A 56724-nucleotide genomic window follows, 5' to 3' on the forward strand; every position below is an offset into this window, starting at 1 on the left:
TTTGCGGTGGCTGGTTGCCAATCTGGATATACGTGCCGGCCTGCGTACCAAGCCATGCGCCGGATCCAAGCCGGACGTCTTGTCCGTTCCATCGAGCGCTGATCCCCCGGCCGGGGTGTTCTTTCTGGTCGCTGACCACTGCTGCGGTCACTCCAGTAAGCGAGGCGGCAATGGCTTGCGATATTGGGTGCGTAGCGTTTTGCGTCATGGCAAGCGCAAGAGCTTGGGTTTGTTCATCCATCATATCGCGTGCAGCAGCGGGCATGGTCAGTGTCCCGGTTTTGTCGAAAATCACGGTGTCGACCTCGGCTAACCGTTCTAGCGCTGTACCGTCCTTGACCAACAATCCCGCCCGGAAAAGCCGACCGGCGGCGGTTGTTGATACGGCTGGAACGGCAAGGCCTAACGCGCAAGGGCAGGTGATAATCAGAACCGCGACCGCAATATTCAACGAAAGGCGCACATCGCCTGAATAGGCAACCCAACCCAAGAACGCGACCAAAGCCAGCAGATGAACAACGGGCGCATAGATTGCGGCCGCTCTGTCTGCGATGGCGGTATAGCGGTTTCGGACTGCCTCGGCTTGATCGACCATGGTCACCATCTTGCGTAGGGTGGTATCTTCGCCAACGGTGGTCGCGCGAATGATCAGCGGACCGGTCATGTTGACCTCGCCTGCGGTGACCGCTGCATCTGGGCCAGCGTCTGCTGTACGGCTTTCGCCAGTCAGAAGGGATCGGTCAATTTGACTAGCCCCTTCGACAATGATGCCGTCCACAGGAATACGACCGCCGGGCAGGACTTGGATATGGTCGCCGATGGACAACTCTGCAAAGTCGATCATTTCGCGTGTATCGCCACGCAGCCGCATGACGCGCGGCACCTCAAGCGCCGAAAGCTGCGCAGCGGCAGATGCTGCGGCTTTGCGACTGCGGTGATCCAGATAACGCCCAATCAATAAAAAGAATGTGAGCGATAGTGCGGCGTCAAAATAGGCTTGCGCGCCGCCGTAAAAGGTTTCGAACAGGGACATGCCAGCGGTCAAAAGGATCGCCAGTGAAATTGGAACGTCCATGTTCAGTTTGCGGACGGACAGCGCGCTCCATGCGTTGTGAAAGAATGGTTGCGCCGCATAGATCAGCGCGGGCAGGGCGATCATGGCGCTGATCATGTGGAACAGATGTTGGGTTGCGCCGACGGCACCCGACCAAACCGCCACAGATAGCAACATAACATTCATCATCGCAAAGCCCGACACCGCAATGCGGGTCATCAGTCCCCGACCATATGTGTCGGTGTCGGCCCCAAGCAGGGAAGTGTCCAAAAGACGCGCTTCAAATCCCGCTAATTCCAAAGTGTCGATTAACTGCTCTGGCGCGATCGGCCGATCCAACCCTACCGTCACCCGTTTCATCGACAGGTTTACGCGGGCATTCGCGACGCCGTTCACGCCGCGCAGCGCACGTTCGACCCCATTAATGCAGGCTACGCAATGGATGGCAGGCAACGACAAAACGATCTGGCTATTGCCGTTTGAGGCCGCCTTTTCAAGCGTCCCTTCAGGCATGCCAATACATGCCGGACATGCAGCAGCTTGTGTCATTGCGCAGTCAACTGAATACGACGACGAAAGATCGTGCCGTCGTCGGCCTCAAGCACCAAGCGCAAATTCCAATAGCCTGCGCCCGCATCCACATTCGCGTGCATTGCGCCGTTCACAATCGTGAACGCAGGTGTCATGTCTTGGGCAACGTTGGTTGCGCGACCTAATGTGGCACTGACGACTTTTGGCGTGATCGGCGTGCCATTCGCATCGGTGACGGATAGCGTCAGTTCCGTATGGGTCAGATGTGTCTCTAAGGTCCAGCCGAGTGCATTTTGCGCCGCGCGATCAGCATCAAACGACTGACTTGCGACATAGGAATTGCGCGTTTCCAAGCCGGGGAATGTTTGCACCGCCTTGTAGGCTAGTGTGAGGTTTACGCCGATGATTGTTCCAAAGGCGACAACCATAATCCCAAGCATATGCCATCCGGTAAATTCACGGGTCATTGTGCAGCCCTTCCGTTAAAAATTGTGTCCTTATGGGCGCGTTCGCCCGACGTAAGATCTTCGACCCAGAAACGCAGATCTGTCCGGTCTGCAGTCGCAGGGGCATCGCCCGGCCGGGCCGATACGTAGACGCGCTGCAACATTGTCTCGTTCGCAGGGACGGTGATGCTTCGTTCTGCTGTGCCTTCAAGCTCAATCCGCAGGATTTCGTCTGACGTGAGAGAGAGATGGAATTCACGATCGTCACCGTTCTTATTCAACAGGCGAATATCGTAGATGTTACGGATTGTTCCGTCCGACAGGGTCACGAATGTTGGATTGCGCACAGGCGATACAGTCATTTCGATATCGGCGCGAATGAACAATGCAAAGACCAAGCCAAACCCAATCAGCGCCCATAGCCCGGTGTAAAGCATGGTACGGAAACGCAGCACGTGTTGCCAGATGGGTTTGGGAGGCTGGCCAGCCGCTTCGCCCTCTTGGTCAGACAGGGCTAAGTAATCAATCAGCCCGCGTGGCTTGCCGATCTTGGCCATGATGTCGTCACAGGCGTCGATGCAAAGGGCGCATGTGATGCACTCCATCTGTTGACCGTCGCGGATGTCGATACCTGCAGGGCAAACGTTGACGCAGGCCATGCAGTCGATGCAATCGCCCGTCGTGTTGTCGTGTTTTTTACCGCGTGGTTCACCGCGCCAATCGCGGTAGGCGACGGTTAGCGTTTCAGGGTCCATCATTGCGGCCTGAATGCGGGGCCAAGGACACATGTAGTTACAGACCTGTTCGCGCATAAAGCCGCCAAAAACAAATGTCGTTGCGGTCAAAACGGCGATAGTGGCCCAAGCAATCGAAGGTGCTTGAAAGGTCACGAGGTCACGGGCCAGTGTCGGCGCGTCCGCGAAATAGAACACCCAAGCACCACCTGTGGCCAACGCAATAACAAGCCAGACTGCCCACTTTGTCACGCGTAGCCGCCATTTGCGAAAATCCCACTTGGCCTTCCATAGGCGTACACGCGCGTTGCGGTCACCCTCAATCCAGCGTTCAACAAGGATGAATAGGTCAGTCCAAACCGTTTGGGGACAGGTATAGCCACACCAAACGCGCCCAAGCGCGGATGTGAACAAAAACAGGCCCAAGCCTGCCATGATCAAAAGGCCTGCGACAAAGTAGAATTCATGCGGCCAGATTTCGATCCAGAAGAAATAAAACCGGCGGTGCGCCATATCGATCAATACTGCCTGATCCGGCAGGTTGGGGCCGCGGTCCCATCTGATCCATGGCGTCAGATAGTAAATACCAAGCGTCACGGCCATCACCCACCACTTAAGGTTTCGGTAATACCCTTTGACGCGGCGCGGAAATATTGGTTCGCGCGCAGCATAAAGCGATTGTGGCTCGGTAGATGACATAAGATGACCTAGCGGTTTTAGTTCTGTTCGCATCGTCCCTTTTAAAGAGCCAAACGCATAGGTCTTTGATGTGGATCAATAGTCGCGAAGCTATGCCTGTGGCGCGCTGTCGCACAAGCGATCTGCGATCTTAAGGTATCGCCAACGTCAAAAAACGAGCGTAATGCTTTTGCCATGCAAATAATTCGCCTTGAAGATACTCATAATTTACCGTTCTGGCGTCGGCCTGCGGCCCTTTTATTCCTAATGGCAATGGCCATGCCCGTCGCGTTTTCGACGTGGTCGGCGTTGTTGAATAACTTTGTTATCGATGTCGCTAACTTTGACGGTAGCGACATCGGCTGGCTGCACACAGTGCGCGAAATTCCGGGTTTCTTAGCTATTGGTGTGATTGCCATCATCATGTTCGTGCGTGAGCAGGTGTTGGGTATGGTCGCGCTTGTGATGCTTGGCGTGGCCACGGGGCTTACGGCGCAGTTTCCAACAATGGGCGGAATTCTGACGCTGACGATGCTGTCGTCGATCGGCTTTCACTATTACGAAACAGTGAACCAATCGCTTCAGCTTCAGTGGATCGATAAAAAGAAGGCCCCGCAAACGATTGGTTGGCTTATGGCCGCTGGATCAGGTGCGACTTTGGTTGCTTACATCCTTATCGTGATGACATGGCGAGCCTACGACCTTAGCTATAACTTCGTCTATATGGTCTCAGGCGGGTTCACGGCGATCGTCGCGCTGTTTTGCTTGTTCGCCTATCCGCAGTTCGAGGCTCCACACCCGCAGCTGAAAACCTTTGTCCTACGCAAGCGGTATTGGCTATATTACGCAATGCAATTCATGGCAGGTGCGCGACGCCAGATATTTGTGGTGTTCGCTGGCTTTATGATGGTCGAGAAATTCGGCTTTAAGGTTCACGAAATTACGGCGCTTTATACTATTAACCTTGTCGTCAACATTATCGTTGCTCCGTTGATGGGGCGGATTGTGTTTAAGTTTGGCGAGCGGCGGGCTTTGTTGTTCGAATACTTTGGCCTGATCCTTGTGTTCCTTGCTTACGGTGGATTGTACTTCTTTAGCTGGGGCGTGATTATCGCCTCTGCACTATATGTCATTGACCACATGCTTTTTGCATTGGCCCTGGCGCTTAAGACGTATTTTCAGAAAATCGCCGACCCACAAGATATCGCACCAACCGCTGCTGTTGCCTTTACGATCAACCATATCGCAGCTGTCTTTTTGCCGGCTGGGCTTGGGTATCTGTGGCTGTTGTCGCCGGCCGCTGTGTTCGTGACTGCCGCTTGTATGGCCGCGACTTCATTTGGGCTTGCGCTTTTGGTGCCGCGTCATCCTGGCCCTGGACACGAGACTGTGTTCCAAGGCGCATTACTTGCCCCGGCAGAGTAGAATAACCTTCCGGACACTCTATATCTGACAGAATAGACGAGGAGACTGATCATGTTCTTCATGAACCGCGATAAATCCGAAATGGTAGCGCAAGAGGCGGCATTGCCCGGCCGTGATACGCCGATGCCTGTGATCGAACCGCATTTTGTCTTTGGAACCCAGCTAATGGCGACCGCGCCTGCAGGTATGGGCGTGGCGATGTTTGGCATGGGCTGTTTTTGGGGCGTTGAGCGTATTTTCTGGCAGCTAGACGGTGTCGTTTCCACCATGGTTGGATACGCTGGCGGTTACACCCCAAACCCGACTTATGAAGAAGTCTGCACAGGCAAGACGGGTCACAACGAAGTTGTGCGTATCGTCTTTGACCCGAGCGTGATTTCTTATGATCAATTGCTGCAGGTGTTTTGGGAAAACCACGACCCAACACAGGGTATGCGCCAAGGCAACGATGCCGGGACTCAGTATCGGTCAGGCATCTACACAGTCACGCCGGAACAAAAGGCAGCTGCCGAAGCATCAAAGGTCGCGTTCACGCCGCGCCTTGCCCAAGCAGGCTATGGCGCCATCACGACCGAGATCAGAGATGCGCCTGTGTTCTATTTTGCTGAAGACTATCATCAGCAGTACCTTGCCAAGAACCCAGACGGGTATTGCGGGATCGGCGGAACCGGGGTGACTTGCCCGATTGGCGTCGGCGTATAAAGGGTTCGCTTGACGCCGATGAAGGTAGCGCCTAACTCGAGGCAACTCACATAGGGCGATGGCGATGACCTCATTCACGGCTTTGACGACAATCACTGGCGAAGACGCCGCCTACGCGCTTTCCGAAGCTTTGGAAGACCTGTTTCCAGAGCCAACAGGCGTCGGTGTTTTTGAGATCGAAGATGGTTCCGGCCTGTGGGAGGTCGCAGCCTATTTCGTTGAAGAACCTGATGCGGGCGCGTTGGCGGTTTATTCCGCGCTGCACAAAGCCAAGCCATTTAACATATCTGAAATCCCGGATCAGGATTGGGTGTCCAAAGTACAGCGTGAACTTGCCCCGGTCGAAGCAGGGCGGTTCTTTGTTTACGGCAGCCACGACGCTGACAAAGTGCCTGAGGGAAAGATCCCGTTGCTGATTGATGCGGCGATGGCATTTGGCACAGGGCACCATGGAACGACGCTTGGCTGTTTGCGCGCGTTTGACGCATTGTTCACGTCTGGATTCACAACTGGCCGCGTCGCTGACATCGGATGCGGTACAGCGGTTTTGGCAATGGCTGCTGCCAAAGTGCTGCCTGATCTCATACTGGCCAGCGATATTGACCCAGTGGCGGTCGATGTCGCAGCAGCTAACGTGACGGCAAACGGTCTTGAGGGTCGTGTAAATTGTGTTGTCGCTGCTGGATTCGATGCACCCGATCTGGCGGCCTCTGCGCCTTATGATTTGATTTTTGCCAACATTTTAAAGGGGCCTCTCATCGGGCTCGCTCCTGCGATGAGCAAGAATACCGCAACCGGAGGGCAAGTGATTCTGTCTGGGATTCTAAATGAGCAGGCCGACGAGGTGATTGCCGTTTATATCGATAATGGGTTCAATCTTGCCAAAAGAGATGTTATTGTTGACTGGACGACGCTAACGATGAGCAAGAAAGCACCACTTTAACCGTTTGGTGACTCATTTATTGCGAAACTCCTTGTTTCCGCTTTGATTGATGGAGAAGTTGCTTGGAATTTATCTGAGCATTTTATTTTCGGGAGTGTTGATATGGCACAAGCTAATGTCCCATTCGATAAACGTCTAAAACGTATCGTGCGCCGTCATGATCGTATGTCTCATGGTGTTGTTAAGACTGTCACCGCAGATGGTTTGATTGTCGCACGTCCACGTGCGTATCGCCCTCGGTTCCCATTAAAGGGAATTCTTGCGCTTGTTGTGACCGGTTTTGTTTTCAAAGGCTTTCTTTTTGCGTCTTTGGGCGACCAAGCTTACCAAGAACGCGTTTCGGTGTTAAGTGCTGGTAGCGTGATGGAGCAGGCAGGTGCATGGGTTATGCAGCCTGATGTTGCGACAATGTATATTGCTGAAAAAGTCAAAACTATTATGCCGTAAAGGCTTTTGAATTCGTAAAAACGAAAAGGCCGCGCCAAAATATGGCGCGGCCTTTCGCATTTGTGAGTGGCGGTGGTCGTTCTGAGTTACTTACGTGCTGCAACAGCATTGATATCGCCAAACGTCAGGCCGATATCTTCGAGTTCGCGTGCTGAAAGACGTGACAGCGCTTTGCGAGTGATGCGTGCATCGTTCCACTGTGCGACGCTGTGCAAAGACTGATGACAGAAGGAAGCGATGCGACCGGCAAGGATGCTGGACGCCGCAAGGTTTGTGTTTACGTTGGCCATTGGCTCATTCCTTAGACGGGTTCTGCGAGGCAGAGTTAACTTGATGAGCGGCATCTAGGGTGCTTTTACTACACGGGCTAGTGTCTTTTTTGCATAGCTCGTATGAGTTTTTAGAATGCCTATTATTTAATCACATGCACCGAGTATCCCTGTTTTTTATGGGCCTTTATAGTGACCTGATTTTAGTGGATTTTCACGCATATATGTGTGGTGCTCTGAACTGATTTCGCGGTTTTTGCAAATCGGCTTGGTTTATGTTCGCGTTTTGTGCTACCGCAGTTTAGGCAATAATAATATCGGGGCGAGCAATGCGCGTATTGGGAATCGACCCAGGTCTGCGAAATATGGGGTGGGGCGTGATCGAAGTGTCTGGTTCGCGCCTGTCACATATCGCCAATGGAATCTGTCATTCAGTCGGGACTGACCTTGGCGCGCGGCTCTTGTCGCTGCATGAGCAACTAACGGACGTTATCCATCAGTGGCAGCCAGATGCCGCAGCGGTAGAGCAGACATTCGTGAACAAGGATGGTGTCGGAACGCTAAAGCTGGGCCAAGCGCGCGGAATTGCGATGCTGGTTCCGGCGCAAGCGGGATTGGCCATCGGCGAGTACGCCCCGAACGCGGTCAAAAAGGCTGTCGTCGGTGTTGGTCATGCCGAAAAGCATCAAATCGAACATATGGTGAAATTGCAGCTGCCGGGCGTGAAAATCGCTGGTGCTGACTCTGCCGATGCATTGGCGATCGCGATCTGTCATTCGCACCATCTACAATCGGCAGGCACATTGGCCAAAGCATTAGCAAAGGCAGGCGCATGATAGGTAAAATCGCAGGCCGTTTGGAATACCGCAGCACAGATCACGTTCTGATCGATGTCCGTGGTGTTGGTTACATCGTTTATGTCTCTGAACGCGTCATGGCTGGGCTGCCCGGCAATGGCGAGGCGGTCGCGCTATATACCGATCTGCTGGTGCGCGAGGATAATCTTCAACTCTTTGGTTTTACGACGCTTGTTGAAAAAGAGTGGCACCGCATGTTGATGTCTGTCCAAGGGATTGGCGCGAAGGCGTCGCTATCTATCCTTGGTACCTTGGGTGAGGATGGTGTTAGTCGGGCAATTGCATTGGGTGACTGGAATGCGGTCGCAAAGGCCAAAGGCGTCGGCCCGAAAACGGCGCAGAAGGTAATTCTGGACCTGAAGGATAAAGCGCCGGGCGTTATGGCGATGGGTGGAACCGTTGCCGAAGCACTGGGCGACGAGGTAATTGAGGCTCCGACACCCACCCCTGCAAAACGTTCTCCCGCTAAGAAAGCAAACCCAGCACAAGCCGAAACGCTATCGGCGCTTGCAAACCTTGGCTATGCGCCCGGCGACGCGGCGAGCGCTGTGGCCGAAGCCGCAGGCGCTGATCCTGACGCTGATACGTCGACTTTGATCCGCGCGGCCTTGAAGCTGCTTGCCCCAAAGGGGTAGGGGTAATCCATGAACGAGCCTGACCCGACATTGCGCCCAGCACCCCAGCCCGAAGATGCGGATCGCGCGTTGCGGCCGCAGACTCTGGACGAGTTTATTGGGCAGGCGGACGCACGGGCCAATCTTAAGATTTTTATCGAAAGTGCGCGCCGTCGCGGTGAGGCGATGGACCACGCGTTGTTCCACGGGCCACCGGGCCTTGGGAAAACGACGCTGGCCCAGATTATGGCACGTGAACTCGGCGTGAATTTTCGAATGACCTCTGGCCCTGTGTTGGCGAAAGCTGGCGATTTGGCGGCGATCTTAACCAACCTCGAAGCCCGTGATGTTCTGTTCATTGATGAAATCCACCGCTTGAACCCGGCGGTCGAAGAGGTGTTGTATCCAGCCCTCGAAGATTTTGAGTTGGATTTGGTGATTGGTGAAGGGCCCGCCGCACGTACCGTGCGTATTGAATTGCAGCCGTTTACCTTGGTTGGCGCGACGACCCGCATGGGGCTGTTAACCACGCCATTGCGTGACCGTTTCGGCATTCCGACCCGGTTAGAGTTTTATACCGAAGATGAGCTGCATCTGATCGTTACACGCGGTGCACGTTTGATGGGGGCGCCCGCATCAGATGGAGGAGCCCGAGAAATCGCCCGCCGCGCACGCGGTACCCCACGTATCGCTGGGCGTTTGCTGCGTCGCGTTGTGGATTTTGCGATCGTCGAAGGCGACGGAACGGTAACGCAAGAAATCGCAGATCGTGCGCTGACCCGGTTGGGGGTTGATCATTTGGGGTTGGATAATGCCGACCGCCGCTATTTACGCCTTATCGCGGAAAGCTATGGCGGTGGCCCTGTTGGTGTTGAAACCATGTCTGCGGCACTGTCTGAAAGCCGCGACAGTTTGGAAGATGTGATCGAGCCGTATCTGCTGCAAAAGGGGTTGATCCAACGTACGCCACGCGGGCGGATGCTGGCCCAAGCGGCTTGGGCGCATTTGGGTCTGAATCCGCCGAAATCGCAGACGGACTTATTTGGTTGAGAGATGGGACGCCTCCGGCGGGGGAGTAGTTAGAGCAAGATGATGGATGATGTAGCGCCTTTATTTACACGGTCAGACGGGGATTATGTGTTTGCCCGTTGGGGACGCCCGATTGTGCCTGTGGTCTTTGGTGTCGATGATGCGACCTTGGCTGTGTTCAAGGGCGCGATTGAGGCTGTCGTGGCATTAGCCGGTCACAAGATGGATGAGACGGACATGGAGTTGGGTGCGAACCTGATGATGTTCTTCTGTCAGGACTGGAATGAGCTGCTCGACGTTCCGCATTTAGATAAGCTGTTGCCGGAGTTGGGAACGCTGGTGCCGCGTCTTCAGGCGGCCGATGCTAATCAATACCGTATCTTCCGGTTTGATGAGGCGGGTGCGATCCAGGCAGCGTTTGTTTTCATGCGCATGGATGATCAGATGGCGCAGGCCCCCGCGGATACGCTGGCTTTGTCCCAAGCTGTGCAGGTTATCTTGCTGTGGTCCGATACAGCGTTTTCTGAGGTGCCGCCATTGGCGATGATTGAAGGCAAAGTTGCCTTGCGCCCCGAAATCGGTGACGTCATTCGCGCGGCCTATGATCCGGTGATGCCCGTCGCGGCACGTGATGCGAGCCATGCGTTACGCTTAGGTGCACGGCTGATATGACCCATACGTTCCCAATCCGCGTCTATTACGAAGACACTGACCTCGCTGGCATCGTCTACTATGCCAATTACCTAAAGTTCATCGAGCGCGCACGCAGTGAATGGGTGCGCGAGATGGGGATTGATCAGGTCGCGATGAAGGCGGATGGCTTTGTCTTTGCGGTGCGCCGCGTCGAGGCGGATTACTTTGCCCCGGCACGTTTTGACGATGAATTGATCGTTGAAACCAGCCTAGCTGAACGTACCGGGGTGCGATTGACAGTCAAGCAAGACGTAAAGCGCGGGGAAGTTATACTGTTTTCGGCCCTTGTGACCATTATCTGCATGAATGAAACTGGTGCCGTGGCCCGCCTTCCGGCGGCGATCCGCCAGTCGGTGCATTAATTTTCTTAGTTTCGGCCCTGTGATACCGGATTGATTGGATTTTAATTTCGGCTTGCGTTAAAGATGGTTGTAATCAGAGCCCACAATCGGGCCTACAGGCAGAGCAGGCACAATGGAAGCAGCAACCGACTTCACGATGTGGGCGCTATTTGCGCGCGCGACAATCACCGTAAAACTCGTCATGATCATGTTGATCGCCGCATCTATCTGGTGCTGGGCCGTGATCGTGGACAAGATTATTCAGTATCGCAAAGCGCGTGCAGAGGCCGAGGTTTTTGACCGCCAGTTCTGGTCAGGCGAACCTTTGGATGGTCTATTTGACCAGATCGGGACTGATCCGGACGGCGCGAGCCAAAAGATTTTCGTTGCTGGCATGCTAGAGTGGCGTAGGTCGCATCGCCAAGACGGCGGATTGATCGCCGGGGCGACTGCACGGATCGATCGATCCATGGATGTTGCGATCGCCAAAGAGGCCGCGAAACTGCAAAAGGGTCTGCCAGTGTTGGCGACCGTTGGTTCTACGGCACCGTTCGTTGGCTTGTTCGGGACCGTTTGGGGTATCATGAATGCGTTTATCGAAATCGCGGAAGCACAAAACACAAACCTAGCCGTCGTTGCGCCGGGCATTGCTGAAGCGTTGCTGGCGACGGGCTTGGGGCTGCTGGCCGCTATTCCTGCCGTGATATTCTATAACAAACTGTCGGCTGATAGTGATCGTATCGTCGCAGGCTACGAAGCCTTTGCCGACGAATTCGCGACAATCCTAAGTCGCCAGTTGGATAGCTGATCATGGGTGCGGGAGTTATGAAATCAGGTGACGGGGGCGGAAGACGCCGACGCCGCCGCGGGAGCCGGGTTCAGCCCATGGCCGAAATCAACATCACGCCATTTGTTGACGTGATGCTGGTGCTCTTGATCATCTTTATGGTTGCTGCCCCATTAATGACTGTTGGCGTTCCTGTGGAACTACCGAAAACGGCGGCCGATGCGTTGCCTGGTGATGATGAAGAGCCGTTGACGGTGACCATCACTGCTGACGGTGTGATCATGATCCAAGAAACCGAAACGTCGCCAGAAGAACTGGTTGCAAAGTTGCAGGCCATCGCAGCCGAACGCACAAGCGACCGCATTTTCCTACGTGCAGATGGTGCGAACCAGTGGAATAAAGTGGCTGAAATCATGGGTGCGCTGAACGCTGGCGGTTTTTCGAACATTGGTCTGGTGACCGATGTTGGTGGGCCTTCCTTTACGGGGTCGGACGGTTAAGTCATGCAAACGCCGGGCACGTATATCTCTGCCACAGGTCATATTGTTCTAATTGGCTGGCTGATACTTGGGTGGGGGCTCGATTCCGAGCCGCTTGAGTTTGCAGCTATGGATGTATCTGTGGTGAGCGGCGAAGAGTTCGAGCAGATGATGGCCGCCCGCACGCCGACGCCCGGTAACGCAGAACCAACTGCGCCAGTTCAGCCAGCTATCGACGATACACCGCCACCGCCGCCAGCCGAAGAACAACCTGCCGAAACTGCGCCGCCGCCAGAGCCAGTCGATCAGCCTGTCGAGGAATTACCGCCGCCACCTCCGCCGGCACCTTTGGTGACTGAGGCAACGGATGAACCGCCTATCGCCCCAACAGAGCCAGCAGCCCCCCCACCATCGCCGAATGTGGATGTGAATGAACCGCCTGCGCCAACGCAAGCGGATCGTATTGCGTCGACCCCATCAGCGCCGCCGCCGCCAGATACGCAGATTGATGATATCGTGCGCGAAGAGGTCGTTCCTGATGAAACGGCCCCGGCTGAGGTTGTAACTGAAGAGGTTACGCCGACAGCACCTGAAGAAACCGCGCCTGAAATCGCCCTTGAAAATGAAAAGCCATCGGGATTGGTCGAGACTTCTTTGCGTCCTGTTGCGCGTCCTAGTCGCCCAACGCCCCCCGCTGCCGAGCCAGAGGCACCGACCCAAACTGCTGAAACACCAGTTGAGGCACCGACACCACCTGCAAGCGAAGCCAGCGATGATGCTGTTGCTGCTGCGTTGGCTGCCGCGTTGGCTGCTGAGGCACCGTCCGCGCCAGCCGTTGCAGCAGGTCCGCCGATGACGGGTTCAGAGCGCGATAGCTTTCGCGTGTCGGTCAATCGTTGCTGGAACGTTGACCCTGGATCAGTTGCGGCACGGGTAACTGTCGAGGTTGGCTTTGAACTGGACCGCAATGGTTTGGTGGTAGGGCAACCGAGGCTCATCAGTGCGCAGGGCGACCAAAGCGCCGCGGATACCGCGTTTGAGGCTGCCCGCCGCGCGATTTTGCGATGCCAATCTGGCGGCTACCAACTGCCGGCTGATAAATACGACCAATGGAAAGATGTCGTAATTACATTTGACCCCAGCGGAATGCGGCTACGTTGATGATGAACACGTGTAGGTGAAGTGAAATGGTTTCACTCCCCTGCTATGAAGGAACGATAAATGCGGATTAGGGTAAACCTGACCATGCGAAATGAGGCAAAGATGATGAAAAGACTTCTTACACTCTTGGTAGCACTGATATTGGCCGGGCCGGTCGCGGCTCAAAGTGGTCCGCTTCGGTTGACTATCACAGACGGTGTGATCGAACCGATCACGTTTGCGGTCCCTACGTTTCAGGCCGAAAATGCCGAAGCGACGCAGGTGGCGAATGATCTGAACCGATTGGTAGCACAGGATTTATCCGGCACCGGACTATTTCGCGAAATTCCGGCGAACGCGTTTATCTCGCAGGTTTCTTCATTCTCGCAGCCGGTCCAGTTTGCTGACTGGCGCGCAATCAATGCGCAGGCGTTGGTGATTGGTGCTGTTGCTGTAAATAGTGGCCAATTGACGGTGAAATTCCGTTTGTATGACGTTTTCTCTGGGCAGGAGCTTGGTGGTGGTCTGCAGTTCGCCGGCACAACTGATGGTTGGCGTCGGATGGGCCACAAAGTTGCGGATGCTGTTTATAGCCGGATCACGGGTGAGGGCGGTTATTTCGACAGCCGCGTCGTTTATGTCGCCGAAAGCGGTCCAAAAGATAACCGACAGATGCGCCTTGGGATCATGGATTTCGACGGTGCGAATGTGCAGTATTTGACCGATAGCAGCAGCATCGTTCTTGCGCCCCGTTTTTCACCAAACGGTGATCGCGTACTTTACACGAGCTACGAAAGTGGTTTTCCTCGCATCAACGTGTTGAATGTCGCCACTGTTGGTCGCCAGCAATTGCAGACTGCACCGGGCGAAATGGCATTTAGCCCACGATTTTCTCGCGACGGTGGGTCCGTGATTTATAGCCTGTCGAATGGCGGGAACACTGATATTTTCCGTTCTGATCTATCATCGGGTCAATACATTCGCCTGACGTCAGCCCCTTCGATTGAAACAGCACCTAGCTTGTCACCCGATGGCAGCCAGATCGTGTTTGAAAGCGACCGGTCAGGTACTCAGCAGCTGTACATCATGTCTGCAAATGGTGGCGAAGCACGTCGGATTTCGTTTGGCGAAGGCCGCTATGGTACACCAGTTTGGTCCCCACGCGGTGATCTGGTGGCGTTTACCAAACAAAACGCGGGTCGTTTTCATATTGGTGTGATGCGTACGGACGGATCGGAGGAGCGCCTGTTGACCGCGTCTTTCCTTGATGAAGGTCCGACATGGTCACCAAACGGACGCGTGATCATGTTTAGCCGCGAAACCCAAGGTGAAAGCGGGACGACATCACTCTATTCGGTGGACATCTCTGGTCGGAACCTTAAGGCGGTCCCTGTCCAAGGCGGTGCCTCTGATCCATCATGGGGCCCGCTACAGCCGTAGTAGATGCCACATTCCCAGAACGATGAAGCCATGCTATGCTGGCAAAAACGAGCAGATATAAACAGGAATTGAACCGATGAATATGATGACAAAAGCGACGATGCTGCTTTTGGTATTGGGCACAGCGGCCTGTACCAATCCGGACCGTCTTGGTGGCGCTGCGGGCGCGGGTGGTGCCGGTGCAGGGGCGGGCGTTGATGGCGGACTTGCTGGATCGGCAAGTGATCCGACGAGCCCTGCGTATTTTAGCCAAGCTATCGGCGACCGCGTGTTGTTTGCTGTGGACACGTCGACCCTCACACCAGAAGGGCAGCGCATTTTGGACGGTCAAGTTCAATGGCTGTTGACCAACGCAGATTACCGCGCCGTTGTTGAAGGCCATGCCGACGAACAAGGCACGCGTGAATATAACCTTGCGCTTGGTGCGCGTCGTGCGAACGCAGTGCGCGAATACCTTGTGTCGCGTGGCGTACCGTCGTCCCGGCTTGAGGTGATCAGCTATGGTAAACTCCGTCCAATCGAAGTTTGCTCGAACGAGGCATGTTATGCCAAAAACCGTCGTGCGGTTACCGTTCTCTCTTTCTCGGCTATGACTAGCTAATCCAGACCTAAGGACCTTTCATGTTGCACCGTATCGTTGTTGTCTGCGCGCTTTTGTTCTCACCTATCCCTGCCTTTGCGCAGGAAGAGACGCTCGCGGATATACGACAACAATTGACAGCTCTTTATGTCGATGTGCAGCGATTGCACCGTGAATTGTCCACGACGGGTGGGCTGAATTCTGGGATCGTGGGGAATACACCGCTGGACCGTCTTAACGCGATTGAAGCTGAGTTGCAGCGTTTGACCTCTAAGACCGAACAGCTAGAGTTTCGCGTGAACCGGATCACCGTTGATGGCACCAACCGGGTCGGTGATCTAGAATTCCGCCTGTGCGAACTGGAAACTAATTGTGACATTGGCCAACTGGGCGATACGCCAAGTTTGGGCGGTGTTGATAACGGGGCTGATGTTCCCGCACCAAACCTGCCCCCAGCCACGGATGGGCCTGCTTTGGCTATTGGCGAAAAAACTGACTTTCAGCGAGCGCAGGAGGCGCTCGCTAACCGTGACTTTCGCAGCGCCGTGGACCAGTTTGAGACCTTTGGCGCGACCTACCCGGGAAGCCCACTAGCACCAGAAGCGAACTATCTGCGCGGCGAGGCGTTGGAGGGGCTTGAAAAACCAACCGAAGCTGCGCGCGCGTATCTTGAAGCGTTTTCAGGTGATCCTGACGGACCACAGGCGGCTCACGCGCTTTATAAACTGGGCGCATCACTTGGCGCGATCGGCCAAACGCAGGATGCATGTCTGACGCTGGCAGAAGTGAACGTCCGCTTTCCTGGTGATCCGGCTGTCGGTGACGCACAATTTGCGATGCAGAATTTGGGATGCCAGTAGCGGATAAGCAATCTGGCCTGCTAGATCAATTTGGACAAGCCTTTGAACGCCATATCACGGCGGTACCTGATGGTTTGATTGGACTTGCGGTGTCCGGTGGTGGCGATTCGGTTGCGATGATGCACATGGCCGCGCGGATGATTGACCCGACAGGGTTACGTGTGGTGTCCGTTAATCATGGCCTTCGTGCGGAAGCTGTTGCTGAACTTGTACAGGTCGGCGCGCAGGCCAGCCGATTGGGCATTCCACATGTAGTTTTGGATTGGACCTGGGACAGAACCGGTAATCTACAGGCCGCGGCGCGTGACGGACGCTGGCAATTGATGCGAGACTGGGCGGTTGAGACCGGTGTCGGCGCGCTTTGCTTGGGACATACCGAAGACGATCAGATCGAGACGCTGTTGCTTCGGCTTGCACGTGGATCGGGGGTTGATGGGTTGACCGCGATGTCGGCTTTGGACCGGCGCGATGGTATGACCATTTTGCGCCCCTTGCTCGGGATGTCACGCGATGCCTTGCGCGAATGGCTTGTTTCACAAGCAATCCAATGGAGCGATGACCCAAGCAACGACGATGTTCGGTTCGATCGGGTACGTGCACGTCAAATGTATGCGCAACTTGAAACACTTGGCCTCACGCGCAAGCGGTTTTTGCAAACGGCAGATCATATGCGGGCGGCGCAGCGATCGCTCCAACAAGCAGCACATGAGTTTGCGCAAACTTACGTTACGCAGGATTTGGGTGATTTGGTATTCTCACCAGAAGCCCTCGACCTCCAAGCCGAAGACGTGCCGCGTCGCGTCATGGCCGAAGCATTCTCGTGGATGGCAACCAAAACGTATCGGCCGCGATTCGAAAACATGCTGGCGCGGGTCGAACAGGTGCGAAACGGCGAACAGGTGACTTTAGGCGGATGTATCATGCTGCCGCTGTCTGATGGTGGAATGCGCCTTGTGCGTGAAGCATCGGCGACCGCTAGCTCTATGGCCGCCTGCGGTGAACTTTGGGATAAACGATGGCGTATAAAAGGGCCGATGCGCGACAACTTGCGCTTTCAGGCGCTTGGTGACGGGCTGAACGCTTGCAAAGATTGGCGGCAAACAGGTGCTTTACGGCTGTCGCTGTTGGCATCTCCGTCGGTTTGGCACCAAGACACATTGATCGCCGCGCCTTTAGCCGGGCTTTCCAACGGTTGGACCGCACAGATTGTCGCGGATTTCCGTTCTAGAGCGTTTGGCATTGAAGATTAAGGTTTAGCCTCTATTTTAGATGAAACGCTTGAACGCGACTCTGTCGCATTCATTCCCCGATTTCAAAGGAGCTCCCCTTGGGCAACGCGCGAAATATGGTCTTTTGGATCGTCTTGTTTTTGATGGTTCTTGGACTTTTCCAAATCTTCAGCGGTACACCGTCCGCTACACGTGGCAATAATCAAAACTATACGCAGTTCGTAGAATCTGTTGAGGCTGGCCAAGTAACGGAAGTCACGATTGACGGCGAAAGTGTTCGCTACGTTGTGGGCGGAACTACTTTTACGACAATCAAACCTGAAGACGCTGAAATCACTAACCTTCTGGTCGATGCTGACGTTCCTGTTACGGCGATCAGTCAAGAAACGTCGTTGTTCCAGTCATTCTTGATCAGCTTGCTTCCATTTGTTCTGCTTATTGGCGTGTGGATCTACTTTATGAACCGCATGCAAGGCGGCGGCAAAGGTGGGGCAATGGGCTTTGGTAAATCAAAGGCCAAGCTGTTGACCGAAAAGAACGGTCGCGTCACATTTGATGACGTTGCGGGCATTGATGAAGCCAAAGAAGAGCTCGAAGAGATCGTTGAATTCTTGCGTAACCCGCAAAAATTTAGCCGTCTTGGCGGTAAAATTCCAAAAGGTGCGCTGCTTGTTGGTCCTCCGGGTACTGGTAAAACGCTTCTTGCGCGTGCGATTGCAGGCGAAGCTGGCGTGCCATTCTTTACAATCTCAGGTTCTGATTTTGTTGAAATGTTCGTTGGTGTCGGCGCGTCACGCGTGCGCGACATGTTCGAACAGGCGAAAAAGAACGCGCCTTGCATCGTGTTCATCGATGAGATCGACGCCGTCGGCCGTGCACGTGGCGCTGGCCATGGTGGTGGTAACGACGAACGCGAACAGACATTGAACCAACTTCTGGTCGAGATGGACGGTTTTGAAGCGAACGAGGGTGTGATCATCGTTGCGGCGACCAACCGTCGTGATGTTCTTGATCCTGCGCTTTTACGTCCGGGCCGTTTTGACCGTCAGGTCACCGTACCAAACCCAGATATCAAAGGTCGCGAGAAGATTCTGGGTGTGCACGCACGCAAAATCCCATTGGGCCCTGATGTTGATCTGCGGATTATCGCACGTGGCTCACCGGGGTTCTCTGGTGCCGATCTTGCGAACCTCGTGAACGAAGCTGCTTTGATGGCTGCACGTGTTGGCCGCCGTTTTGTGACAATGATCGATTTCGAATCTGCCAAAGATAAGGTCATGATGGGCGCAGAGCGTCGTTCGATGGTCATGACCGCTGAGCAGAAAGAAATGACTGCCTACCACGAAGCTGGCCACGCGATTGTGGGTATCAGCCTTCCAAAATGTGACCCGGTCTATAAGGCGACGATTATCCCGCGCGGTGGCGCCTTGGGCATGGTGATGAGCCTGCCAGAGATGGACCGCCTGAACATGTTCAAGGACGAATGCCACCAGCGTTTGGCCATGACCATGGCGGGTAAAGCCGCTGAAATCATCAAATATGGTGAAGATCAGGTCAGCAACGGACCCGCCGGTGATATCCAACAGGCCAGCCAGTTGGCCCGTGCGATGGTTCTTCGTTGGGGGATGTCGGACAAAATCGGCAATATCGATTACGCTGAAGCGCACGAAGGCTATCAGGGGAATACCGCTGGTCTGTCTGTGTCTGCACATACGAAAGAACTGATCGAAGAAGAGGTCCGTAAGTTCATTCAAGATGGCTATGACCGGGCCCGCGAAATCATCATTGAGAAGAATGAAGAGTTCGAACGCCTTGCCCAAGGTCTGTTGGAATACGAAACGCTGACAGGTGCTGAGATCAAACGCGTTATGGCTGGTGAACCGCCTCATGCTGACGATGATGATGACGGGGATGCTGCAAAGACTGATACGTCTTCGGTTACGGCAATTCCGAAAACTAAGCCGAAAAAGCCGCAGACCCCAGAAGGTGGTCTAGAGCCTGAACCAACAGCATAAGCTGATCAAACGCCGCCCCAATCTCAGGGCGGCGTTTTTGCTTGATATCTCATTTCACAAATGATGAATTGCGAACGATTGTTCGGGCGGTTTACGTCTGCTGTTAAGCAAACATGAAAGGTTTACGATGCCCGCGCTGAAACCCACTGAAATCACTGGCGAAGTTGTTTGGATCGGGCATGTGCCTGATCGTGATGCATCGCTAAAGTCATCTGGCCAAACTGAAGCAGAGCTAACCTTTGCAGGTATCCCTGGCGAAGAACACGGCGGTCTGACACGCCCATCCTGTTCACGTGTCGTGAGCCAGCATCCGCGTGGGACAGAGATTCGCAATGTTCGCCAGTTGTCTGTTACTTCGACCGAAGAACTGGCCGAGATCGCGGCAGAGATTGGCTTGGAGCAGCTAGAGCCGGCATACGTCGGAGCATCGTTGGTCGTGAAGGGCATCCCCGATTTCACACATTTGCCGCCGTCTTCGCGCCTGCAGTTCCCAGACGGGTCTGTGATCGTCGTGGATATGGAAAACCGTCCGTGCAATTTGCCTGCCAAGGTGATCGAAAACGACTTTCCTGGGGCAGGGCGAAAATTTAAAGCTGCCGCCGAAAATAAACGCGGAGTGACCGCGTGGGTCGAACGTGAAGGTCGGGTAAAAGTTGGCGATACGGTACGCCTACATGTGCCAGACCAACGCGCATGGCAGCCATAGGTTTCTGATCCGAAACTAACGGCCAGCGGCTGGCGTTTCTGGCTACCTATGCGTCGAATACCGGCATCGCGCGACTTGATCGCTGTTTAATTTCAAGATGAATAGGCAAGGTATTTGCGCCTCACCGCATTTGGCGGTAGGGCTGCGCTGCCTGCACACGCAACCATTGCCGGGAAGACGATAGAATGACAGCAACTGTAATCGATGGAAAAGCCTTTGCCGCCACTGTGCGTGGGAAAGTCGCCGAACATGTAACCCGGTTGAAAGAGGTCCATGGGATCACCCCCGGATTGGCAGTGGTACTGGTGGGCGAAGACCCAGCTAGCCAAGTCTACGTCCGTTCAAAGGGTAAGATGACAGTCGAAGTCGGCATGAACAGCTATGAACACAAGTTGGACGTTGACACATCAGAAGAAGCGCTTTTGGCGCTGATTGATCAGCTGAACAATGATCCTGCGGTTCATGGTATTCTGGTCCAACTACCGTTGCCTGATCATCTGGATAGCGATCTGGTGATCAACAGTATCGACCCCGCTAAAGATGTTGATGGTTTCCATATCTCGAACGTGGGACTGCTGGGCACTGGACAGAAAAGCATGGTGCCATGCACCCCGCTGGGATGCCTAATGATGCTGCGCGATCACCTTGGTTCTTTGTCTGGCCTGAATGCCGTTGTGGTTGGCCGGTCCAACATCGTGGGCAAACCGATGGCGCAACTGCTGTTGGGCGATAGCTGTACGGTTACGATTGCGCATAGTCGCACCAAAGATCTGCCCGCTGTTGTGCGCCAAGCAGACATTGTTGTTGCTGCGGTTGGACGCCCCCAAATGATTCCCGGTGATTGGATCAAACCCGGCGCCACAGTGATTGATGTGGGTATCAACCGGATCGAAAAGCCTGAGGGCGGCACGCGTCTGGTCGGTGACGTCGACTATGATAGCTGTGCAGCTGTTGCGGGTGCGATTACGCCTGTGCCCGGCGGAGTTGGCCCGATGACAATTGCCTGCTTGCTGGCCAATACGGTGACCGCATGTAGCCGCGCCAATGGGCTTAAGGAGCCTGAAGGGCTAACCGCCTAATCATTGGCGGGTGGATTAAAATCCACCCTACGGCTTGGGGCGCGGTTTTAGCTGGCGGATTGCCGTTTGAACCGCTTCGGGCAGGGCCGTGTTCGTATCTGGTGCGATATCAAGTGCGGCACCAACATCTTTGGCCAATATGCCGATGCTGTTGTCATCGCTGAACCCGTCACGTGCGAATTCGATCTCGTCAAATCCAGAGGCTAGCCAGTTCTGCCCTGATGCCGTTCCGATGAGCGCCAGTAGCTTTTTCTCGTCCACGCCCTGTGTATCGCCCCAGTCCAACACAAGCCGTGTCATCGCTATATGAGAGGCCGCAAGAAGGTTGTTCAGCACCTTGCCCGTCATCCCTGCGCCATAGCCGCCCATATGGTGGATTTCTTGGCCCATGGCCTGCAGCAGTGGCATGATGGGGGTAGGGTCACCGCCGACCATGAATGTAAGCGTACCAGCCTGTGCACGTACCTGCGCACCGGACATGGGCGCGTCGATAAGCGTGATCCGATCGGGGATACGGGAAAGAAGTGATTTGACGTAATTCGGGGAAAGAGTTGAGCTGATAACAATAGTCCGAAGCGTCTTTGTGCGTGCGACCACAGCCTGATCGTCAAACAACAATGCATCCGTCTCGGCCGCGTCACGTACGACGGTAATTAGGGTCGTAAGGCCATCGCAAAAGGCATCTATATCTGTGCCAACCCCGGCATCAGGACTGGGGTCATAACCGCGCGCATTGAACCCAACCTTTTGTAGGTTCTTCAGCATCGGCCCACCCATGCGGCCGCACCCTGCAACACCTATCAGCTCTGTCATTCTATCCCCCAAAAGAAAAAGACTTCCCTTTGTTAAAGGGAAGCCAGTTGCTTGGGAATTAAAAATGCTACTAGTGAACGATGTCTTCTTCCTTAACGAACATGTTCGCCCATGCGCGATCAATCAATTCGGGCGTCATCTGGTTAGGGATGCCTTCGAATTCGCAGATAGAAATCATCTGGTCGATCAGGAAAATAGGTTGATAGTTAGCGTATAGATTATCGATTTCAGGGTAGCGTACATTCAGCAGGTGAACGAGCGTGTCTTCATCCAGCGGCATTTTGCGTTTACGTGCAACCATCGCGAAGATCTTAAGGAAGTCTTCTTGGTGTGGGCCGTCAATCTTGATCTTGTAGAAGATACGACGCAAAGCCGCTTTATCGAAGATCGCGTTCGGGTGAAAGTTGGTCGAGAAGATAACAAGCGTGTCGAATGGTACTTCGAACTTTTCACCTGATTGCAGGGCCAAAATATCTTTGTTTTCTTCGAGCGGAACAATCCAGCGGTTCACAAGAGTCTGTGGCGGTTCGGCCTGACGCCCAAGGTCATCCACGATGAAGATGCCGCCAGTGGACTTAAGCTGCAAAGGCGCTTGGTAAGTCCGGGCTGTTGGGTTGTAGACGAGATCAAGCATCGACAGTGACAATTCACCACCAGTAATAACGGTTGGGCGTTCACAGCGCACATAGCGGGTATCAAATCGACCAGATGTCCGGCGCAGACTGTTTGGGTCGTCTATGTCATCTTCGGCAGCAGAGTGTACGATTGGATCATAAACCGTGATCACCTGACCCGAATATTCGATCGCACGCGGGACATAGATTTTGTCACCCAACGCATCACGAATACCGTTCGAGATCGAGGATTTACCGTTGCCCGGTGGTCCGTACATCAGGATGGAACGACCCGCACTGACCGCTGGACCAAGGTTGGACAGAAGATCAGGTGGAAGCACAAGATGCCCCATCGCTGTCGACAGCTGGTCGCGTGTGATTTGAATGTTGCGGATCGATTGGCGCTGAATTTGTTCGCGATAGATATCCAGCGGGACAGGCATAGCGCCATAATATTCAGACTGGCTTAATGCGTCGAGCGCACGCGCGCGTCCCGCATCAGTGAGCTGATAGCCCATTTCATTACCGCTGTTAGCATTCAACGTACCTGTTGCTTCAAGAAGCAACTGACCACGGGCCATGTCGACCAACTCTTGTGTGACGGGCACTGGCAAACAAATCGCCCGGCTTAGCAGGGATACTTGGTCAAGGTTCATGCGAAACATTGTTTTCAGCAAGATATCACGCATCATCGACATCGGAAGCAGCATGCCGTCAAGGCTGCGTGGTGCCGGGGGGGCCATTACGCTAGAGGATTGCACGTTCATTTCTTTCTGGCCTATCGCAAATAATTCAGGATCCGCACGTAAATGCGATTTTGTATCAACAAGATTGCAGCCTATTGTGGCGAAATAGTGAACAAACATGTGCCTGTAAAAGGCATTGCACGATGCATAATTGAGTTAGCGAAAAATCGCTACAACTAACAAATAACACAAAAGCGTGCCGCTAAGGGCTAGTCCCTTTGGAAATTTAGATTTTTCCCAACTGATCCAATCTGGAGCGAAACTTCGAAGGGGGCTGTGTTTTACTGCTCTATGTGTAATCAGCGCTGCAATGAGGCACGATGCATAGATAAGCATAATGTCACGAAGGTCGGCGACCGATAGCATAGGTGACGCTGCGGCCATAAATTTAACGTCGCCGCCGCCGATCACGCCAGACATCCAAAATAAAATACCAACGGCAAGCACGACAATAAAGTGCGTCCAATGCCACAGATAAAGATCGAAGGGTAACGCGAAAATGCCCAAAATAGCGTAGCTGAGCAAAAGTGCTCCTGACGCGATATTTGGGATTTTCATACTGCGCATATCATTCCATGCGACAAATATCGCAATGGGGATGACTGCTGGTAAAAACCAAAGCGCGGCATATGCGGTTAATCCCATGATCTAGTTTACCGCGTTGTTTTCGATGGCTTGCAGTGCGCGAACTGCTTCTTCAAAGTGCCTTGGGTGCGTTTCAATTGCGTCCGCTAACAGTGTTTTTCCGGTCGAAATATCGTTTTGCTTAATCGCTGCAAGAGCGAGGGTGTAAAGTAATTGGGCACGTTCAACTTGCGTCATCTGCACGACAGGGAGAGTATACTTCCGCTGTGCACCCCGTGCGAGTACAAGGTTATTTTTTGCCGTAAAGAGCCTTGGGTCGTGGCGCAACGCGTCAGTAAACAGGCGTTCTGCACCGCGATAATCCCCGCGGGTTAGCTTGGAATAGCCCCAGTTATTATAAACCGATGCAGGGCGCGTCGTCAGTCCGGCTGCTGTTTCATAAAAACTATCGGCCTTTTCCCATTGCTGGCGGCTATCCGCGACCATTGCCTCAAAGCGGTAACGCTTAAAGGTTTCATAGGTTGGCGGAACCGTATTGAGTTGTGCGGCTGCGTCATCCCATCGGCTTGCGCGAATAAGTGCACCTGCGAGCTCAACCGTGTCTTCACTGGTGGCCTCAGGATGGGAAATAACAGTTTCCCATGCTGCAATGCCATCAGGTACACGTCCGGCTCGAATGAGTGATGCAGCAAGGCCGCGTTGTAGATCTACTCTTTCAGGGTGGTTTTCAACGGCGTTGGCGAAATAGCGCACAGCCTCTTCAGGGTCGCCGACTGTCAGCATGACCTCGTTGAGGTTAGATTCATCAATGACGTTAATGTCACTCATGGCTTCTTGAACCTGCTCTTCGCCGGATTTTGCGCACGCGGAAAGCATAATCGTTGCCGTGCATAGCGTCAGAATAATAGAGTGGCGCATATTTTTTGCGTCCTTTTGCTGCTCTTATCTTAAAGGTCCGACATGAGTACAAAATCTCCTGCACCACGTCGGATTAGATTAAAGTTCTGATAATCTTCTAGCACAGTATTGTCAGAGTTTTCCAACATTGTGAGTGCAAGGCGCAAGTTGTCGCGGATTTCGTCCGAGTTTCCACTATCAGCAGCGTAAGCACGACGAAAAACTTCGCTAGCCTCAGCCGTTTTACCTTGCTCCATTAAGACCACACCAAGGTTATTCCAAGCGGGTGGAAAGCCCGGATCTTCTTCAATTGCGGATCTTAACCAGCGCTCCGCTTGTCCAAGCCTGCCTAAGTTTAGATTTGCTGATCCGATGGCGGACATCGTATCAACATTTAGTCCCTGTTCGAATGCGGCGCGATTATACGCCTTGAGAGCAAGCTCGTATTCACCAGCGGCCATGAGGCGGTGTCCGACAATAAGACCATCCGTATCGCTTTGCCCAGCAATGCCGGGCGCATAAACGCCATCGGCTGAAAGATTAACATCTCCTGTACAAGCTAATAGGCTTATTGAAACAAGCCCGCATATAGCTATACGAGTCCGCATCAGCTGCTATGCCGCGCCCAAATTTTTGGCGATTGCGTAAATGGAAGGGCCAATCAAAATTGCCATGAGTGGCGGTAGCGTCAGCATCATCGTTGCAAGCGTCATTTTCGTTGGAAGCTTGTTTGCCTTCTCCTCGGCACGCATCACACGCTTGTCACGCATCTCCAATGAGTACACCCGTAGCGCATCTGATATCGACGTACCAAATTGCTGTGATTGCACCAACACAGTCACAAAGCTTGTGATATCCTGAACGCCGCAACGTTCGGCCATATCTTTCAAAACAGTAGTCTTATCCTTACCGGCTTTGGTTTCTTGGCCGACCATCTCAAATTCGTCAGAAATATCGGGAAAGCCAGAACGAAGTTCCTTTGAAACACGCATAATGGCTTGGTCCATTGATTGCCCGGCTTCTACACAAACTAGCATAAGATCGAGCGCGTCAGGAAAACCATCTTCGATCGCACCTTGGCGGATCGCTTGACGACGGGTCGCCCAATACTTCGGAAGCATATATCCTGCTCCGCCGGGGATCATTATGGTTAGAACCAAATCTTGAGTTGTCACATCTCCTTGCGACATTTTGAAAACTGCAAATATCCCACCGATAGCAAGACCTAGTAGACCTAACGCAAATTGAAGGAAGTGGTAGGTTCGCACTGCATTTTTGCCGCGATAGCCTGCTTGGAGCAGTTTAAGTTTGACTGCTGAGTATTCGTCTTCGTTTTGGGGTTCCAAGAAACTCGAATACTTTTCGAGTTTGTCCTTACTATTTGCAGTTCGAAGCTTTTCGCCCTTAGACGTTTTTTTATCGGCTGCTCGATTGTTGGACTTCAGTCTATCAAGAGGGTCAACCTCTTTTTTTAGTAGCACTGGTAATGCTATGAGAACTAGGAAAAATCCGACAAGTCCAACAAGAATTAGTATCGCGTTGGGCCCAAGGAACTCTGTGAGTGTTGCTTGAATCGCTTCCATAACTTCACCCTTAAACTTTGATATCGACAAGTGATCGCATGACCACAATATTTAGAATGAGAAACCCAGCAATCACAAAACAAGCGGGAATGAAAAAAGAGCTTTCCATCACTTCATCGAAATAGTCAGGCTTAACCAAAGTGATCAGCACCAACGCAAGCAGCGGAAAGGCTGACAGGAGGTTGCCAGACCATTTAGCTTCAGCTGTAATCGCGCTAACGCGGCGAAACAGGCGGAAACGGGCACGAATAACTTTTGCAAGACCATCGAGAATTTCCGCCAAATTGCCGCCAGATGTTTGCTGGATGGTTACAGCGACCGCAAGAAACCGCATGTCTTGGTTGTCAAGCCGTTCCGCCATAGCTTTTAGCGTTTCGCCCATGTCACGACCATAAGCAGCTTCATCGGAAATCATACCAAACTCAGTGCCAAGCGGATCTGCGATTTCATTAGAAACGATTTGTAACGAGTTTGAAAATGGGTGGCCTACGCGCAGTGAACGCACCATTAGTTCAACGGCTTCGGGCAATTGCTCGCCGATCATTGTCATCCGTTTTTTGGCTTTGCGACTAATCCAGACATACACACCAACAACGCCCATGAGCACGGCCACGGCAACACGTACTGGTCCGCCGAGTTGCGTCAATACTGTTAGCATAAGGAAGGCAACCACGCTAATGACGCCCATCAAAATTAGCAGCTGTGGAGGTGTAAATACGATATTTGCCTTCTGCGCTTTACTCGCAAGTATTGAATAAATGGGAATGCTTTGCGACCGCATATGCTGCGTCATTTCTTTACGCAGCTGTTCCAGAACTTGTTCGCGGCTTCCGCCCTTATCAAGCATTTCAAGACGGCGGTTTACTTTGCCGTCCATGCTGATCGATTTGCCAAAGATAACAAGATAGACACCCTGAACCATCGCGACGACGGCGACAAAAATCAGGATGTAGATAATAGGAGCAGCAGAAATCATCAGAGGTTACTCCGCAACCATTGGTTCAAAAATAGCTGGTGGCAGATCGTAGCCCCACAGCTTGAAGCGTTCAGAAAAGTGACTGCGCACGCCCGTGGCGGTGAAGTGGCCGATGATCTTGTTATCAGAGGTCAAACCTACACGCTGATAGCGGAAGATTTCTTGCATCGAAATAACGTCACCTTCCATCCCGGTGATTTCGGTGATCGATGTCATGCGACGCGAACCATCTTGAAGCCGAGATGCTTGTACAATCAAGTTAACCGCAGATGAAATTTGGCTTCGCATCGCTTTGATCGGCATTTCAATACCGGCCATAGCGATCATGTTTTCGAGACGAGACACACCATCGCGGGCGCTGTTGGCGTGGATCGTCGTCATCGAACCATCGTGACCCGTGTTCATGGCCTGCAGCATGTCGATAACTTCTTCACCACGTGTTTCCCCAACGATGATACGGTCAGGGCGCATACGCAGGGCGTTTTTCAAGCAGTCGCGCTGTGATACGCCACCTTTGCCTTCGACGTTTGGTGGGCGACTTTCCATGCGACCCACGTGTGTCTGTTGAAGTTGAAGTTCCGCTGTATCCTCGATTGTGAGGATGCGTTCTGCGTCATCGATAAAACCTGACAACGCGTTCAATGTTGTCGTTTTACCTGAACCAGTACCACCGGAAACGATGACGTTTAGGCGGGTTGAAACTGCGGCTTGCAGATATGCGGCCATTTCTTCGGTAAAAGCACCGAATTTAACGAGTTCTTCGATCCCAAGTTTATCTTTTTTAAACTTACGAATTGAAACCAGACTGCCGTCAACGGCAATCGGCGGAACCATTGCGTTGAAACGTGAACCATCTGCAAGACGCGCATCGACGTAGGGGTTACTTTCGTCAACGCGGCGGCCCACGGCGGACACAATCTTATCAATAATGCGTAGAAGGTGTTTTTCGTCTTTAAACGTAACATCGCTTAGCTGCAATTTACCGTCACGTTCGACAAATACCTGCTGTGGTCCGTTGACGAGAATATCGTTGACGGAGTCGTCTTTCAGGAGGGTTTCTAGTGGGCCAAGCCCGGTGACTTCAAAGAACAAATCCTGACTAAGAGTTTGGCGTTCATCGCGGTTGAGAACGATGCCCATATCTTCGAGAGTCTCGTTTGCAATTGCGTTAATCTCATTGCGTAGCTCTTGCTCTGACGCTGTTTCAAGTGCCGATAGGTTGAGGTTGTCGAGCAGGGCTTTGTGAAGCTCAAGCTTGATTTCACCTAAGCGTTCTTTGCGGCGCTTGTCCTTGTCGACTGGCCCCGCATCGGCAGCACGTTTTTCAGGCATTGCCTTCATCAACGATTTGCGTGCTTCGTCGACCTTAGGTGCAGCTGCAGGAGCTACTGCTGCTTTGGGACGCCCGGCTGCTGGCTTTGGTGCGTCCTTGGGGGCATTTGGCTTTTTATATTTTGAAAACATAGTATTGCCTCTTAAGCTCGGGCTTCCGCTTCGGCTTGGTTAACGTCATGCATTGATTTGGCAAGTTTAGCGATTTCTTTGCGCAATGGATTTTTCGGGATCCCAACTGCCAATGGGGCACCATGGTCGCAGCTTTGCATGACTGGTTTTCCACCATCAGGCATGAGTACGTCGATCGAAATACCCAAGCTATCAGCAAGACGTTTGACGCGGCTTTTGCCGTTTAAATCTGTGAAACCGGGTGCGCGGTTCAAAATGAAACGAATTTTCTCAAAGGGAAGATCCTCTGACTGGAGTGCTCGCTTCAGCCTTAGGGTGTTTTGTGCCGACCGCATGTCTAGTTCAATCATTGCGAAATAGATATGCGCCATCTCCAAAACGGTCTGAGACCACTCGACCATGGTCGACGGCATATCGATTAGCACATAGTCAAAATTAACCCGCGCCATTTCAATCACCCGACCAATGTCTTCTGGAGTGATCATATCAAGCGGGATCATATCTGTAGGCGCAGTGAGAACATGAACTTTGTCGTCAAATGTCAGTAGCGACGCCATAAACGCCTCTGAATCCATAGATTCGGTGTCAGTCAGCATTTCCAATACTGCTTCACGGCGTGGAAGGTCGAGATACGTGGAGACCGAGCCAAATTGGAAATCCAAATCAAGTAGACAAACTTTTGGTGGCTCTTCTTTGTCTACGTTCGCAAGCTCCCATGCCATGTTGACGGCCATCGTTGTCGCTCCTGTACCACCGGCGACGCCATGTACGGGAATGACAACACCAGAGTGGTTGCCACTTGCGTTGAATTGTTTGTCGCCAGGTGCGTGCTGCGGAGTGGGGTCAGCTGTCAGCACGCGTTCAATAGCGCGAGCAAGTTCATTTTCGGGAAGCGGGTAGGGAACGAACTCGTCACCGCCCTCGCGCAGCAATTGATGTAGTGCTGTTGGGCTAACGTCTTCTGCTATCAGAATAACTTTTATTCCAACGGATTTGGCAACTGCAATTACCTCAGAGACAAGTGGTAAATTGTCTTCGTCGTTGGCATCCATTGCAACTGTGACAAATTGCAGGCTTCGGGCTTCTTTCTGGCCTAGGAACGCAACGGCATCTTCGAAGCTCAGGTCGCCCCAGGCGTCGCCTAAGGCTGCTTCCATATCTTCAATGAGGAGGTCGAAAATTTGGACGTCTCGGCTGATCGTGCACGCAACAATAGGTGGGGCATCGTTTTGTACGGCCGTGCTATCGGTCATTCTTGGTCGTCCTTATCGCTTTTGTTGTTCTATCATAATCTGCACTTAGCGACATGCGCTAGAGCTGTAGAGTACCATATCCACCACACGTGAGTAGAGCGTGAATGGAGTTCACTTTATCCAAGGTAATCGTGTCGAGATTAGGACTAAAACAGCGATAAAATAGGGAATGTTGCAATTTGAGAGTGTAAAAGACTACGTCTGCGCCATAATTATGGTTGGCGCAGACGTGATTTGTAAGCCGTTATTCGCTTATGCCGCCGCCTTCAATCGTGGTGGCACGTACAGCGCTGGCAATATATTCGCGATATATTACTTCGGCGTATTTGCCTTCGAGAACCATAGGTTCACTTTCCACAAATCCGGACACTTCCGTAACTGTACGGCGATTGCGACGTTCGCGGTCATTTGTTGCAATTAATGGTTGAGTTTCGCCGAATGACGCCACTGCTTCGAGGCGGCTACGGTCGATGCCTTGAGCCGTTAAGAATGCAACAACGGTCTGGGCGCGGCGCAGACCTAGGCGACGGTTGTACGCTTGGCTGCCGACAAGATCGGTGTGTCCGTAGACCTTGAAGCGTACTTCAGGGAATTGTTTAATCCAATCTGCTTGCAGAGACAGAACCTGACGTGCGTTTGCGTCCAGCTGGGTTGAGTTGAACTCAAACGTGACCGTTGACTCGATCTCAGATGCGAAACGGCGCGCTAGATTTACGCGGTAATCTTCTTGAGCAGACTGAACCATTACGTTGTTCATAGTCGCGTTGCCGAACTGGCCATTGTCGATCACGGCTCCAGCTTCGTATTGAAGGCTCGCGTATTCATCGCTGGTTGTTGAGCAACCAGCGAGAAGAGCAGCAGCCATTGCTGTTGTCATAAGTTTTTTCATTGACCTGTGCTCCAATTCATTCGTCCATGACGTAACCGTAAGAACCGCTAAAGTCCTGACGTGCTACTTCACCTGCGCCACCAGGAATCTGGGTGCCAGCTGTTGTTTTACCAAGTAGGAACAGATCGGATTCGCTAGGTAGTCTCACACGATCAGTTGGTAGTGAAAGCGCTGCGCCACGTGTGGGCGAGACGAGGTGGGGTGTTACAATGATCACGAGCTCTGTTTGCTCGCGTTCGTAAGCCGCGCTGCGGAACAACGCACCAAGTACTGGAATATCACCAACCCAAGGGACTTGCTCGCTCAAGTCGTTGAAGTCGTCTTGCAGTAGACCAGCAATAGCGAAGCTTTCGCCATCACGCATTTCAACAGTCGTTTTCGTTTCTCTGCGTGTGAAAGCGTTGATTGATAGTCCTGTACCACTTGTAAACGCGTTTGTTGTATCCACTGAAGATACCGCAGCAGCTAATTCAAGATTGATGATATCATCATCGATGACGGTGGGGATGAAAAGCAGTTCCACGCCGAATGGTTTGAATTCAACCGTAATCGTATCTTCATCTTGCGCGACGGGGATTGGATATTCGCCACCAGCAAGGAAACTCGCTTCTTGACCGCTGAGCGCAGTTAAATTTGGCTCTGCTAACGTTCGAACGACACCGCGCGATTCTAGCGCTTCAATCATTAAGTTTACGTTCATGTTGCCAGCGCCAAAACCAAAGGTTACTGCGCCATTGGCACCACCCGCGGAAGTCGACGTCGCACCTGAAATAGTAGTTCCACCCGTGGTTCCACTGACTCCGAGCTGTGCGCCGAGTGATTTGCGAACTGACCGTTGCATCTCAGCGAAGCGAACCTGCAGCATGACCTGCTGCGTTCCTCCAACGACCATCAGGTTCGAAACGCGATCTGGTGCGTAACGTTGTGCCAGTTCCAGTGCGCGATCAAGGCGCGCAATAGAGCTCACTTGACCAGATAGCACGATCCCGTCGTTTGCAGTCCGAACTTCGATGTTCTCACCCGGTAGAATTTGGGTCAGACGCTCTTTGAACTCCGCCATATCGGGCGCAACATGAATTTCAACGTTAGTGATTAAACGCCCATCAGCGCCTAATAACGTTAAGGTTGTGCGTCCGGGTTCCTTACCTAGCACATAGATTGTGCGTTCAGATAAAGATGAGATGTCAGCGATGCCGGGATTGGCAATAGACAATTCCGTAAAGGGAACATCGCTTTCAACAACAACGGCCCGGTTCATTGGGACGCTGAGTGCACTAGACGCTGCGCCACGCAATACGCGCAAAGTTTCTGCTGGTGCCATGGTGGGTGCTGCCGCTGCTAGCGACAACGTCAAGCCGGTAAGTGCGGCTTTGATAAATCTGTCATACTTCATAAGTGACCTGCCTCTCCGATCACGCCTCGTTGTAGGGTCTTAATGCCCATAATTTTTTGACCATGCGGTAGATGGGCATTTATTGCAATAATCAATAGGTTGGAGGGTGAAGCGAATGTGGACAACGCGCAACACTATCGATCTACAAAAAAAGCGCTTAGAAAATCTAAGCGCTTTTTTGACTGTTTATATAGCCATTTAATGGGTGTTCATTAGTTGCAAGGGATTTGGACTGCGACTCTTTCTGTTCCCCGTCTCTCGTAACGGTAGCAAAGTTCTGGAGCCTCTTCTTCTTCTTCGACGACAACCTCTTCGATAATTTCGCCTGTGACTGATTGTGTGTCGACAGTGATTGTAGACGCGATTGGCGAAGAATCCCCTGCTCCAACGAGAGAGATTGTGAGTGAGCCGCTTGCCTGTGCTTGAGTTAGAATCGCGACTTCTTCGGGCGTTACTTGAACGATAATATTTGCAGTGCCGCTGCGGCCACCTTGTTGGTCAGGAACAGCAATAATCTGTAGGCTTGATTTGATCAGATTTGTAACTTCGCGCCCGCTGCTTAGTCGGCCAGTCCAATACAAATCGATTCGATCATTTGGCCGAAGCTCTCCGAACCCGCCCGTGGCGCGTCCCTGAATAGGGAACGCTCGCATTCCTGGAGCTACAAGAGCGGTGATGCCACGGGTCGCTCCGGGAGGCGCAAGTCGACTTTCTGTGAGAGGCTCATTAGGAAGAATCGGAAGAACCACGACACGGGACTTAGCTGGTTGCTCCGGTGGGAAGAGTGTATCCTCGTCTTGGATGATGCCCTCGGGTAAAAAGTCACTTGCGTACTTGATTAGGGTTACATCGTCTGCGGTCATCACTTCACCGTATGTGAATGCTCGGTTGGGAGAATACACATCTACTGTTTTTACTGCGCCTTCACGCAGTTGTTGGGCACGCGCCAACTCACTGTTCTTTTGCTCAATTTGCTGGTTAACCATGTAGACAGCAAAACCAGCTAGGGCCATGCCAACCACAAGAACTAGTCCAAAAACTCCGCGCATATTATTATCCTCTGATTTTCAAGCAGTCGGCCATATCTATGCATTCATTAAGAAAGGCGAACTTGTAGACTTGAAGACGTGCTATATTTGATGACTTTCTAGACCAATCAGAAGATGGTGTGCAATGTCTGCATGCATATAGTCTCTCAAGGGTTGAGAATTATGCTACTGATGTGCTCGGCTTCGTCAATTTTTTCTTATGGAAGCGTAACGTCGATGTTATCTAGTGCTGTATCTATTTCATCGGCAAGTTCTGTTGCACCGCCCGAAAAAGATGTGACGACAATCAATCCTAGCATCGTGATTGATGCGGTCAGAACGACAAAATCTACGGTAACTGCGCCGCTCTCGTCACCTGCAAAATGCGCGATTATATGTTTCACACTGGCTCCCGTCTGACGCACGCGCGCCGTAATATTCATCTCTAACACCATAGGTTTTGGTGCTCTGGGCAGCATGATCACTGGTAAATAAGGCCAAATTGCGGAGGGCATAAAGCCATATTGTGTGATCTATGGTTGCCTGTATTAAAGCATTGGGCGCACCACTAAAGTGGTGCGCCCAATTTTGTTCACGCATCAGCGTAATCTCAGAACTATTTAGTTCTAAGCAGTATTATTAGCAAGTTTCAGCGGCACACATGTCGTTAAGCGCTGTTTCAACTTCGTTAGCTAGACCTTTTGCGCCGGAAGCAATCGCGCCACCAACAGCAAGACCCAGAACAACGATCGCAGCAGTCAGAACTACGAAGTCAACTGTTACAGCACCGTCTTCGTCGTTGCGGAAGTTTTTGATAAAGTTAAGCATTTAATTCCCTCCTCAGGGTATCACTAGAGTTTATTTCGTTCCTCGCCAGGCCAGCAGAGCTAAACTGTTTAGCTGAGCCCCTGTCTTGGATGAGCTTATATAGCCTGTTGATTGGGGCGGGAGTTTGACGCGTTTCGCTCTTTTTGTGCGCGAGCAGCATTTCTGATCGATATTTGTTTAAATATTTGATTATAAATGATAATTGTTTGGAATTTCTGAATGCTGACTTGCTCTCCCGTTGCGAATAGGTCTGCAATTTCCCCTAAATGACATAATTGTTCCCGAAATTCTGGCCTTTTGGCGGTTTTCTGCCATGGTCGACGACATAAAAAATGACGAGCAGGACGACAGATGAATCGACAGATTCCCTTTTTCATGGCTCTGGCCCTCTCTGTGTGCGCTGTTCCCGCATTAGCAGAAGTGGAGCGCTTGCAGCCAGATTTTACATTTCGGCGTGTCGCGGTACCATCTGGCAGCGCTGGCAGCCGCATTAATGTTCAGATTGATCCTAACGCTCCGCGGCTTGGGCCCGTCTATTCTGACGAACCTGAACCAGCCTCGGCGCCTGTTATAGCGCCGCCAGTGTCTGGTTCTGAATGGTTTTGGGAAGGTGTGTCTTATGGCATCTCGGATTCCTCCCCCGCGCGATTGGAACATGCGCTGCACCAAATTAACAACCCGCCAGCTGGTAAAGGTGTGTCGACCCCTCGCTTGCAAAGCCTCCAGAACATCGCAAATGCGCACGGGCTTGCGATTCTAAAGGAAACGGTTGGTACTGATGTGTCTCCGGCGCTTGTCCTTGCAGTGATTTCGGTTGAGAGCGCAGGAAAGAGTGATGCGGTAAGTAGTGCGGGCGCCACAGGGCTAATGCAGCTTATGCCCGCGACGGCATCGCGGTTCGGTGTGACAGACAGGACAGATGCTGCCGACAATATTAAAGGCGGCGTCGCCTATCTTGACTGGCTGCTAAATGAATTTGGAAATGATCCTGTGCTCGTGCTGGCTGGGTATAACGCAGGTGAGGGCAACGTACGTCGGCATGCGGGTGTGCCGCCATTCTCGGAAACACGTGCCTATGTGCCAAAGGTGTTGGCCGCGTGGCAAGTCGCCAAGGGCCTATGCCGCACGCCACCTGAATTGATCACAGATGGCTGTGTTTTTAACGTCAACGGAATTTAGCGTTTAGAGGCGTCTATATAATGTAGACGCCTCTGACTATATTATACGATGGTTGCCTCGGTTGCGGCGCGCACTTCTTCTTCGGTTACGCCGTCCGCGCATTCAACGATCTTTAGCCCACCTTCGACGACATCAAGCACGCCAAGGTTGGTGATGATCCGATCAACCACTGCTTTGCCTGTCAGCGGAAGGGTGCATTCCTTAAGAAGCTTGCTATCGCCATGTTTGTTGGTGTGGTCCATAACAACGATCACACGACCAACGCCTGCGACCAGATCCATCGCACCACCCATACCTTTGACGAGCTTGCCGGGAATCATCCAGTTCGCAAGGTCACCGTTTTCAGCAACTTCCATTGCACCAAGAATCGCGGCAGCGATCTTACCACCTCGGATCATGCCGAATGATGTGGCGCTATCGAAATAGGCCGTGCGGTTTAGTTCGGTGATCGTTTGCTTGCCCGCGTTAATCAGGTCGGGGTCTTCGTCGCCTTCAAACGGGAAGGGGCCCATGCCCAGCATGCCGTTTTCAGACTGAAGCGTAATGTCTTTGTCGCCGACATAGTTTGCAACAAGTGTCGGGATGCCGATCCCAAGGTTCACGTACCAGCCGTCTTGCAGTTCCTCGGCTGCGCGTGCGGCCATCTGATTCCGAACCCAAGGCATTATGCTTCCTCCCGCTTGCGTGTCGTGCGCTGTTCAATCCGTTTCTCGTGATCGCCTTGAATAATGCGATGCACATATATGCCGGGCAGGTGGATATGGTCAGGATCTAGAGAACCCGTAGGCACGATCTCTTCGACCTCGACAACACATGTCTTGCCGCACATCGCGGCGGGTGGGTTAAAGTTGCGGGCGGTCTTGCGGAAGATCAGATTGCCTGTCTCGTCCGTTTTCCAAGCCTTCACAATGGCCAGATCGGCAAAGATGCCTTCTTCCATGATGTAGGTCTCGCCGTTGAAGTCTTTGTGTTCCTTGCCTTCGGCGATCACTGTGCCGACGCCGGTCTTTGTATAGAAACCGGGGATGCCGCAGCCGCCAGCGCGCATGCGCTCGGCCAATGTGCCTTGGGGATTGAATTCAAGCTCGAGCTCGCCCGACAAATACTGACGCATGAATTCTGCGTTCTCACCGACATAAGAGCTGATCATCTTTTTGACTTGGCGGGTCTGCAATAGAATGCCGATGCCAAAATCATCTACACCAGCGTTATTGCTTGCAAAGGTAAGGTCCTTGGTTCCGGCGTCTTTGATGGCACCAAGCAATAGCTCTGGAATACCGCACAGCCCAAACCCCCCGGCTGCAATAAACATGCCGTCAAACAAAAGCCCATCTAGGGCCTCGGCGGCATTTGGATAGATTTTCTTCATGTAAGATGTCCCCCCATTTCGTGATCAGCCGAAGCGTGACCCGCAAATGGGGGGAAGTCAATGGAATTGCTGCGCTGCGGCAACCGCTACTTCTTAGCAGCAGGTTTCTTTTTTGCCGCAGGCTTTTTGGCGGCGGTCTTTTTCGCAGCTGCTTTCTTTGCAGGGGCCTTTTTCTTGGCCGCTGGTTTCTTCTTGCCGGATTTTGCAGCGCGTTCATCGATCAGGTGCACCGCTTGTGCAAGGGTCAGATCAGCAGGCGCGATTTCTTCTGGAATAGTCGCGTTGATCTTTTCCCACTTCACATAGGGGCCGTATTTACCGTCATAGATATTGACCGGGCCACCAGCCTCTGGGTGTTCGCCCAGTTCGTGGATCGGTACAGCGGCTTTGCCACGGCTGCCACGGCTCGCAACTTTTTCGGCCAGCAGCTGCACAGCATGGTTCATACCCACGGTCCAAACATCCTCGATGCTTTCGAGGTTTGCGTTTGTGCCACCTTTGAAAGATGTGCTTTCGGCGTGCTTAAGGTAAGGTCCATAACGCCCCAAGTTTGCCCAAACGTTAACCCCATCTTCTGGGTGTGTGCCAATCAGACGAGGTAGTTCGAGCAAGCGCAACGCTTCTTCAAGTCCGATTTCTTCGGGGTTCCAGCCTTCTGGCACACCTTGGCGCGGCGGCTTTTTATTGTCTTCGGTTACTTCACCGCGTTGCACGTAGGGGCCAAAGCGGCCTTTGAACACGCGAATTGGATCGCCAGCGTCTTCGCCCAGCAATTTGCCTTCGGGTGGAATTGCAGATGCTTCTGCCTCTGGATTTGGTGGGCCGAATGGGCGGGTGTAACGGCATTCTGGGTAGTTCGAGCAACCGATGAAGGCCCCGCCGGAACGCGCAGTGCGCATCGACAGGCGGCCAGCACCACAGTTCGGACACAGGCGCGGATCGCTGCCGTCTTCGGTTGGCGGGAACAAATGCGGTTCAAGCACCTCGTTGATTTTCTCAAGTACCTCGGTGATCCGCAGGTCGGCCGTTTCGGCAATTGCAGCCGAGAAATCACGCCAGAACCGTTCCAGCACTTTCTTATAGTCGGCATCGCCTGCGCTGACTTCGTCCAACTGGTTTTCCAGATCGGCGGTAAAATCATAGCCGATGTATTTGCGGAAATAGTTCGACAGGAACGCAGTAACCAAACGGCCCTTATCTTGCGGGATCAGGCGGTTCTTTTCTTTCTCAACATAGCCGCGATCCTGAATTGTGGTCACGATTGATGCGTATGTTGATGGGCGGCCGATGCCCAGCTCTTCCATCCGCTTGACAAGTGTGGCTTCGGTGTAGCGGGGCGGCGGCTGCGTAAAGTGCTGTTCGGGTGTGACCGATTTCTTATCTGCCTTCTCGCCTTCGGTCAGTTGTGGCAGGCGTTTATCATCGTCATCAACAACTGCGTCATCTTTGCCTTCTTCATAAATCGCGATAAAGCCGTCAAACACCATGACCTGCCCATTGGCGCGCATGATAACCTGTTCGTCTGCGCTGGCGATATCGACGGTAGTGCGTTCAAAACGGGCGGCAGACATCTGGCTGGCAAGCGTACGCTTGTAAATCAGATCATACAGCTTGCGCTGATCCGCATCTTTGATGTTCGCGTCGTCGGTGGCCAGCATCATATCCGTTGGGCGGATACATTCGTGGGCCTCTTGCGCGTTCTTAGCTTTGTTTTTGTAAACACGTGCAGATTCAGGCATGTATTTATCGCCGAACTTGGCTTTGATCGCATCGCGTGCACCAGTCACGGCCTCTGGGGCCATGTCGATACCATCGGTACGCATATATGTAATTAATCCAGCTTCGTACAAACGCTGCGCGACGCTCATGGTTTGGCGTGCGCCCATGCCGAACTTGCGGCTGGCTTCTTGCTGAAGCGTTGACGTCATGAACGGTGGTGACGGGTTACGCGTACCCGGCTTGGCCTCGACTGATTTGATCGTCAGATCACGCGAATTGATCGCCTGCACAGCCATTTCGGCCTGTGTTTCGTTGCCAAGGTCAAACTTATCTAGCTTTTTGCCAGCAAGCGTCGTCAGGCGAGCCTCAAACGTTTGGCCGCGTGGTGACGTCAGCAGTGCCTTAACGGTCCAGTATTCTTGGTTCCGGAACGCTTCGATTTCCATTTCGCGTTCGCAAATCAGTCGCAAAGTTACTGATTGCACGCGGCCAGCGGATTTCGCGCCGGGCAATTTGCGCCACAAAACGGGCGAAAGGTTAAAGCCAACCAAATAATCCAATGCGCGGCGGGCAAGATATGCCTCGACCAGTGGCGCGTCGACTTGGCGCGGGTTTTTCATCGCCTCAAGAATCGCATTTTTAGTAATCGCGTTAAACACAACCCGGCTGACGGGGGTGTCTTTCTTGATCGCCTTACGTGACGTTAAAGCCTCTGTCAGGTGCCAGCTAATCGCTTCTCCTTCGCGGTCGGGGTCGGTCGCGAGGATCAGTTCGTTGTCGTTTTTCAACGCGTCTACGATGGCTTTGATGTGTTTTTTGCTATCGCTGGCGATTTCCCATTTCATGTCGAAATCTTCATCGGGCAGGACCGATCCGTCCTTCGGGGGAAGGTCGCGCACGTGGCCATAAGACGCTAAAACTGTATAATCCTTACCAAGATAGCCTTCGATTTTCTTGGCTTTGGCTGGCGACTCGACAACGACAACTGGCATGAGAATCCTTTGAACGGATGGTGTGCGATATAGTGGCGCAAGATGTGGGGTCTCGCATAGGATTGTCAATGCGCCCTTTATGCAGGTCCGATTCCTGCCCGGATTTAGCCGATCCCTGATCAGGCAGTTCCACCGTCAATTCGTTACAGTAGCCCATAGTCCACCGGGTTGGCGTGCGATCCGCCCTTCAAGTTCAAGATCGACAAGCACAGGGGCGACCTTGGCTGCCGGTTCAGCAACATCGCGTACCAGCTGATCCTCGGCGATGGGGGCAGGGCCAAGGCGCGACAGGATTTCATCGTGAAGTGCTGCCGTCTGCCGCAATGGTCGTTTGGCTGGCGCAGGTGGAGCAAGTGACAGTTCTGGAATATCAGTGACGACAGGCGAGATTGCTTCGATTACATCGGCCGCATTGCGTACCAATGTTGCCCCGTCGCGCAGCAGTATGTTGCAGCCAGCCGCGCGTGCGTCAAACGGATGGCCGGGCACCGCGAATACATCGCGTGCTTGATCAAGCGCGTTGCGGGCGGTGATCAGGCTACCCGATTTCGCCGCGGCCTCGACCACGATGACCGCCTGCGCCATGCCGGATATGATCCGATTGCGTGCAGGAAAATGCCGCGCCTGCGGTTGCATGCCCATCGGCATCTCAGAAATGCGCAAGCCCTTTTTCGCGATGTCATGCGCAAGCTGGGTGTTTTCAACAGGGTATATCGTATCTACGCCGCCCGCTTGCACCGCAATTGTACCACCCGGAAGGGCCGCAATATGGGCGGCTGTGTCGATGCCACGCGCAAGACCGGATACGATAACGAATCCCTCTTCGGTTAGTTCGGCGGCTAATTTTTTTGCCATCCGCGTGCCAAGCGAAGAAGCATTCCGTGCACCGACCAGCGCGATCATCGGGCGCGATAACAGTTCGAGATTGCCAAGCGCCCAGATCATCGGCGGGGCATCAGCGATGTTGTGTAGGTGCGCAGGATATTGAGGGTCGGCGTCTGATATCAGGCGCGCGCCCGCTGCGCGGCCTGCATTTAGCTCTGCTTGGACGACGCCGATCGGGCATGTTTCATACCCTTTTACACCAGCTTCACGGGCGATCAGCGGTAATGCGTCTAGCGCCTTTTCCGGGCTGCCGTGTTCTGCCAGCAGTCGCCGATAGGTCGCGATCCCGACCCGGCGCGAACGCAATAGGCGAAGCCGATTGACCCGATCCTCTTCCGTGGTGGGTAGGAGTGGGGGGTGATTGGAAGAATTGCGTGTTCCGGTCATCCTAATGCTCCGCCTATTGCGAGACCAAGTTTAAGGTTACTCGGTTAACGAGGTGTGAATCGTTTGGTCGAATTGCGTGCAGCGCATGTTGTGATTTTAAGTGACTGATATTACTATTTAAGTTTGTGTCACACTGTGTGCAGCACCTGTGCACACCGCGTATGCACATCTGTACTGCTGCCGTCGCTTTCAACTTTTGTCGAATCGGAGCCCTTAGTCGCGGCCCTGCCAGCAATGCATACTGGCAAGCGGTGAACTTAGGAGGCCGCGCCACCAATCGTCAGCCCACCAATCATCAGGCTTGGCTGACCGACGCCAACGGGCACCCATTGTCCGGCCTTGCCGCAGTTGCCGATGCCTGGGTCAAGTTGCATATCATTGCCGATCCCGCGAATCTGTTTCAGTGCGGTTGCGCCGTCCCCGATAAGGGTCGCGCCTTTTACTGGGGCACCAACCACACCGTTTTTTACGCGGTAGGCTTCGGTACAGGAAAATACGAATTTGCCGTTGGTGATATCGACCTGACCACCGCCGAACCCGACTGCATAAATGCCGTCCTTTAGGTCAGCGACAAGGCTTTCAGGGCTAGCATCGCCTGACAACATATAAGTGTTCGTCATACGAGGCATTGGTGCGTGGGCATAGCTTTCGCGGCGTCCGTTACCCGTGGGTGCGACGCCCATCAGCCGGGCATTTTGGCGGTCTTGCATATAGCCCACCAGAACGCCGTCTTCGATAAGGGTGTTCTTGGCGCTGGGCGTGCCTTCGTCGTCGACGGTGATCGAACCGCGACGGTCGGGAATTGTGCCATCATCTAGAACGGTTACGCCTTTGGCTGCAATTTGTTGACCCATAAGCCCCGCAAATGCCGATGACCCTTTACGGTTAAAGTCACCTTCAAGCCCATGGCCAATCGCCTCGTGCAGGAGGATACCGGGCCAGCCCGGTCCAAGGACGACATCCATAACGCCTGCCGGTGCTGGCTCTGCATCAAGGTTCACAATTGCGATGCGCAATGCCTCTTTTACAACGGGTTCCCAGTGATCGCGCCCAATCAGGCCAATCAGTCCAGCGCGGCCACCGCCGCCCATGGATCCGCTTTCGCGTTTGCCGTTTTCTTCGATGATTACGCTGATATTCAGGCGTGACATCGGGCGGGTATCGGTGACCAATGTGCCTTCGGGGCGCAGGATCATGACCTCTTGGTGAGAAGCAGCAAGCGTTGCGGACACTTGGACAACGCGCGGATCAAGCGCGCGGGCATAGGCGTCGATTTCGCGTAGCACGTCGATTTTCGCGGGGAATGTCGCCTGAAGCATTGGATCTGCATCAGAATAAAGTTTGCGATTGGTGCCGACAGGGGGCGGGGCCATGGTGCCGCCGCCGTCACTTACCGCGAGCCGCGCCGTTGAAACTGCACGCCGTAACGCATGTTCGTCGATTGTGGTTGAATGGGCGTAACCAGCCGTTTCACCGCGAACAGCGCGTAGACCGAACCCTTCGGATGCATCGAAACTGGCTGTCTTTACGCAGCCATCGTCAAACGAAAGCACCTCTGATTTGCGGCGCTCCAAAAAGAGTTCGCCATCGTCGGCGCCTTGGGTTGCTTCGCGCAGCAAAGACAGTGCGCTATCGCGATCAAGGTTCGTTTCAAAGGGACGGAAGGGGTCAGCTGACATTCAAATTTCCTTAGTCATGCGCAATTTATCGACAAAAGCGGCCCTTTGCCGCAACAGCAGTTCTTGAGTTGTTCATCAAGATATGGGACATGAGCGGTCAGATACAACGGGATTCCTTGCGAAGCCCCGTTCCAGACGCGCCTGAGGCGCAACGATGTTAGGGTAGAATATGCGACTGAAAACCTTTGCGACCTCACTCTGGGCCACGACTGGCCTGATTATGGCTGGTGCGTCCGCGACAGCGCAAGAAGTGAATCAGGAACTGGAAATTGTTGGTCACCCGATTAACGGTGCGACTGGTTTTCAGCCCGCCGCAACAGAATTAGCCCGTGATGCACAGTGGCTGGACGGTATGCTTCTGGTGATCATTACGATTATTACGCTGTTTGTAACCGGCCTGCTGGCATGGGTTATTATCCGGTATAACCAAAAACGTCAGACGACGCCTGCTGGCTTTACACACCACACCCCGCTTGAGATTGCTTGGACTGTCGTGCCAATTGTCATTTTGATTATCATTGGTTCGTTTTCAATGCCTGTTTTGTTCAAACAGCAAACGATCCCTGAAGGCGACATCAACATCAAAGTAACGGGCTACCAGTGGTACTGGGGCTACGAATATGTTGACGAAGGTGTTGAGTTTGAAAGCTTCCTTTTGGCACGTGATGAACTGGAAGACTTTGGTTACAGCCAAGATGAGTATCTTTTGGCGACAGATACCGCCGTTGTTGTTCCTGTGAATTCAACAGTGGTTATGCAGTTAACTGGTGCCGATGTTATCCATTCTTGGACGATTCCAGCATTTGGTGTGAAGCAGGATGCGGTTCCTGGTCGTTTGTCACAGCTTTGGTTCTCGGCCGAACGTGAAGGTATCTTTTTCGGTCAGTGTTCTGAACTGTGTGGTAAAGACCACGCGTACATGCCGATCACTGTCAAAGTTGTAAGCCAAGAAACTTATGACGCTTGGCTGGCCGAAGCAAAATCCTAAGAGCTGGGGTGGATCAAGATCCACTCTACGCCAGATCAAATTTGTAAGGTGGGTTTCAACCCGCCGCTGCGGAAAGGTCCAGCATGAGCGACATCAGCGCGCAAGACAGCAATTACGAGGCTAACATGGGCGATTACTTTGCCCTGTTGAAGCCGCGCGTCATGTCGCTGGTTGTCTTCACTGCCTTGGTTGGTCTGCTGGTTGCTCCGCTGCCAGTTCACCCCTTCATTGGGTTCGTGAGCATCTTATGCATCGCGGTTGGGGCTGGGGCCTCTGGCGCGTTGAATATGTGGTGGGACGCTGACATTGATCAGTTGATGAAACGGACGGCCACGCGCCCGATCCCTTCGGGCCGGGTAGAGCCGGGCGAAGCGCTGGGCATTGGTTTGGCCCTTTCGGGTTTCGCCGTGATCCTGTTGGCGCTTGCGACCAATTTTCTGGCGGCTTTCCTTCTTGCGTTCACCATCTTCTTTTACGCTGTCGTCTATTCGATGTTCCTGAAACGGGCGACGCCGCAAAACATCGTTATTGGTGGTGCGGCTGGTGCTTTCCCTCCGATGATTGGTTGGGCGGTTGCGACTGGCGGAATCAGCATTGAAAGCATCCTGATGTTTGCGCTGATCTTCATGTGGACACCCCCGCATTTTTGGGCGCTCGCGCTATTTGTGAAATCCGACTATGGCAATGCTGGTGTGCCGATGCTGACAGAAACGCATGGTCGTGACGCTACGCGTCGCCATGTGTTGATCTATACAATTCTACTGGTGCCCGTTGCGCTGGGGCTTGGCATTACGTCAATCGGTGGGCCGATCTATATGGCTGTCGCTGTTGTCATGAACGCTTGGTTCCTGAAGGGCGCATTTGATATTTACCGCCGCGACGATGCCGCCTGTGAAGCAGATAAGCACAAGGTCGAGATCGGCGTCTTCAAAGTTTCGCTGTATTATCTCTTCGCTCACTTCTGCGCGCTATTGCTTGAGGCAGCATTGCGTCAATATGGGCTTGGGGGCTGGTAAATGGCGATCAAGGTTGAACATGAAGTCCACGGTCGTCGCAAGAACCGGAACTACGGCGTTTTGATGCTGCTTATCGGATTCGTTGGGATCGTCTTTGGCTTGACGGTGGTTAAGGTTCTGCAGCTTGGCGATGCGCGCCAGTTCGAAACATTTGACCACGTGGCCCGTCCTCAGATCGTTCCCGAAGAGGGAACCGAATGAAGCTGTTTCCGAACCTTCCCGGTCCGCAACGCACTGCGCTTATGACAAGCGCGGTCGTCGTGATGATGGGCGGTTTGGCGTACGCTTCGGTACCGTTTTACGACTGGTTTTGCCGTGTCACTGGATTTGGTGGAATCACAAATGTTGCCGATGCTGGCAGCGATGTGATTCTTGATCAAACCATCAAGGTTCGCTTTGATGCGTCACTTGAGCGCGATATGCCTTGGTCTTTTGAACCCGAAGTTCGCGAAATGGAACTGCGGATCGGCGAAACGGGCCTTGCCTATTACGAGGCGCATAACCCGCTTGATGTGCCAATCGCAGGGCAGGCGGCTTATAACGTGACACCGTACGAAGCCGGTGCATTCTTTGATAAGATTGAATGTTTTTGCTTTACCGAACAGGTTTTGCAGCCGGGCGAAACGGTGATGATGCCGGTCAGCTTTTTTGTGGACCCAGCGATCGTTGATGACCGTGAAGGTAAGTATGTTCATACGATCACGCTCAGCTATACTTTCTACAAAATCGACCTACCCGAGGAAGAACTGCAAGCTGCGGTGACGTCCTCGACTTTGACAACGGCGCCGCAAGACGCCATAGAAACGAACTAACGACCAGCCGATAGGGACGCACCACATGGCGCATGCAAAAAATCACGATTATCACATTCTGCCACCTTCGATTTGGCCAATGTTTGGCGGTATTGGCGCATTTGTCATGCTGTTGGGTGCCGTCGGTTGGATGGCTGGCCCGATGCCAATGTTTTTTGGTACGGTGACTGTTTCGGGCCCATACATGTTCTTGATCGGCCTCGCCGCCGTTCTATACGTCATGTACGCTTGGTGGGCCGAAGTTGTTGCCGAAAGCCGCGTTGGCGATCATACGCCAGTTGTGCGTATCGGCCTGCGCTACGGTTTCATCATGTTTATCATGTCAGAAGTCATGTTCTTTGCCGCTTGGTTCTGGTCTTTCTTCAAACACGCAATGTACCCGATGGGCCCAATGAGCCCAATTCAGGATGGCGTTTGGCCACCTGCCGGGATTGAAACGTTTGACCCTTGGCACCTGCCGCTGATCAACACGTTGATCCTGTTGTGTTCAGGTGCTGCTGCGACGTGGGCGCACCACGCGCTGGTTCATGAAAACAATCGCCAAGACATGAAGTGGGGCCTGATCCTTGCTGTGGTCTTGGGCGGTGTGTTTACCGTGTTCCAAATCTATGAATATAGCCACGCTACATTTGGTTTCGGCGGCAACATCTACGGTGCCAACTTCTTTATGGCGACAGGTTTCCACGGTGCACACGTATTCATCGGGACAATCTTCTTGCTGATCTGCCTGATCCGTCTGCAAAAGGGTGACTTCACCCCTGAAAAGCACATCGGTTTCGAAGCCGCTGCATGGTACTGGCACTTCGTTGACGTGGTATGGCTGTTCCTGTTCGCAGCTGTTTACGTGTGGGGCGGCTAAGCCGACCAACCCGGTCCGTAGGGTGGGTCTTGCCCACCACCCCTGATACCAAACGCGCGGGGCTTCTCGCGCGTTTTTCTCATTAAGGGCGCAAAATGCTGCGTAAGTTAATCTTTCCTCTTCTTCTTGGAATCGCGGGCTGTGGGGTTCTCATCAGCCTTGGCGTCTGGCAGGTGCAGCGCCTCGCTTGGAAAGAGGGCATCTTGGCAGAGCTTGATAGCCGCCTGACAGGCGCGCCGCAGCCTTTTGATTTTAGCGCCACAGAAGAAATCAACGAATATACGCGGGTCACATTGTCTGGCACGCCCACGGGCGAAGAACTGCATGTTCTGACTTCTGGAACTGCGGCGGGAACCGGCTACCGCGTGATTTCGAAATTTACGCTTGATGACGGGAACGACATTCTTCTTGATCTTGGTCTTTTGCCGCTCGACATCAAAGACGCCGCGCCGCTGATCGTGCCGATGCAGATCACGGGTACTTTGCTTTGGCCGGATGATCAAAACAGCAGCACGCCCGATCCTGACACCACCAAAAACATTTGGTTCGCCCGGAATGTCGAAATGATGGCCGCGGCCCTGTCGACCCAGCCATTTATGGTCGTGGTTAGCACCGCCACGCCCGCCGATCCGCGACTAACCCCTTTGCCTGTGGAAACTTCGGGCATAAAGAACGATCACCTTGAATACGCGATTACTTGGTTCTTGCTGGCTATTGTTTGGGCTGCCATGACTATGTTTCTTATCTTCCGTACGACCCGCCAAAAGGACGTCTGACCTATGCGCTATATCTCAACCCGTGGCTCTGCACCTGCGCTGACATTTGAAGAGGCGATGCTGACTGGCCTTGCTCGTGATGGCGGCCTGTACGTCCCCGAAGAGGTGCCGACGCTGACCAATGCGCAAATTGCGGCGATGGCTGGCAAGTCGTATGAGGAAGTCGCCTTTGAGGTCATGCGCCCGTTTATCGGTGATACATTCAGCGACAGCCAGTTTCGTGAACTGATCGCCAAAGCCTATGCTGGTTTTGGCCACGCGGCCCGTGCGCCGTTGGTGCAGCTGGCGCCGAACCACTTTTTGCTCGAACTATTCCACGGTCCGACGCTCGCGTTCAAAGATTTCGCGATGCAGCTGATTGGCCAAATGTTCCAAGCAGCGCTGTCGCGTTCAGGTGATCGCGTCACAATCGTTGGTGCAACATCGGGCGATACTGGCTCTGCCGCGATCGAAGCCTTCCGTGGGCTATCGAATGTCGACGTGTTCATCCTTTTCCCGCATGGCCGCGTGTCCGAGGTTCAGCGCCGCCAGATGACAACACCTAGCGAAGCGAACGTGCATGCGCTCGCCGTTGACGGTGACTTTGATGATTGTCAGGCAGCGGTCAAAGACATGTTCAATGACTTTGCGTTCCGCGAAGATGTGAAACTTGCTGGTGTGAACTCGATCAACTGGGGCCGCGTTTTGGCGCAGGTGGTTTACTACTTTACCGCCGCTGTCAGCCTTGGTGCACCACATCGCGAGGTGAGCTTTACCGTTCCGACCGGGAACTTCGGTGATATCTTTGCTGGCTACATTGCTAAGAAGATGGGCCTACCAATTGCCGATCTGGTTGTTGCGACCAACCGTAACGACATCCTACACCGGACGTTCGAAACTGGCGCTTATACCAAAGAAGGTGTGACCCCAACGATTAGCCCATCAATGGATATTCAGGTGAGTTCCAACTTTGAACGCGCGTTGTTCGATGCCTACGGCCGCGATGGCGCAGCTGTTGCTGGTCAGATGGAAGACCTGAAAAATGGTGGTTTCCAGATCAGCCAAGGTGCCTATCAGATGCTGAAGGACACTTTCAAATCTGGCCGGGCATCCGAAGAAGACACGCAAGCTGCGATCAAATCTTACCGCGCCAATAATGGCGAACTGCTTTGCCCGCACACTGCCGTTGGTGTTCACGTGGCCGAGGCACATTTGGGTGCGACCCCGATGGTCACACTGGCGACTGCGCACCCTGCCAAGTTCCCTGACGCCGTGAAAGAGGCATCAGGCGTCGCGGCACCTCTTCCCCCTCGGATGGCGGACCTATATGACCGACCAGAGCGGGTCACACGCGTGGCCAATGATCTTGCTGCATTGCAAGCAGTCATCAGGGAACGGATCTGAATTTGACAATTGAACTGCACACCCTGTCCAACGGTTTTCGGATCGTGACAGAGCACATGCCGACCCTGAAATCTGCCAGCATTGGCATCTGGGTCGACGCAGGTGGACGCCACGAACGGCTAGAGCAAAATGGCATTGCGCATTTCCTAGAACACATGGCGTTCAAGGGAACTAAAACGCGTAGTGCCCTACAAATCGCCGAAAGCATCGAAGACGTTGGCGGCTACATCAATGCATATACCAGCAGGGAAGCGACCGCATATTATGTGAGGTTGCTTGAAGATGACGTGCCGCTTGGTTTGGACGTTATTGCCGATATTTTGATGAATTCGATATTCAGCCCTGAAGACGTTGAAATCGAACGTGGCGTGATCCTGCAAGAGATCGGCATGACCATCGATACGCCTGACGAAATGGTGTTCGATTGGCTGCAAGAAGTGTCTTACCCCGATCAGGCCCTGGGTCGCACGATCTTGGGCCCGACTGAACGTGTCAGTGCGTTCAAGCAAGATGATCTAAAGCAGTTTGTTGCAGAGCATTATGGTCCGAACCAAATGATTCTGGCGGCTGCCGGTGCTGTTGATCACGAAAAGATCGTCGCCCAAGCAGAGGCTTTGTTTGGTCATCTGCCCGCGCTTGATCGTGGTCCAAACCTGATTCAGCCCGCTAAATTTGGCGGCGGAGAAATCCGCAATATCAAAGATCTTGAGCAGGTACATTTCGCGCTGGGTCTTGAGGGACCAGATTACCGTGATCCGATGATTTACACCGCGCAAATTTATAGCTCTGTCATGGGGGGCGGTGTGTCGTCGCGCCTGTTCCAAGAGATCCGTGAAAACCGTGGTTTGTGTTATTCGATATTTGCCCAAACTGGTGCGTATGAAGACACTGGGATGACAACGATTTATGCAGGGACCAGTGCTGAACAGATCGCTGAACTGTCCAATATCACCATCGACGAAATGAAACGCGCGGCTGACGATATGACTGCTGCAGAAGTTGCGCGTGCGCGTGCACAGATGAAGGCCGGTCTGCTGATGGGGCTTGAGAGCCCGTCAAACCGCGCGGAACGGCTTGCACGCTTGCTGTCCATCTGGGACCGGATTCCAACGCTTGACGAAACCATTGCGCATATCGATGCGGTAACGACAGGTGACGTCAAAGCCTTTGCCGAGAAAATGGCCGGTGACACAGGTACGGGCCTTGCGCTTTATGGCCCAGCCAAGGCTGCACCGACATTGGACGCATTGAAAGAACGGTTGGCGGCCTGATGCTGGGGACCAAGCGAAAGGTCCGGATTGAAACCGAACGGCTGACATTACGCCCACCCATTCATGGCGACTATCGCGCTTGGTCGTCGTTGCGTCATGATAGCGCTGCGTTTCTAACCCCGTGGGAACCGACCTGGGCGACGGATCATCTGACGCGCAAGGCGTTTACTAATCGCGTTTATTGGGCGCAGCGATCCATCGCGAATGGAACTGCACTGCCGCTGTTTTTGATCCGCCGCGAAGATCAGGCGTTGATCGGTGGTATCACCTTAGACAATATCCGGCGCGGCCCGTCGCAGGCTGGAACGACCGGATATTGGGTCGGTGAACCTTTCGCCCGCCAAGGCTACATGCGCGAGGCGCTACAGGCCGTCGCGCACCACGCATTTACGGCGCTTGACCTTAGTCGGCTTGAGGCCGGGTGTTTGCCAGAAAACAACCCGTCGCGGCGGTTGCTTGAACAATGTGGCTATAAATACGAAGGCGTCGCGCAAAGCTATTTGCAGATCAACGGCCGTTGGCGGAACCATGTGCTTTATGCCAACCTGCGCCATGATCGTCGCGGTAAAACCGACGTCGGTTAACCAACAAAGGATCGCGTCATGCTAAACCCTGTCACGCCGGAATTCGAAGCACAGCTGCGTGCCGCGCTACCCCCAGCAGCGTTCAAGGATGACACTGCGCTTTATATGTCCGAACCGCGCGGGCGCTGGACGGGGCAGGGCCTTGTGATTGCACCAAGCAGCACTGAAGAGGTCGCAACGCTGGTGAAGGCATGTGCAGAAGCAAAGGTCGGGATAATCCCCTATGGCGGTGGCACTGGGTTGGTTGGCGGTCAGTTGACGGACGAAGGGCCAAAGTCTGTCGTTATCTCGCTTGAGCGTATGAACAAGATCCGTGCCGTTTATCCGACTGAAAACGTCTTGGTCTGTGATGCCGGTGTTATCTTGGCTGATGTCCAAAATGCTGCCGAAGATGTGGATCGGTTGTTCCCACTTTCGCTTGCATCTGAAGGGTCTGCGCGGATTGGCGGTTTGCTGTCTACGAATGCAGGCGGCGTGAACGTTCTGCGCTACGGCAATGCGCGCGCGCTGTGTTTGGGGTTAGAGGTCGTGCGCCCGGATGGGACTATCTGGCATGGGCTGACCCGTTTGCGCAAAGACAATACTGGCTATGACTTGCGCGATCTGATGATCGGCGCCGAAGGCACGCTTGGCATCATTACTGCAGCCGCGCTCAAGCTGGCGCCGCGTCCGGTTGGTATTGGTGCTGCGATGATGGCAGTGCCATCGCCGCAAGCCGCACTTGATCTGCTGGCGCTTGCCGGTGCGCGTATCGGTGACGGGATTTCAGCGTTTGAGATCATGCACCGACAAGGCATGGATTTTCTGACAGAAGTCGGCCCAGAGCTACGCCAGCCATTTGCTGAAGTGCCGGAGTGGTGTGTGCTGGTCGACGTGGGGCTTCCCGCAGGGCTTAGCCCAGAAGACGCGCTAGAAGGATTGTTCGAAGCGAGTTTTGAACAAGGGCTGGTTACCGATGGTGTGATCGCGCAAAGCCGCGGACAGCGTCAGGAACTTTGGGATATCCGCGAAAACATCCCCGAAGCCAACCGCAGGATCGGTTCCGTTAGTTCGCACGATATCGCCCTACCACTAAGCGTCATTCCTGATTTCATTGAGCAGGGTGGCAAGGCGCTGGCAGAGGTTGGCGATTTTCGGATCAACTGTTTTGGGCATCTGGGGGACGGCAACTTGCACTACAACGTGTTCCCGGCCCAAGGACGTAGCCGCGACGAATACGACGCCTTGCGCGGCGCGGTAAAGCAAACGGTGCACGATCTGGTGTCAGAAATGGAAGGATCGGTCAGTGCCGAACACGGGATCGGTCGGCTGAAAGTCTCTGATCTGGAAAAATACGGTGATCCTGCTAAGCTTGCTATGCTATGCGCGATCAAAGACGCGCTGGACCCGCAAGGGATCATGAACCCGGGGGCGGTGCTAAGGGCGCGTGGGTAACGATCCCATCAACAGTTTCCCAAGGCTTTTTATTAGGAGCACATGGAATGATTTGTATTAGGTTGTTTATATCGGCGTGCGTCGCAACTATGCCTTTGGCAGCATTGGCTTGTGACGATGCGATCGCGGCGGTTGATGTCCCGCATTTCATTGAGGTGCAGGACAACCTGTTAAGCGAACCATCTCAGGGTGCGGCAACGGCGTTTCTGTCCGAATTTCCCACGACGTTTTGCGTGTTCAACGGTCTTTTCGGGTACTCAGATGGCGTTGCTGCTGCGTTGTATGAACAGGATTTGTTTTCGTCGCTGCCTTTGTTAAGCACATTTGCAGATCATACCGTGCTTAGCTCGCGATATGTCGGGATCGCTGCTGAGGCGAAGTGGGACGTTGATAACGTAAATGCTTTGCAGGCGGCGTATCGCGATTTGTTCGCGTTGGAAAAGCGTATGGTTATTGCCGATATTTTGGCTTTGCCAGATGGCCAGCAAATGGTTGCCACACGGTTTTTGTTCGATGGCTTTTATCCGACGCAAAAATTCCTTGCGCCAAATGAACGTTTAGCAGCTTGCGAGATAGATCAGAAATTTTGCAGCTTGCTTGACTTAGTCGAACAGCAGCTTGTTGCTGAAAGCCTATGAGTAACGACAGCCAAGTCGATTATGGCTGCCGTTTTTTTTATCGTTTACTCACCTTCAAACGAACATAGCGCGTGCACGTCCATTCCTAGGCCTTCCAGTCGTTTGCGGCCGCCTAGGTCGGGTAGGTCGATGACGAAGGCGCAGCCGACGACTTCGGCACCCATGCGTTCGATCAGTTTAATTCCGGCTTCGGCAGTGCCGCCTGTGGCAAGTAGGTCGTCGACCAGCAGTATCTTTTCACCCGGCTGCAGCGCGTCGTCGTGGATTTCGACAATGGCTTCGCCGTATTCAAGCGTATAGGCCTGTTCGATGGTTTTGCCGGGCAGTTTGCCTTTTTTGCGGATGGGTACGAAACCTTTGCCCAATTGGTGCGCGATTGCACCGCCAAGGATAAACCCACGTGCCTCTAGCCCGATGACCTTGTCGATTGGCTGTCCCGCGTAGGGGTGCAAAAGCTGGTCAATGGCGATCCGAAAACCGCGCGGGTCGCTGAACAATGTGGTGACATCACGGAACATGATCCCTTCGTGCGGGAAATCAGGGATGGTGCGGATGTAGTCTTGGACGGTTTTCATGGTGGTCTTTCTAAAGGATACGGCCAGCGACGGCGTCTAGTTTGGCGACCAGCGCAGGGTCGCGTTTATCAGGGGCGGTCATAACCGCGTATTCAAGCGCCCGATCACAGCCGTGCGGGCAAGTCTCGCGTTTTGCCCCGAGTAGCGCCGGGAGTCGAGAGACAAGATCGCGTGCTTTGGTCCCGTTGCCTTGTAGCGTTGAGATAATTTCGGTGATGTCGACGGCCCCGTGATCTGGGTGCCAGCTATCGTAATCGGTGATCATCGCGACAGAGGCATAGCAAATCTCTGCCTCGCGGGCGAGCTTAGCTTCGGGCATGTTGGTCATCCCGATCACATCGCAGCCCCATTCGCGGTACATTTTGCTTTCGGCCATGGACGAAAACTGCGGCCCTTCCATCGCTAGATAGGTGCCGCCTCGGTGAATTGTGATGCCCGCATCACGGCCGGCGGTTTCACAAGCGTCTGAAAGACGTTCGCACGTTGGGTGCGCGACGCTGACATGTGCGACGCATCCAGTGCCAAAGAACGATTTTTCGCGTGCAAAGGTCCGGTCGATGAACTGATCTACGATGACGAAATCACCGGGGGCGAGTTCTTCGCGGAACGATCCGCAGGCGCTAACGCTGATGATGTCAGTCACGCCTAGCCGTTTCAGTGCATCGATATTGGCCCGATAGGGCACTGTCGTGGGGGAATGCAGGTGCCCGCGGCCATGGCGTGGCAGAAACGCCATTGCGACCCCGTTTAGCGTTCCGGTCAGAATTGCATCAGATGGCGTGCCCCATGGGCTTTCGACTGTGACCCATTTTGGATCTTCTAGCCCGTCCATATCATAGATACCTGAACCACCAATGATGCCGATTTTCGTTTGCATTTTAGTCACCTGCGTTGAATTCGATCCGCGTAACTTTGGCTGGGAACCAATCAAATGTGAACCCCTGCAGGCGTGCCGTTGTCGCAACAATATAAGGCACCTGCGCCCCAAGGGGTGACAATTGCACGCAGGTCCGATAGGGCATGCGTAACATCCCCATTTTGACAGGAATCCTCATGGCCCGCGCTCTTTTAGCGAGTTTCGCAGATAGTCTTTCGATTAGCGATCCGAACGCACCTTTGACACCCAAACAGCTTCGCATTGATGTGCTTTCAGGGCTGACAGTTGCCTTGGCGCTGGTGCCAGAGGCGGTTGCCTTTGCGTTCGTCGCTGGGGTTCAGCCATTGGTTGGCCTTTATGCTGCGTTTATTGTTGGTTTGATCACCGCCGTCTTTGGTGGCCGTCCCGGTATGATTTCGGGTGCGACTGGTGCGTTGGCTGTTGTGATGGTTAGCCTTGTTGCTCAGCATGGTGTTGAATATCTGTTTGCGACTGTCGTTCTGATGGGGCTGCTGCAGATTTTTGTCGGGATCATGCGCTGGGGTAAGTTCATTCGCCTAGTGCCGCATCCTGTGATGCTGGGCTTTGTGAACGGTCTGGCAATCGTGATTTTCCTTGCGCAGCTGGGGCAATTCAAGGTTCCCGGCACAGCCGAGGCTGTTGGCCATGGTGTTGGCGGTGGCGAATGGCTTTCAGGCGGTCCAATGGCGTTGATGCTGGGGCTGGTCGTACTAACAATGGCGATTATCTACTTCATTCCAAAGCTGACGAATGCGATCCCGGCACCGCTTGCTGGTATCGGTATTGTTGCTGCCATCGTGATTGGTTTCGGCCTTGATGTGCCAGTTGTTGGCGATCTGGCGAGCATCGAAGGTGGCCTGCCACCGTTCCATATTCCAATGGTTCCGATGACATGGGAAACGTTTGAGATCATCTTGCCTTATGCTTTGATCCTCGCTGCGATTGGTTTGATCGAAAGCCTGCTGACGCTGAACCTTGTTGGTGAAATGACGGGCAACCGTGGTGGCGCAAGCCAAGAATGCATCGCACAGGGTGCAGCGAACACAGTCACTGGTTTCTTTGGCGGTATGGGCGGTTGCGCGATGATCGGTCAGTCTATGATTAACGTGAAATCTGGTGGCCGTACCCGCGTTGCTGGTATCGCGGCGGCATTGTTCTTGTTGGCGTTCATCTTGTTCGCAAGTGGCCTGATTGAACGTATTCCGCTTGCTGCGCTGGTCGGTGTGATGTTCATGGTTGTGATCGGCACATTCGCTTGGAACTCGCTTACCATCTTGCGCAAAGTACCGCGTATGGACGCGTTTGTGACGATCCTTGTAACCGTGGTGACCGTTGCGACTGATCTGGCGACCGCCGTTGTGGTTGGTGTGATCGTTTCGGCGCTTGCCTATGCTTGGAACAACGCCACACGCATTAACGCCAAGACACATGAAACGCCCGAAGGTGCAAAGGTTTACCAAATCCGAGGTCCGCTGTTCTTTGGTTCATCTGACGGTTTCACCGAACTGTTTGATGTCGAAAGCGATCCGTCTTTGGTCATCATCGACTTTGACGAAAGCCGCGTTGTTGACCAATCAGCGCTGCAAGCGATCGAAGCGATTGCCGGTAAATACGAGGCCGCAGGCAAGCGTATCCAGTTGCGCCACATCAGCCACGATTGCCACCAACTGCTGTCCAAAGCAGGGCACCTGATCGTGGATAGTGACGATGACCCAGATTACGCGCTGGCCGTTGATTACGGTGTTAAAACAGGCATCCTTGGCGGACATTAATCCCCTTGAATATGGGCGCGCGACGACACAGATGTGTTGCGCGCCCATTTGGCTACTGGCGCAGCAATTGCGCGTTCATGGCCTCGGACTTTCTAAATGTTGATTGATATTGCTTACGTTGCCGGAGGCCTTTTGGCCTTGGTTATTTGCGGTGATGTGCTTGTGCGCGGGGCTGTAGCGGTTGCACAGCGTGCGGGGCTTTCGCCATTTGTTATCGGTTTGACGCTCGTTGGTTTCGGCACCTCTATGCCAGAGCTCATGACCAGCCTTATCGCTGCCTTCCAAGGCCTTCCCGGTATCGCGTTGGGCAATGTGGTTGGCAGCAATATCGCGAATATCCTTCTGATCTTAGGTGTCACAGCCGCGATGGGGGCTGTGCCCGGTCGCGCATTGCTTGAACGTGACGGTATGGTGATGCTGGGGGCCACTGCGCTTTGCGCGGGGCTTATTATGTTTGGGTATATTGGGCGGGCTGCGGGCCTGCTTTGTCTTGCTGCGCTTGCAGGCTATCTGATTGTCACTTTCCGCAGCAAGCGTCCCGAAGATGAAGCCGAAGAACCGGTCGAAGGTATGTCCGTCTGGGCGGGCGTTGGTGTCTTTCTGCTAGGCCTTTTGGGCGTAATGGCCGGGGCAAAGTTCCTCGTCCAAGGTGCCAGCGAAATTGCACGTGCATTTGCCGTATCAGAGGCCGTGATTGGCCTTACGATTGTGGCCGTTGGTACATCGCTACCCGAGCTCGTGACCTCTGTGGTGGCTGCGCGTAAGGGGCAGGGCGCCATCGCGATTGGTAACATCATTGGGTCCAACATTTTCAACGTGCTGGGTATCCTAGGGATTACCGCCGCAGTCTATCCGCTGACGGTTCCAGCCGACATGGCAGGGGTGACCTTGGCTGTATTCATCCTTGCTGCACTTGCGCCTGCCGCATTTGCACGCATTCGTGGACAGATCCCACGTTGGGCAGGGTTTTCGTTTGTTGCGGCCTATGTTGGGTATGTCGTTGCAATTGTTGCGTGAACCCGAAAACTAAGCTATCTGGTTTTTGTCACTCGCCGGGTTCACGGCGGACATTACCGAGACATAATAGACTATGACACTGATGGCATTTGCGGCTTATGAGCAGCAATTGAAATGGGTCGCATTTGTGCTGGGCGTTGCCAGCACAATTTGCGTTGTGCAGGGGTGGCAATTGGCAGCGATGCTGTTCAGCCTACCGTTTTGCTTAATCTGGATGTACTGCGCATGGCTGCGCACGGAACCGCAGTTGAAGTATATCAACATGCTGTTCACGGTGCTTTATGTTTATGGGATCGGGCGGTATTTTTGGATCGTGATTTAAAAAAAGGCGGGGCGCATATGCG

The 56724-nt window shown here is 53.5% G+C and carries 60 protein-coding genes (1 of these 60 running past the window's edge); 34 read left to right on the top strand and 26 right to left on the bottom strand.

From position 1 onward, the window contains the following. The 3 genes in view from CLV80_RS11630 to ccoG are tightly spaced (each overlapping or abutting the next) and all read right to left on the bottom strand, a layout consistent with a single transcriptional unit that may run on beyond the window. Positions 1-1603, bottom strand: partial view of a heavy metal translocating P-type ATPase gene (locus CLV80_RS11630; protein ID WP_106358099.1) — the 5' portion only. The gene continues 545 nt to the left of window position 1, outside the view; 1603 of the gene's 2148 nt are visible here — the first part of the coding sequence; its start codon is at positions 1601-1603; the stop codon falls past the left edge of the window. Continuing rightward, positions 1600-2052 carry a FixH family protein gene (locus CLV80_RS11635; protein ID WP_106358100.1) on the bottom strand — a complete coding sequence of 151 codons (453 nt, stop codon included), beginning with the start codon at positions 2050-2052 and terminating at the stop codon, positions 1600-1602. The genes CLV80_RS11630 and CLV80_RS11635 overlap by 4 nt, the downstream gene beginning before the upstream one ends. Next, entirely contained in the window at positions 2049-3464 is a 1416-nt protein-coding gene (gene ccoG, locus CLV80_RS11640; protein ID WP_106358177.1) for a cytochrome c oxidase accessory protein CcoG, read from the bottom strand. Before ccoG ends, CLV80_RS11635 begins: the two co-directional genes overlap by 4 nt. A gap of 174 nt (positions 3465-3638) precedes the next feature. On the opposite strand from ccoG, the gene CLV80_RS11645 reads away from it, so the two are divergent. From CLV80_RS11645 to CLV80_RS11660, 4 genes are all read left to right on the top strand, one after another. Then, positions 3639-4868 carry an MFS transporter gene (locus CLV80_RS11645; RefSeq protein WP_106358101.1) on the top strand — a complete coding sequence of 410 codons (1230 nt, stop codon included), beginning with the start codon at positions 3639-3641 and terminating at the stop codon, positions 4866-4868. Positions 4869-4919: 51 nt separating this feature from the next. Continuing rightward, positions 4920-5570 carry a peptide-methionine (S)-S-oxide reductase MsrA gene (msrA, locus tag CLV80_RS11650; RefSeq protein WP_106358102.1) on the top strand — a complete coding sequence of 217 codons (651 nt, stop codon included), beginning with the start codon at positions 4920-4922 and terminating at the stop codon, positions 5568-5570. Positions 5571-5634: 64 nt separating this feature from the next. After that, entirely contained in the window at positions 5635-6513 is an 879-nt protein-coding gene (locus tag CLV80_RS11655) for a 50S ribosomal protein L11 methyltransferase (RefSeq protein WP_106358178.1), read from the top strand. 102 nt (positions 6514-6615) lie between these two features. Then, a complete protein-coding gene (locus tag CLV80_RS11660; protein WP_106358103.1) occupies positions 6616-6960 on the top strand; it encodes a hypothetical protein in 345 nt (114 codons plus the stop codon). A gap of 86 nt (positions 6961-7046) precedes the next feature. On the opposite strand, the gene CLV80_RS11665 is transcribed toward CLV80_RS11660, so the two are convergent. Then, positions 7047-7250 (bottom strand): DUF1127 domain-containing protein, encoded by a 204-nt coding sequence (locus CLV80_RS11665; RefSeq protein ID WP_106358104.1) that lies wholly within the window; start codon positions 7248-7250, stop codon positions 7047-7049. A gap of 308 nt (positions 7251-7558) precedes the next feature. Here CLV80_RS11665 and ruvC point away from each other — a divergent pair, with 308 nt between their 5' ends. The 15 genes from ruvC to folD all read left to right on the top strand — a co-directional run bounded on the left by ruvC (position 7559) and on the right by folD (position 21078). Beyond that, complete coding sequence (ruvC, locus tag CLV80_RS11670; protein WP_106358105.1) at positions 7559-8065, top strand: crossover junction endodeoxyribonuclease RuvC; 507 nt, start codon at positions 7559-7561, stop codon at positions 8063-8065. Next, positions 8062-8721, top strand: a complete 660-nt coding sequence (gene ruvA / locus CLV80_RS11675) for a Holliday junction branch migration protein RuvA (protein WP_106358106.1) — start codon at positions 8062-8064, stop codon at positions 8719-8721. The genes ruvC and ruvA overlap by 4 nt, the downstream gene beginning before the upstream one ends. A gap of 9 nt (positions 8722-8730) precedes the next feature. Then, entirely contained in the window at positions 8731-9750 is a 1020-nt protein-coding gene (gene ruvB / locus CLV80_RS11680) for a Holliday junction branch migration DNA helicase RuvB (RefSeq protein WP_106358107.1), read from the top strand. Between the two features lie 42 nt (positions 9751-9792). Next, on the top strand, positions 9793-10401 hold the full coding sequence (locus tag CLV80_RS11685; protein ID WP_106358179.1) for a hypothetical protein: 609 nt from the start codon (positions 9793-9795) through the stop codon (positions 10399-10401). Next, a complete protein-coding gene (ybgC, locus tag CLV80_RS11690) occupies positions 10398-10784 on the top strand; it encodes a tol-pal system-associated acyl-CoA thioesterase (RefSeq protein WP_106358108.1) in 387 nt (128 codons plus the stop codon). The genes CLV80_RS11685 and ybgC overlap by 4 nt, the downstream gene beginning before the upstream one ends. Before the next feature lie 112 nt (positions 10785-10896). Next, entirely contained in the window at positions 10897-11571 is a 675-nt protein-coding gene (gene tolQ / locus CLV80_RS11695) for a protein TolQ (protein ID WP_204353943.1), read from the top strand. A gap of 2 nt (positions 11572-11573) precedes the next feature. After that, positions 11574-12050: a protein TolR gene (gene tolR / locus CLV80_RS11700; RefSeq protein ID WP_106358109.1), complete on the top strand. Its 477-nt coding sequence runs from the start codon at positions 11574-11576 to the stop codon at positions 12048-12050. A gap of 3 nt (positions 12051-12053) precedes the next feature. Continuing rightward, complete coding sequence (tolA, locus tag CLV80_RS11705; protein ID WP_106358110.1) at positions 12054-13190, top strand: cell envelope integrity protein TolA; 1137 nt, start codon at positions 12054-12056, stop codon at positions 13188-13190. Positions 13191-13292: 102 nt separating this feature from the next. Continuing rightward, positions 13293-14609 carry a Tol-Pal system beta propeller repeat protein TolB gene (tolB, locus tag CLV80_RS11710; RefSeq protein WP_243394533.1) on the top strand — a complete coding sequence of 439 codons (1317 nt, stop codon included), beginning with the start codon at positions 13293-13295 and terminating at the stop codon, positions 14607-14609. A 76-nt stretch (positions 14610-14685) separates the two neighbouring features. Then, a complete protein-coding gene (gene pal / locus CLV80_RS11715; protein WP_106358111.1) occupies positions 14686-15210 on the top strand; it encodes a peptidoglycan-associated lipoprotein Pal in 525 nt (174 codons plus the stop codon). 20 nt (positions 15211-15230) lie between these two features. Beyond that, on the top strand, positions 15231-16049 hold the full coding sequence (gene ybgF, locus CLV80_RS11720; RefSeq protein ID WP_106358112.1) for a tol-pal system protein YbgF: 819 nt from the start codon (positions 15231-15233) through the stop codon (positions 16047-16049). After that, positions 16040-17299 carry a tRNA lysidine(34) synthetase TilS gene (gene tilS / locus CLV80_RS11725; RefSeq protein WP_106358113.1) on the top strand — a complete coding sequence of 420 codons (1260 nt, stop codon included), beginning with the start codon at positions 16040-16042 and terminating at the stop codon, positions 17297-17299. Before ybgF ends, tilS begins: the two co-directional genes overlap by 10 nt. Positions 17300-17376: 77 nt before the next feature. After that, positions 17377-19293 carry an ATP-dependent zinc metalloprotease FtsH gene (gene ftsH / locus CLV80_RS11730; protein ID WP_106358114.1) on the top strand — a complete coding sequence of 639 codons (1917 nt, stop codon included), beginning with the start codon at positions 17377-17379 and terminating at the stop codon, positions 19291-19293. Positions 19294-19420: 127 nt separating this feature from the next. Next, entirely contained in the window at positions 19421-19999 is a 579-nt protein-coding gene (locus tag CLV80_RS11735; RefSeq protein ID WP_106358115.1) for an MOSC domain-containing protein, read from the top strand. Positions 20000-20184: 185 nt separating this feature from the next. Then, on the top strand, positions 20185-21078 hold the full coding sequence (gene folD, locus CLV80_RS11740; RefSeq protein ID WP_106358116.1) for a bifunctional methylenetetrahydrofolate dehydrogenase/methenyltetrahydrofolate cyclohydrolase FolD: 894 nt from the start codon (positions 20185-20187) through the stop codon (positions 21076-21078). A gap of 27 nt (positions 21079-21105) precedes the next feature. On the opposite strand, the gene CLV80_RS11745 is transcribed toward folD, so the two are convergent. The 14 genes from CLV80_RS11745 to CLV80_RS11810 all read right to left on the bottom strand — a co-directional run bounded on the left by CLV80_RS11745 (position 21106) and on the right by CLV80_RS11810 (position 34147). After that, complete coding sequence (locus tag CLV80_RS11745) at positions 21106-21891, bottom strand: NAD(P)-dependent oxidoreductase (protein WP_106358117.1); 786 nt, start codon at positions 21889-21891, stop codon at positions 21106-21108. A gap of 70 nt (positions 21892-21961) precedes the next feature. After that, positions 21962-23272 (bottom strand): DUF8689 domain-containing protein, encoded by a 1311-nt coding sequence (locus tag CLV80_RS11750; protein WP_106358182.1) that lies wholly within the window; start codon positions 23270-23272, stop codon positions 21962-21964. Positions 23273-23407: 135 nt separating this feature from the next. Continuing rightward, positions 23408-23896, bottom strand: a complete 489-nt coding sequence (locus CLV80_RS11755; protein WP_106358118.1) for an A24 family peptidase — start codon at positions 23894-23896, stop codon at positions 23408-23410. A 3-nt stretch (positions 23897-23899) separates the two neighbouring features. Further along, positions 23900-24754, bottom strand: a complete 855-nt coding sequence (locus CLV80_RS11760; RefSeq protein WP_106358119.1) for a tetratricopeptide repeat protein — start codon at positions 24752-24754, stop codon at positions 23900-23902. Positions 24755-24783: 29 nt separating this feature from the next. Next, entirely contained in the window at positions 24784-25341 is a 558-nt protein-coding gene (locus CLV80_RS11765; RefSeq protein WP_106358120.1) for a tetratricopeptide repeat protein, read from the bottom strand. A 6-nt stretch (positions 25342-25347) separates the two neighbouring features. Next, complete coding sequence (locus tag CLV80_RS11770) at positions 25348-26316, bottom strand: type II secretion system F family protein (RefSeq protein ID WP_106358121.1); 969 nt, start codon at positions 26314-26316, stop codon at positions 25348-25350. A 10-nt stretch (positions 26317-26326) separates the two neighbouring features. Further along, entirely contained in the window at positions 26327-27292 is a 966-nt protein-coding gene (locus tag CLV80_RS11775; RefSeq protein ID WP_106358122.1) for a type II secretion system F family protein, read from the bottom strand. A gap of 6 nt (positions 27293-27298) precedes the next feature. Further along, on the bottom strand, positions 27299-28756 hold the full coding sequence (locus CLV80_RS11780; RefSeq protein WP_106358123.1) for a TadA family conjugal transfer-associated ATPase: 1458 nt from the start codon (positions 28754-28756) through the stop codon (positions 27299-27301). A gap of 11 nt (positions 28757-28767) precedes the next feature. Then, positions 28768-30009 (bottom strand): CpaE/TadZ family protein, encoded by a 1242-nt coding sequence (locus CLV80_RS11785; RefSeq protein ID WP_106358124.1) that lies wholly within the window; start codon positions 30007-30009, stop codon positions 28768-28770. A 244-nt stretch (positions 30010-30253) separates the two neighbouring features. Beyond that, positions 30254-30898: an OmpA family protein gene (locus CLV80_RS11790; protein WP_106358125.1), complete on the bottom strand. Its 645-nt coding sequence runs from the start codon at positions 30896-30898 to the stop codon at positions 30254-30256. Positions 30899-30914: 16 nt separating this feature from the next. Continuing rightward, a complete protein-coding gene (locus tag CLV80_RS11795; protein WP_106358126.1) occupies positions 30915-32291 on the bottom strand; it encodes a type II and III secretion system protein family protein in 1377 nt (458 codons plus the stop codon). Positions 32292-32503: 212 nt separating this feature from the next. Next, a complete protein-coding gene (gene cpaB / locus CLV80_RS11800) occupies positions 32504-33340 on the bottom strand; it encodes a Flp pilus assembly protein CpaB (protein WP_106358127.1) in 837 nt (278 codons plus the stop codon). 197 nt (positions 33341-33537) lie between these two features. Further along, entirely contained in the window at positions 33538-33723 is a 186-nt protein-coding gene (locus tag CLV80_RS11805; RefSeq protein ID WP_106358183.1) for a hypothetical protein, read from the bottom strand. A 235-nt stretch (positions 33724-33958) separates the two neighbouring features. Then, a complete protein-coding gene (locus CLV80_RS11810) occupies positions 33959-34147 on the bottom strand; it encodes a Flp family type IVb pilin (protein WP_106358128.1) in 189 nt (62 codons plus the stop codon). 351 nt (positions 34148-34498) lie between these two features. On the opposite strand from CLV80_RS11810, the gene CLV80_RS11815 reads away from it, so the two are divergent. Next, entirely contained in the window at positions 34499-35326 is an 828-nt protein-coding gene (locus CLV80_RS11815; RefSeq protein ID WP_243394534.1) for a lytic transglycosylase domain-containing protein, read from the top strand. A 41-nt stretch (positions 35327-35367) separates the two neighbouring features. Here CLV80_RS11815 and CLV80_RS11820 read toward each other — a convergent pair whose 3' ends face one another. The 5 genes from CLV80_RS11820 to tldD all read right to left on the bottom strand — a co-directional run bounded on the left by CLV80_RS11820 (position 35368) and on the right by tldD (position 42357). Continuing rightward, the gene (locus CLV80_RS11820) at positions 35368-35991 is read right to left on the bottom strand and encodes a 3-oxoacid CoA-transferase subunit B (RefSeq protein ID WP_106358129.1); all 624 of its coding nucleotides are present in this window, start codon (positions 35989-35991) and stop codon (positions 35368-35370) included. Further along, complete coding sequence (locus CLV80_RS11825) at positions 35991-36695, bottom strand: CoA transferase subunit A (protein ID WP_106358130.1); 705 nt, start codon at positions 36693-36695, stop codon at positions 35991-35993. The genes CLV80_RS11820 and CLV80_RS11825 overlap by 1 nt, the downstream gene beginning before the upstream one ends. Positions 36696-36781: 86 nt before the next feature. Then, positions 36782-39406, bottom strand: coding sequence for a type I DNA topoisomerase (gene topA / locus CLV80_RS11830; RefSeq protein ID WP_106358131.1), 2625 nt, complete (start codon positions 39404-39406; stop codon positions 36782-36784). 135 nt (positions 39407-39541) lie between these two features. Then, positions 39542-40678, bottom strand: a complete 1137-nt coding sequence (dprA, locus tag CLV80_RS11835) for a DNA-processing protein DprA (RefSeq protein ID WP_207766567.1) — start codon at positions 40676-40678, stop codon at positions 39542-39544. A gap of 257 nt (positions 40679-40935) precedes the next feature. Then, on the bottom strand, positions 40936-42357 hold the full coding sequence (gene tldD, locus CLV80_RS11840) for a metalloprotease TldD (protein WP_106358132.1): 1422 nt from the start codon (positions 42355-42357) through the stop codon (positions 40936-40938). 169 nt (positions 42358-42526) lie between these two features. Between tldD and coxB the strand changes: the two genes are divergently transcribed. The 11 genes from coxB (at position 42527) to CLV80_RS11895 (ending at position 52118) form a co-directional block, all read left to right on the top strand. Then, positions 42527-43345, top strand: a complete 819-nt coding sequence (gene coxB, locus CLV80_RS11845) for a cytochrome c oxidase subunit II (protein WP_106358133.1) — start codon at positions 42527-42529, stop codon at positions 43343-43345. Positions 43346-43428: 83 nt separating this feature from the next. Next, positions 43429-44361, top strand: coding sequence for a heme o synthase (gene cyoE, locus CLV80_RS11850; protein WP_106358134.1), 933 nt, complete (start codon positions 43429-43431; stop codon positions 44359-44361). Then, complete coding sequence (locus CLV80_RS11855; protein ID WP_106358135.1) at positions 44362-44562, top strand: cytochrome c oxidase system small membrane protein; 201 nt, start codon at positions 44362-44364, stop codon at positions 44560-44562. Further along, entirely contained in the window at positions 44559-45173 is a 615-nt protein-coding gene (locus tag CLV80_RS11860) for a cytochrome c oxidase assembly protein (RefSeq protein ID WP_106358136.1), read from the top strand. Before CLV80_RS11855 ends, CLV80_RS11860 begins: the two co-directional genes overlap by 4 nt. A gap of 25 nt (positions 45174-45198) precedes the next feature. Next, positions 45199-46032: a cytochrome c oxidase subunit 3 gene (locus CLV80_RS11865; protein ID WP_106358137.1), complete on the top strand. Its 834-nt coding sequence runs from the start codon at positions 45199-45201 to the stop codon at positions 46030-46032. A gap of 95 nt (positions 46033-46127) precedes the next feature. Beyond that, entirely contained in the window at positions 46128-46808 is a 681-nt protein-coding gene (locus CLV80_RS11870) for an SURF1 family protein (protein WP_106358138.1), read from the top strand. Positions 46809-46811: 3 nt separating this feature from the next. After that, a complete protein-coding gene (gene thrC, locus CLV80_RS11875) occupies positions 46812-48191 on the top strand; it encodes a threonine synthase (protein ID WP_106358139.1) in 1380 nt (459 codons plus the stop codon). 2 nt (positions 48192-48193) lie between these two features. Beyond that, on the top strand, positions 48194-49462 hold the full coding sequence (locus tag CLV80_RS11880; RefSeq protein WP_106358140.1) for a M16 family metallopeptidase: 1269 nt from the start codon (positions 48194-48196) through the stop codon (positions 49460-49462). Continuing rightward, entirely contained in the window at positions 49462-50046 is a 585-nt protein-coding gene (locus tag CLV80_RS11885; protein ID WP_106358141.1) for a GNAT family N-acetyltransferase, read from the top strand. Before CLV80_RS11880 ends, CLV80_RS11885 begins: the two co-directional genes overlap by 1 nt. Positions 50047-50064: 18 nt before the next feature. Further along, complete coding sequence (locus CLV80_RS11890) at positions 50065-51480, top strand: FAD-binding oxidoreductase (protein WP_106358142.1); 1416 nt, start codon at positions 50065-50067, stop codon at positions 51478-51480. Between the two features lie 47 nt (positions 51481-51527). Continuing rightward, positions 51528-52118 carry a hypothetical protein gene (locus CLV80_RS11895; protein WP_106358143.1) on the top strand — a complete coding sequence of 197 codons (591 nt, stop codon included), beginning with the start codon at positions 51528-51530 and terminating at the stop codon, positions 52116-52118. 44 nt (positions 52119-52162) lie between these two features. Here CLV80_RS11895 and CLV80_RS11900 read toward each other — a convergent pair whose 3' ends face one another. The 3 genes from CLV80_RS11900 to CLV80_RS18485 are packed head-to-tail and all read right to left on the bottom strand — an operon-like array spanning position 52163 to position 53715. Continuing rightward, positions 52163-52693, bottom strand: a complete 531-nt coding sequence (locus tag CLV80_RS11900) for an adenine phosphoribosyltransferase (RefSeq protein WP_106358144.1) — start codon at positions 52691-52693, stop codon at positions 52163-52165. Positions 52694-52703: 10 nt separating this feature from the next. Further along, positions 52704-53570, bottom strand: a complete 867-nt coding sequence (locus tag CLV80_RS11905; RefSeq protein WP_106358145.1) for an S-methyl-5'-thioadenosine phosphorylase — start codon at positions 53568-53570, stop codon at positions 52704-52706. Between the two features lies 1 nt (position 53571). Next, the gene (locus CLV80_RS18485) at positions 53572-53715 is read right to left on the bottom strand and encodes a hypothetical protein (protein ID WP_207766568.1); all 144 of its coding nucleotides are present in this window, start codon (positions 53713-53715) and stop codon (positions 53572-53574) included. 31 nt (positions 53716-53746) lie between these two features. Here CLV80_RS18485 and CLV80_RS11910 point away from each other — a divergent pair, with 31 nt between their 5' ends. From CLV80_RS11910 to CLV80_RS11920, 3 genes are all read left to right on the top strand, one after another. After that, a complete protein-coding gene (locus CLV80_RS11910; RefSeq protein WP_106358186.1) occupies positions 53747-55363 on the top strand; it encodes a SulP family inorganic anion transporter in 1617 nt (538 codons plus the stop codon). Positions 55364-55459: 96 nt separating this feature from the next. Beyond that, on the top strand, positions 55460-56380 hold the full coding sequence (locus tag CLV80_RS11915) for a calcium/sodium antiporter (RefSeq protein ID WP_106358146.1): 921 nt from the start codon (positions 55460-55462) through the stop codon (positions 56378-56380). A 73-nt stretch (positions 56381-56453) separates the two neighbouring features. After that, on the top strand, positions 56454-56702 hold the full coding sequence (locus CLV80_RS11920; protein ID WP_207766569.1) for a peptidase: 249 nt from the start codon (positions 56454-56456) through the stop codon (positions 56700-56702). Positions 56703-56724 lie beyond the last annotated feature (22 nt).

This window comes from Yoonia maritima (assembly GCF_003003285.1).
GTDB classification, from domain to species: domain Bacteria; phylum Pseudomonadota; class Alphaproteobacteria; order Rhodobacterales; family Rhodobacteraceae; genus Yoonia; species Yoonia maritima.

Excerpts from the sequence above, each read along its gene's own strand:
- ruvC (WP_106358105.1), top strand. The coding sequence starts at position 7,559 with ATGCGCGTATTGGGAATCGACCCAGGTCTGCGAAATATGGGGTGGGGC.
- tolR (WP_106358109.1), top strand. The coding sequence starts at position 11,574 with ATGGGTGCGGGAGTTATGAAATCAGGTGACGGGGGCGGAAGACGCCGA.
- CLV80_RS11755 (WP_106358118.1), bottom strand. The coding sequence starts at position 23,896 with ATGGGATTAACCGCATATGCCGCGCTTTGGTTTTTACCAGCAGTCATC.
- CLV80_RS11885 (WP_106358141.1), top strand. The coding sequence starts at position 49,462 with ATGCTGGGGACCAAGCGAAAGGTCCGGATTGAAACCGAACGGCTGACA.
- ruvB (WP_106358107.1), top strand. The coding sequence starts at position 8,731 with ATGAACGAGCCTGACCCGACATTGCGCCCAGCACCCCAGCCCGAAGAT.
- CLV80_RS11785 (WP_106358124.1), bottom strand. The coding sequence starts at position 30,009 with ATGACCGATAGCACGGCCGTACAAAACGATGCCCCACCTATTGTTGCG.
- CLV80_RS11915 (WP_106358146.1), top strand. The coding sequence starts at position 55,460 with ATGTTGATTGATATTGCTTACGTTGCCGGAGGCCTTTTGGCCTTGGTT.
- CLV80_RS11820 (WP_106358129.1), bottom strand. The coding sequence starts at position 35,991 with ATGCCTTGGGTTCGGAATCAGATGGCCGCACGCGCAGCCGAGGAACTG.
- pal (WP_106358111.1), top strand. The coding sequence starts at position 14,686 with ATGAATATGATGACAAAAGCGACGATGCTGCTTTTGGTATTGGGCACA.
- CLV80_RS11735 (WP_106358115.1), top strand. The coding sequence starts at position 19,421 with ATGCCCGCGCTGAAACCCACTGAAATCACTGGCGAAGTTGTTTGGATC.
- CLV80_RS11770 (WP_106358121.1), bottom strand. The coding sequence starts at position 26,316 with ATGGAAGCGATTCAAGCAACACTCACAGAGTTCCTTGGGCCCAACGCG.
- ybgF (WP_106358112.1), top strand. The coding sequence starts at position 15,231 with ATGTTGCACCGTATCGTTGTTGTCTGCGCGCTTTTGTTCTCACCTATC.
- CLV80_RS11810 (WP_106358128.1), bottom strand. The coding sequence starts at position 34,147 with ATGCTTAACTTTATCAAAAACTTCCGCAACGACGAAGACGGTGCTGTA.
- tolB (WP_243394533.1), top strand. The coding sequence starts at position 13,293 with ATGATGAAAAGACTTCTTACACTCTTGGTAGCACTGATATTGGCCGGG.
- cyoE (WP_106358134.1), top strand. The coding sequence starts at position 43,429 with ATGAGCGACATCAGCGCGCAAGACAGCAATTACGAGGCTAACATGGGC.
- CLV80_RS11865 (WP_106358137.1), top strand. The coding sequence starts at position 45,199 with ATGGCGCATGCAAAAAATCACGATTATCACATTCTGCCACCTTCGATT.
- thrC (WP_106358139.1), top strand. The coding sequence starts at position 46,812 with ATGCGCTATATCTCAACCCGTGGCTCTGCACCTGCGCTGACATTTGAA.
- CLV80_RS11905 (WP_106358145.1), bottom strand. The coding sequence starts at position 53,570 with ATGCAAACGAAAATCGGCATCATTGGTGGTTCAGGTATCTATGATATG.
- CLV80_RS11860 (WP_106358136.1), top strand. The coding sequence starts at position 44,559 with ATGAAGCTGTTTCCGAACCTTCCCGGTCCGCAACGCACTGCGCTTATG.
- CLV80_RS11635 (WP_106358100.1), bottom strand. The coding sequence starts at position 2,052 with ATGACCCGTGAATTTACCGGATGGCATATGCTTGGGATTATGGTTGTC.
- CLV80_RS11795 (WP_106358126.1), bottom strand. The coding sequence starts at position 32,291 with ATGAAGTATGACAGATTTATCAAAGCCGCACTTACCGGCTTGACGTTG.
- tilS (WP_106358113.1), top strand. The coding sequence starts at position 16,040 with ATGCCAGTAGCGGATAAGCAATCTGGCCTGCTAGATCAATTTGGACAA.
- CLV80_RS11750 (WP_106358182.1), bottom strand. The coding sequence starts at position 23,272 with ATGAACGTGCAATCCTCTAGCGTAATGGCCCCCCCGGCACCACGCAGC.
- CLV80_RS11745 (WP_106358117.1), bottom strand. The coding sequence starts at position 21,891 with ATGACAGAGCTGATAGGTGTTGCAGGGTGCGGCCGCATGGGTGGGCCG.
- CLV80_RS18485 (WP_207766568.1), bottom strand. The coding sequence starts at position 53,715 with ATGCCCTATCGGACCTGCGTGCAATTGTCACCCCTTGGGGCGCAGGTG.
- msrA (WP_106358102.1), top strand. The coding sequence starts at position 4,920 with ATGTTCTTCATGAACCGCGATAAATCCGAAATGGTAGCGCAAGAGGCG.
- cpaB (WP_106358127.1), bottom strand. The coding sequence starts at position 33,340 with ATGCGCGGAGTTTTTGGACTAGTTCTTGTGGTTGGCATGGCCCTAGCT.
- CLV80_RS11855 (WP_106358135.1), top strand. The coding sequence starts at position 44,362 with ATGGCGATCAAGGTTGAACATGAAGTCCACGGTCGTCGCAAGAACCGG.
- ccoG (WP_106358177.1), bottom strand. The coding sequence starts at position 3,464 with ATGTCATCTACCGAGCCACAATCGCTTTATGCTGCGCGCGAACCAATA.
- CLV80_RS11765 (WP_106358120.1), bottom strand. The coding sequence starts at position 25,341 with ATGCGGACTCGTATAGCTATATGCGGGCTTGTTTCAATAAGCCTATTA.
- CLV80_RS11790 (WP_106358125.1), bottom strand. The coding sequence starts at position 30,898 with ATGAAAAAACTTATGACAACAGCAATGGCTGCTGCTCTTCTCGCTGGT.
- CLV80_RS11760 (WP_106358119.1), bottom strand. The coding sequence starts at position 24,754 with ATGCGCCACTCTATTATTCTGACGCTATGCACGGCAACGATTATGCTT.
- CLV80_RS11910 (WP_106358186.1), top strand. The coding sequence starts at position 53,747 with ATGGCCCGCGCTCTTTTAGCGAGTTTCGCAGATAGTCTTTCGATTAGC.
- topA (WP_106358131.1), bottom strand. The coding sequence starts at position 39,406 with ATGCCAGTTGTCGTTGTCGAGTCGCCAGCCAAAGCCAAGAAAATCGAA.
- ruvA (WP_106358106.1), top strand. The coding sequence starts at position 8,062 with ATGATAGGTAAAATCGCAGGCCGTTTGGAATACCGCAGCACAGATCAC.
- CLV80_RS11870 (WP_106358138.1), top strand. The coding sequence starts at position 46,128 with ATGCTGCGTAAGTTAATCTTTCCTCTTCTTCTTGGAATCGCGGGCTGT.
- CLV80_RS11890 (WP_106358142.1), top strand. The coding sequence starts at position 50,065 with ATGCTAAACCCTGTCACGCCGGAATTCGAAGCACAGCTGCGTGCCGCG.
- CLV80_RS11900 (WP_106358144.1), bottom strand. The coding sequence starts at position 52,693 with ATGAAAACCGTCCAAGACTACATCCGCACCATCCCTGATTTCCCGCAC.
- CLV80_RS11825 (WP_106358130.1), bottom strand. The coding sequence starts at position 36,695 with ATGAAGAAAATCTATCCAAATGCCGCCGAGGCCCTAGATGGGCTTTTG.
- CLV80_RS11775 (WP_106358122.1), bottom strand. The coding sequence starts at position 27,292 with ATGATTTCTGCTGCTCCTATTATCTACATCCTGATTTTTGTCGCCGTC.
- CLV80_RS11660 (WP_106358103.1), top strand. The coding sequence starts at position 6,616 with ATGGCACAAGCTAATGTCCCATTCGATAAACGTCTAAAACGTATCGTG.
- CLV80_RS11685 (WP_106358179.1), top strand. The coding sequence starts at position 9,793 with ATGGATGATGTAGCGCCTTTATTTACACGGTCAGACGGGGATTATGTG.
- tldD (WP_106358132.1), bottom strand. The coding sequence starts at position 42,357 with ATGTCAGCTGACCCCTTCCGTCCCTTTGAAACGAACCTTGATCGCGAT.
- coxB (WP_106358133.1), top strand. The coding sequence starts at position 42,527 with ATGCGACTGAAAACCTTTGCGACCTCACTCTGGGCCACGACTGGCCTG.
- CLV80_RS11895 (WP_106358143.1), top strand. The coding sequence starts at position 51,528 with ATGATTTGTATTAGGTTGTTTATATCGGCGTGCGTCGCAACTATGCCT.
- CLV80_RS11920 (WP_207766569.1), top strand. The coding sequence starts at position 56,454 with ATGACACTGATGGCATTTGCGGCTTATGAGCAGCAATTGAAATGGGTC.
- CLV80_RS11780 (WP_106358123.1), bottom strand. The coding sequence starts at position 28,756 with ATGTTTTCAAAATATAAAAAGCCAAATGCCCCCAAGGACGCACCAAAG.
- ybgC (WP_106358108.1), top strand. The coding sequence starts at position 10,398 with ATGACCCATACGTTCCCAATCCGCGTCTATTACGAAGACACTGACCTC.
- CLV80_RS11665 (WP_106358104.1), bottom strand. The coding sequence starts at position 7,250 with ATGGCCAACGTAAACACAAACCTTGCGGCGTCCAGCATCCTTGCCGGT.
- folD (WP_106358116.1), top strand. The coding sequence starts at position 20,185 with ATGACAGCAACTGTAATCGATGGAAAAGCCTTTGCCGCCACTGTGCGT.
- CLV80_RS11815 (WP_243394534.1), top strand. The coding sequence starts at position 34,499 with ATGAATCGACAGATTCCCTTTTTCATGGCTCTGGCCCTCTCTGTGTGC.
- CLV80_RS11655 (WP_106358178.1), top strand. The coding sequence starts at position 5,635 with ATGACCTCATTCACGGCTTTGACGACAATCACTGGCGAAGACGCCGCC.
- tolA (WP_106358110.1), top strand. The coding sequence starts at position 12,054 with ATGCAAACGCCGGGCACGTATATCTCTGCCACAGGTCATATTGTTCTA.
- CLV80_RS11645 (WP_106358101.1), top strand. The coding sequence starts at position 3,639 with ATGCAAATAATTCGCCTTGAAGATACTCATAATTTACCGTTCTGGCGT.
- dprA (WP_207766567.1), bottom strand. The coding sequence starts at position 40,678 with ATGACCGGAACACGCAATTCTTCCAATCACCCCCCACTCCTACCCACC.
- tolQ (WP_204353943.1), top strand. The coding sequence starts at position 10,897 with ATGGAAGCAGCAACCGACTTCACGATGTGGGCGCTATTTGCGCGCGCG.